Source organism: endosymbiont of Riftia pachyptila (vent Ph05), assembly GCF_000224455.1.
In the GTDB taxonomy this organism is placed as follows: Bacteria; Pseudomonadota; Gammaproteobacteria; order Chromatiales; family Chromatiaceae; genus Endoriftia; species Endoriftia persephonae.
Map to the genome: position 1 here is coordinate 1 of NZ_AFOC01000004.1, position 56,018 is coordinate 56,018.

Below are 56,018 nucleotides of genomic sequence, written 5' to 3' on the forward strand. Positions count from 1 at the left end.
TGGTTCTACCGGCTCGGGCTCATCAACTAGTTGCTCCATCTGCGCCGGTGCAGGGTTGGATATGGGTTCTGGCTCAGGTTCCGGTTCGGGCTTGGATTCTGCCGGCGGAGGCTTGATGCCCTCCACCTCCATCGGCCCATCGAAGTAGTCCACTGGATGCCCCGCAACTGTTTGCCCCTTCAGCTTGATCATCAATTTATGGGGGCCGCTGAAACTCATAATGTTGAAACTGCCTGAGCGAACCCCCTCACCGGCGTCTGTCAGCGCAAGCGGAAGTTGTTCCCCCTCCGAAGACTCCAGCCAGGCCTCGATCTCTACCCCGTCCGGCCTGAGCAGCCGTTTATCAGGAAGGATCTGTAGCTCCATCTCACCCTGCGCGGCGCCTTTGGTGACTTTGATATCAAGCGGTGACACCACCTCGTAGCTGATCCGTTTTTCACGCACGAAGGTGCGTCCTTTGGCGTTCAGAAGTAGTTCCCCCATCCCTGGCTGCAGATCCTCACCGCCATAGGCGAGGGAGAAGTAGCCATCTGCAGCGGTTTTATCTGCTCCTACGCCATCATCCAACAGTGGGCGTGGCTCATGTTCACGCTCTTCATCGCGCTGCATGGCGCTGATGTTGACTACCTTCAGGAAAGACTGTTTCTTGATTAGACGATCATGGTCGGTGAAGCTAACCTCCAGCGGCAGGGTCACCCCCTGCACCAGTCGATTCGGCAGCTCGTTCGTTTGCATTTTTAGGTCGGTCACCACCATCACCCGGTTGTCGGGATCGACCTCGGCACGCACACGCCATTCGCCACCCTCGGGATTAGTGATGGTGAACATGTCGTAGCCCTCATCTTGGTGCCAGCTGACCGAGTCGGGCAGATTGCTGGCACCAAAGGCCTTGCCGGAGGGGGGGATCACCTGGGTTGGTTTGGCGTCCGGTTTACGAAATACCAGCACGGTGGCTTCGGTAATGGAGTCGTCGATGGAGAATTTATTGTCTTTGAACGGTACCGTATCCGGTTTGCCAACCTTCTCAAACATACGCAGAAAGACCTTCTTCAGCTGCTCTGCATTGTCCACCTGCTCATACCATCCCCCGGTGGTCTGGGCCAGCGCCTGCATCAGCTCGTGGTCGGCGTTTTTCGACAGGGCAATGGTGTGAATGCTGACCTTCAGCTGCTGTAGTCTGGGTACGATTTTTTGCAGGATCCGCTCACGGGAGGCGTGGTTTTTCGCACTGTCACGGGAGATATCAACCATGCCGTCGGTGAGCAGGATCAGATTGCGTCGAAACAGAGTCGGCGGACCACTCCAGTCTTCCGTGGCCCGGTGCAAGGCCTCTTCGATATTGGTGCGCTGTCCGGGCGAGGCGATCTTTTTCGACTCCGCGCGGGCCCGCCGCTTCCAGGCTTTATCGGCCTGACCAAGAGGGATCTGCATATTGACGTACTGGCCAAAGGTCCAGACACCGGCACGGGTCTCTTTCGGCAACAGCCCGACCAGCATACGCAGTGCCGGACGACGCAGATTGTGCGGATCGTTCTGCTTCATGCTACCGGAGATATCGATGAGAATGCGCACATCTGCCTGCTCCCCCGGCTTCTGTTTGGCCGCCGCAGGGGCCATAGATGCCCCCAACAGCAAAGAGACCAGGATGAGAAAGACCCAGCCAACTCGTTGTTTCATACCTACCCACCCCGTGATTGGCGGTTTATGCAAAACAGGCCGCCAATCGGCCTGATACAGATGTAGAGAGCGGCTGGAGGCCTTGTCACTTTAATTCATGGAAAATAGAAGCCACTGAAAAACAGTGTGAAATTGGGAAGGACAGGGCCAATCCGCAGATAAATTGATAAAGGTTTTTGCCTGCAATGCTCAGGCAGAGCTTCGCTGCCAGTGAACTGGTGTTGTATTTATGTGATAACCATCTAGCATCTGCAGAAACAGCAGGAGGAACCCCTAGTGACCGGCGATACCCCACACGGCCTCACCCCTCAACAAGCCTGGCAGATGATTCAGGACGATCCCCGCACGGTGCTGGTCGACATCCGCTCCAGCATGGAGTTTCTATTTGTCGGCCACCCCGTCGGCGCGGTTCATGTACCCTGGATCGACGAGCCGGACTGGACTGAGAACCCCCACTTCGTCACCGACATCCGCAAGCTGCTGCTGGGTGGCAGCGTCTGCACCATCGACGACGGCTGCGCGCCGGTGATCCTCATCTGCCGCAGCGGCAAGCGCTCTCTGGAAGCGGGCAAGACGCTGCTGGAGGGCGGCTTCAGCCGCGTGTTTCATGTCGAGGAGGGGTTCGAGGGGGAACTCGACGAGCACCATCACCGCAGCTCAGTCGGCGGCTGGCGTTTTCACGGACTCGCCTGGGAGCAGTGCTGAAACCTTACGGCGGTCCAGGCAGGCACGCTACCCTACGTAGATCGCCATCTCCCGCCGGTGGCATTCCAGATCCGGATCAGGCACAGATGCCAGCACAGCAATCTCACGCCGATAATCCTCACTCAGCCTCGCCTCTTCAGCACCAATCACCACATGGTGTTTGTACCAGTCAAAGGGTGCTAGTCCTGCATCGATCTGCGTTGCGTAGTAGGTGAAGGCCTCCAACTCACCAGCTCCCGGAACGATGAGTCTTACTGATTTCCGCTCATACCCGTTGCCTCGCCCTTCATACAGATCGAGGGTCTGCCCCGCCTCGCGGCTGATTTGATAGAGATGGCCCAGGATATAATCGCACGCCACCCCAGTATGATAGGCGTCGCACTTGCCGGAGCCGTCCCGACCACTCTTGTGGAATTTGAGGCTGTGTTTTGGCAGACATGCAATCCCCAAAGAGTGCGCATCGGGGATCCGGGCAGTCATCCGCTGCAGCGACATATTTGAGCCGTAGGCGAAATAGAATCTCATAGCCGCAAACTATACTCGGAACTCACCCACCAGCGCCTGCAACTCGTCGGCAAGCTGGCTCAATACTTGGGTCGAGGTGGTCAACTCCACTGCACTGGATGAGGTGTTGGCAGCCAACTCGTTGATACCCGCCAGATTCTTCTCCACTCCGACCACCGTAAGATGCTGGGCCTCTGCTGCATTGGCGATACCGCGGTTGAGTTCAGTGATCGAGCGCACCATGCCGGCGATCTGGTCCAGCCGAGTATCGGCCTGATTCGCCGGTTCAACGCAGGCCTGGGTCTGACTGCGGGCCTGGGTCATAACCTTGATCGCCTGGCTGGTACCCTGCTGCAGCTGATCGATCATCACCTGGATCTCGCTGATCGAGTCATTGGTGCGGGCCGCCAGTCCACGCACCTCATCGGCGACCACAGCGAATCCCCGACCCTGCTCACCGGCGCGCGCTGCTTCGATCGCCGCATTCAGCGCCAGCAGGTTAGTTTGCTCCGAGATGCCGCGAATCACATCAAGCACCCCACCAATCGACTCGCTCTTTTCACCCAGTTCATTGACCACCCGGGTCGCCTGCTCCACCTCTGTCGCTACCACCTGAATCAACAACAGGGTCTGTTGCACCAGAGCCCGCCCCTGGCTGGTCTCCTTATCGGCCAGACCAGCACGCTCAGCGGCCTGGAAGGTATTGGCCGTCACCTCCTGCAGACTGCCCGTCAATTCGGCCACAGCATTGGTCACCGATGCCACCTCCTGTTGCTGGTAGCGGACCGCCTCGCCTGCCTTGTCGGCGATCCGGGAGATATCTCGGTGGTGCTAACCAGGCGGTTCACCGACTCCTGCACCCCGGCGATCATATCGCGCAGCTTGCTGGTAAAGGCGTTGAATCCCTGAGCCAGCTGGGCCGTCTCATCACTGCCTTTGACGCTCAGGGTGACATTCAGACCGCCCTCACCCTGAGAGAGACTGCCGAGCTGGTCCCGCACCTCCCGGATCGGCCTGACAATCGCCCGCAGGGTGAGCATAAAGGCCAGCACCGCCACCAGCAGACCCAGCAGGATGGCGATGATTATGCTGTTTGCGCCGGTGGAGACCAGCCTCTGCAACTCACCCGTTTCCACTTCCACCTGGGCACGGTTGTCGGCGGTCATCTGCTCCACCGTCTGCATCAAATGTTCTGCCACCTGGGTATAGTCGCGGTGGGCCTGGCGACGTACCGCATACCGCTCAATTGAGGCAGAGAGTAGCTCCCGGTGTTCCTGCAGCTGCTCCATCAGCAACTGGCTGTGACTCTTCCCAACGTTCTCACCGCTCCTGATCGGTTGGCTGAAAAGCTGGTCCTCGCTGATCTGCTCCAGCGCATAGAGCAGATCCTCACCGATCACACCGAGTTGCCGGTCCAGATCCTGCGGTGGGCTGTTCTGTTTGAATCGACGATAGAGGTCGAGCTGCGAGAGCACTGCCAGGCGCGCCTCTCCCGCTGCACTCACCACCGCTCTGGGATCTCCCTCCCCCTCATCTGGCGCTCTGTCATCTCCCTCCTCAAACTCGCCCAGCTCCTCTTCGCTGCGGCTGTTCAGATCCCGCTCCAGCATCTGCTGGCTGGCAAGCCGCTCCACATCCACCAGCAGACGCTGAAATGCAGCTGCATTGGCAGACAACGCCGCCTCTGCGGACTGAAAGGCGTTGTGGATCCTGATCAGCTCTTCACGGGCCTGGACAAACACCTCGATTTCACCATCCAAAGCCTGAAGCTGCTGTGGTGCAATCCGCCCGCTGGTCTTGAGCCGGACGATCGCCTCCAGGGTCAACCGTTCTGCCTCTGCCATCTCAGTACGTTGTGCCGAGTCCCTGCCCGCCAGAATCTGATCTACTGCGATCAGCTGCTTCTGCACACCGCGGATCGCCCCATTGGCACTCTCCATCGAACTCCATACCGGGCCGGTGATCTCAGCCAGCGCTGATGAAAGATTGCTGATCACCCAGTAGCCAACCAGACCACTTGCCGCCAGGATCAGACCAGCGACCAGGAAACCGCCGCCGATCTTCGCGCCTATGCCCACCTGTCGCATGATCGCCCCTCTGTATAATTTTGTAATATGACTATAGCCATGCTAATCGGCGTGACAGACAGAGACTTTAAACGACTCCCCCCCTCAACAACCGCCATAACTTTCCTGACCACACGCTTGAATAGCGAAACCGCCGATGTAATCATCGGCCCCGCCCGACCCACTAAGAAAGAGAGACCATGACAGCACCATTCGATACCCCACAGGATGCGGAAGACGCCTACTATGACGCCATCGACGAGGGCGATCTGGAGGCGATGATGGCGGTTTGGGAAGCATCGGAGGAGATCCTCTGCCTGCTACCAATGATGCCAGCCCAGCGCGGCCCCAGCGCCATCCATCAGGCCTGGCAGGCGATCATCGGTGACGGGATGAAACTCGACATCGAGGTTAAGCACCTCAGCTGGATCGAGAAGCGGCGATCTGGCGATCCACCTCATCGAAGAACGGGTCGCGGTGCCCGGCCAGCCGCAAAAACAGTCGGTCTACGCCACCAATACCTACCGCAAGGGCGCGGACGGCTGGCGCATCCTGGTGCATCAGAACTCACCCGTCCCGCTACCGCCGGAGATGATGCAGCCGGACATAGCCTGAACAGGCCGGGTCCAGTGGAGAACCACAAGCTGGTGCTGCCGGAGCACCTCAACCACTACGGTTATCTATTCGGCGGCAACCTGCTGAAGTGGGTCGACGAATATGCCTGGATCGCCGCCACCCTCGACCACCCCGGCTGCAAGTTTGTCACCATTGGCATGGACCGGGTGGAGTTCCACAAACCGATCTGCAAGGGCACCATCCTGCGTTTCGACACCACCGAGGTGGAGCGCGGTACAAGTTCCTGCCGCTACCGGGTGGAGGTCTTTGCCGACGACCTCGACACCGGCTCGGAGCAGCCGGTCTTCACCACCCAGGTCAGCTTTGTCTGTCTCGACGATGGCGGCAGGAAGACCCCGATTCCCACAAAATAATTCCGCCGGGCCAGGCAACGACTAAATTATGCTATAGTTGCTCGTTTTTCCGCTGGCCCGGCTCCAAACCGTCGCCTGCCCACTTTTCCTAGGTGACCCCGCCGATGAGCACTGACAGCCCCATACCTTTCGACTCCTTAGGCCTCTCCGAGCCGATCATGCAGGCCCTGGCCGACGTGGGCTACGAGTCCCCCTCGCCGATCCAGCAGGCGAGCATCCCACCGCTGTTGGAGGGGAAAGACCTGCTCGGTCAGGCACAGACCGGCACCGGCAAGACCGCCGCCTTCGCCCTGCCGCTGCTGTCACGCATTGATCTGTCGCGCAAGACCCCGCAATTCCTGGTGCTGGCGCCGACCCGCGAACTGGCGATTCAGGTGGCCGAGGCGATGCAGAGCTACGCCCGCCACATTAAGGGCTTCCACGTACTGCCGATCTACGGCGGCCAGCCCTACGATCACCAGCTACGCCAGCTCAGGCGCGGCGTACAGGTGGTGGTCGGCACCCCCGGCCGGGTCATGGACCACATCCGCCGCGGCACCCTCAAGCTCGACAATCTCGACGCCCTGGTGCTCGACGAGGCGGACGAGATGCTGCGCATGGGTTTCATCGACGACGTCGAGTGGATACTCGAACAGACTCCACAGACACGCCAGATCGCGCTCTTCTCCGCCACCATGCCGTCGATCATCCGCAAGGTGGCGCAGCGCCATCTGAACGACCCGACGGAGATCAAGATCGCCGCCAAGACCTCCACCGCCACGACCATCCGCCAGCGCTACTGGCAGGTCAGCGGGCTACACAAGCTCGACGCTCTGACCCGCATCCTGGAGTGCGAGAGCTTCGACGCGATGCTGGTCTTCGTGCGCACCAAGATCGCCACCGTGGAGCTGGCAGAGAAGCTGGAGGCGCGCGGCTACGCCAGCGAGGCGCTCAACGGCGACATCCCGCAGAAACAGCGCGAACGCACGGTGGAGCGTTTCAAGGCAGGCCGCCTCGACATCCTGGTCGCCACCGACGTGGCCGCCCGCGGCCTCGACGTGGAGCGCATCAGCCACGTCATCAACTACGACATCCCCTACGACACCGAATCCTACGTGCACCGCATCGGCCGCACCGGCCGCGCCGGCCGCACTGGCGATGCAATCCTGTTTGTCTCACCCAAGGAGCGGCGCCTGCTGCGCACTATCGAGCGGGCCACCCGCCAGCCCATCGAACGGATGCAGATGCCCTCCGCCGGCGACATCAACGAGAAGCGCATGCAGCGCTTCAAGGATCGCATCAGCGACGCCCTGGCCGGCGACGACCTGGACCTCTACTACCAGATCGTCAGCGCGGTGCAGCAGGAGTCCGACGCCGACCCGCTGGATGTGGCCGCCGCCGTAGCGCGACTGCTGCAGGGCGACGAACCGCTGCTGCTGGTGGATAAACCCCACAAGCGCGAGCGCCCAGAGCGTTCGGAGCGACAGCGCGATACGAGGGAACGGGACTTCGACAAACCACGCCAGCGCGAGCCCCGCTTCGAAAAACCCATTTCCGCCGAGCCCAAGCCGCTGAAGGAGTTCCCCGAGATCGAGATGGTGCGCTACCGGATCGAGGTCGGCTATCAGCACGAGGTCAAACCCGGCAACATCGTCGGCGCCATCGCCAACGAAGCCGACATCGAGAGCAGCTACATCGGCCATATCGAGATCCACGACGACTTCTCCACCATCGACCTACCGGAGGGGATGCCGAAAGAGATCCTGCAGTTGCTGCGCAAGGTGCGGGTGTGTGGACGAAGCTGGAGATTGCGCCATTCAGAATCGGCGGCGGTGCTGAAAAACCGCCACGCAAGCCCAAGCCGAACTTCAAGCGTGGCAGTAAAATCAGGAAGGATCAGAGGGGCAACCGCGACAAAAAACCTCGTAAGTCAAAGAAGTCATGATCTCGAACGCTGGATGGGCCAGGGGGCCGGCCCATCCAGGCGCGATGGCAAGTGAAATAACCCTCGCAGACACTCTGTGAGAGTAACGGGAGATCCTGCTTATCCAGACGACTAAAACATCGAGTCGACAATCTTCTTGATCTTTTCAGTCCAGGGTGGCTTCCCAATAATCTCGATCTTGGTACCGATTTTCAGCAACGTCCCCTCACTGGGACTACGGTTGTTGTATACGTTGGCAAAGGCTAGCACCATCGCCTCACCGCCCGGTCCGTTCCCAACGGTCAGATCGACCACAAACTTTTTGCTGATGCCGCCTCTGATTGCAAGCATCTCATATTCAACCGTTTTGGAACCCCGATCGACCTTCCCCCAGATCCACCTGTTTCCAACCACATCAACCCTGATGAACCTTAGATAGCTAAGATCTGGATTATCTGGTTTACATTTGTTGGTCACCCTGAGTACTACTCTGAGAGCGCTCCCCGCTTTGACCTTATCTGGCACTGAGTCAAAGCTGAACTCTGTGCGGCACACCTCCCACGCAGCCCCAACCGGCTGGGTCGGCATCAAGGCCAAAAGAAGCAACAGAGCACTGAACATCGAAAACCCAAACAAGTTTCGCTGTTGATTTGTCATTCTGTGTTCCCTCCTCACGACCCTGTCTCAACATCCCTGTCTGTGGATGTCCCTAATCGATCTCTCTACGACTCCGCATGACCCTGACGGGGGGCATCCGCAGATGCATTCCAAGCAGCTTTTGCCTTGTCAAAGCCTCTTTATCGATGTCATTCATCAGATAGATCCACCCTCTCTACTTACAGGATAGGCGTTCCCACTAAATCATGATTGGGACGGCCCTCCCGTGCCTTACCCCCCCTGCACGAGAGGAGATGGGATCAATTTCCAATCCCAAATCAACCGGCCACGGTGAGAGTGGAGTAATCCCGCGCGCATTCAGCTTCATTTCAGCTTTGCCCGCTACCCTGGATCTCAAATAGCAAGAAGGGATCCGATCCATGAACAACGAACCCGAGATAAAGGTGTGGGACCCACTGGTGCGGCTGTTCCACTGGGGCCTGGCGGGCAGCTTCGCCATCGCCTACATCACCGAAGACCACTTCATGCGCCTCCACAGCTGGGCCGGCTATACGCTGTTGGGATTAATCCTGGTGCGGCTGGTATGGGGCTTCATCGGCCCGCGCCACGCGCGATTCAGCGACTTTGTACACCGCCCCGAGATAGTGATCCGCTATCTCAAAGATGAGCTGGCACTGCGTGCCAAGCGCTATCTGGGACACAATCCGGCTGGTGGTGCGATGGTGGTGGCGCTGCTGCTCTGCCTCACAGGAACCGCGTTCAGCGGCCTGCTGCTGTATGGAGCAGCGGAGTTTTCCGGACCGCTCGCCAGCCTGATGGCGGGCACCCCAGGGTTCCTGGCCAAGGCACTGGAGGAGTTGCACGAACTCCTCGCCCACCTCTCGTTATTGCTAGTCGGATTGCATCTGGCGGGCGTGCTGTTCGCCAGCCGGCTCCACAATGAGAATCTGGTGCGCGCCATGATCACCGGCTACAAGCGAAGGGCCAGTTGATGCTAAAGAGCACTCTCAGCCTGACCCTACTGCTCTCGAGCCAGATACTTCATGCAGATCAGCTGACGCAGTTGATCGATCTCTACCGGGCCGACGGCATTACCCAGTTCAACGACCGGCATGAGATCAGCACCACTAACAGAGCAGCTATTGTCAGAGAGGCAAACATTAGCCACTGCGGCAGCTGCCTGGCTTGCCATTCCAGAGCGGAGAGCGGATCCTTCGACGAACATCAAGTAAATATTCCCGGCTTCGGCCGATGGGACGATTGATGACGCGCACTCTCCTGCTTCTGGTCTTGCTTGGCGGACTCACCCCTGCCTTCACTTCCGACCACGATGAGGCGCTGCGGCTGAAACAGGCTGGCGAGATCCTGCCACTAAAAACCATCCTTGAACGTCTGCAGCAGCCGGGCCAGATCCTCGAAGTGGAACTCGAACATAAGCAGGGGCGTCTGGTCTATGAACTCGAACTGCTCGATGAGCAGGGGCGGGTCTGGGAGTTCTACTTCGACGCCGCCAGCGGCGAGATGATCAAGAAAAAGATCGAGAATTAGACGTGCGCCTACTGCTGGTAGAAGACGATTACGAACTGGTCGAGACACTGCAACCCGAACTCTCCCGTGCCGGCTTCGCCGTGGATCTGGCCCGCGACGGCATCGATGGCGAGTTCCTCGGCGATGAGGTGCCCTACGACATCGTGGTGCTCGACCTGGGCCTACCAGGGCGGCCGGGGCTGGAGGTGCTACACAACTGGCGCAGCCGCGACAACAGCGTGCCGGTGCTGATCCTGACCGCCCGCGACGCTTGGCATGAGCGGGTGGACGGCTTCAAGGCCGGCGCTGACGACTACCTCGGCAAACCCTTCCACGTCGAGGAGCTGCTGGAGCGCATCAAGGCGTTGATCAGACGCAGCGAAGGGCGGCCCGGCCCCCAACTGAAGGCCGCCGGTCTGCTGCTGGATGAAGCGCTGCAGCAGGTACAGCTAGCCGATGGCAGCCGCATCGACCTCACCGGCACCGAGTACCGCCTGCTGCACTACTTCATGCTCCACCCCGGCCAGATCGTCTCCAAAACCCGGCTCACCGAGCACGTCTACGACCAGGACTTCGACCGCGATAGCAACCTGATCGAGGTCTATATTCGCCGGCTGCGCAGCAAACTCGGCAAGGCGCGCATCGAGACCCGCCGCGGCCAGGGCTATATCTTCGTGGACGATCCGGCATGAACTCTCTGGAGTCGCGCCTGCAACTCGGGCTATTTCTCTCGCTGTTGCTGCTGGCCGGCATCCTGATCTGGGGGGGCGGCTACGCCTTGCAGCAAGTGGCAGAATCCTATGTTAGCACCCGCCTCGAACATGATGCCGAATCGGTGCTGCGCGCATTAAACCACCCCTCGCGCCACAAAAAGATACGCATGGGCCGCCTCACCCCGGTCTATCTGCAGCCCTTCTCCGGCCATTATTTTCAGGTGCAGATCGAGGGCGAAGAGATGATCCGATCCCGCTCTCTGTGGGACCAGACCCTAGAGATCCCGGACCTTGCCCAGGGTGAAGTACAGATACTCTATCTCAACGGGCCAGAGCAACAGCCGCTATTGGTTCGGGTGGCCGGTTATCAGAACGCAGTCAGCAGCTGACCCTGGCAGTGGCCGAAGACCTGAGCGAGATCAACCAACAGATCGGCCGCTACCAGCGCAACTTCCTGTTTGCCGCGCTTACCGCCATCGCCTTGCTGCTGCTGGTGCAGCGCCTGGTGGTTCGCCACACGCTGCAGCGCCTCGACCAGGTGCCGCAGGACATGAAGCGGCTGGAGCGCGGCGAGATCAGCCAGCTCAATGAGTCGGTGCCCGACGAGGTGCAGCCCCTGGTGCAGGAGTTCAATCGCATCCTGGCACTGCTCGGCCAGCGCCTGGAACGTTCCCGCAATGCCTTGGGCAATCTCGCCCACGCCATCAAGACCCCTCTCAGCCTGCTGCAGCGGGAGATCGAATCAAACCGATTCTCCAGCCTCGAAGCGCAGCGCCAGCAGCTGCAGACCCAGGCCGAGCGCATCCAGCGCATCACCGAACGGGAGCTGCGTCGCGCCCGCCTAGCCGGCGCAGGCACCCCGGGGCAGCGCTTCGATGCGGCGGCTGAGATGGACGCGCTGATCACCAGCCTGCGCCTGCTCCACTCCGCGAAGAGGCTGGATATCCACTGCAGCCATGCCTTCCAATCGCCGCTGCCGCTAGACCGCGAGGACATTTTAGAACTACTCGGCAACCTGCTCGACAACGCCTGCAAGTGGGCCAGACAACAAGTCCGCTGCGAGCTCAGCGCCAATACGGAGATCTTCCAGATCACCATTGAGGACGACGGCCCTGGTGTCTCCGCTGCCGACCTGGACAGGCTCACCCAGCGCGGTGTGCGCATCGACGAAAACATGGAGGGCCACGGACTCGGGCTCGCCATCGTGCGCGATATCGTCAAGCTCTACGGCGGCGAGATCCGCTTCCTCCGCTCCTCCCTGCTAGGCGGCCTGCAGATCCTGGTGCGCCTCGCCCTGCATCACTGATCCGACACACATTTTCAGCTTCAATTCATCCCGGTTGTGGAAACTAAAGCTAGAGGGAAAGGACCCCTCGCCACTCCGGCAAAGCCGGGTGGCTGATCCAAGCAGTACCACAGGAGAGCAGTCATGAAGCGTGTGACCAAATTAGCAGCAGCATCCGCCCTGGCAGTATTCGGTATTGGCAGCGCACTGGCATTCAATCCGGGCCCACCGCCCTATGTCTATTTCGATCTCAATGGTGACGGCTACGTTAGCCAACAGGAGTTCGAAGAGGTTCGTGCCCAACGCCGCGCAGAGCGGGCCCAGCTCGGCTATCCGATGCGCAACCTCAACCGTCCCTCACCCTTCCAGATGATGGATCAGGATGGCGACGGCTATATCAGTGCGACGGAAATGGATAGCTACCGCGCGCAGATGCGGGCCAACCGTTGGGGGAACGCGCCCAACGCCCCAGGGCCCTGCCCGAGAGGCTGGCGTAACCAGTAGCTGAAACAGCGACAGCAGCGGCGATGAGAGGGAGCTCATCGCCGCTGCTCCATTCATCCAATCCTACACAGCTACGCACTACAACTGCTTCTCCCAAAACATCGCCTTGCCCATCTGCGGATCGAGTTCGTAGGGGGAGAAGCCGAATTTGTTGTAGACAGCCCGTGCCGCCAGGTTGCGTTCCAGCACCTCCAGAGTCAGTTTGCAGCACCCCCGTTCAATGGCGATCTGTTCGAGTCTCTGCAGCATCTGACGGGCGGCCCCCTGCTGGCGAAATCGCGGGATGACAATGATGTCGTGGATGTTCAGCAGTGGTCGGCACTGGAAGGTGGAAAAACCTTCAAACGCGTTAATCAGGCCGATGGGTTCATCATCGATAAAGGCAAGCAGGCTCAACGCGTCGTTGCGGGCGCGCATCGCCGCCACCAGATTCTCCCAAGCGTAGTCGGTGAGTGGTGTGCCACCGCCCATCGGATCGAGAGCATAGCTGTTCATCAGCTGCAGAAAGGCCTCAGCCTGGTGGGCATCGGCCAGATCGGCCTCGATTATATCGAACATCTTCAGCACTACTCTTTGAAGATCGGCAACTCCGGTTTGGCCTCATCCTGCAGCTCCACCCGCTCGATCTTCTCAAAACGACCGGTGATCTTGCGCGCGGAGATGTTGACGTTGTTGACGTCAGTGTGGGCCTGGGAGATGTGGGTCGCCAGTTTGTCCATGCGGCTCTGGAAACGGCCGAAGTCTTTCGACAGCTCGCGCAGATGCTCCTGGATGATATGCACCTGCTCACGGGTGGCGGCGTCTTTCAGCACCGCCCGGGCGGTGGTGAGGATCGCCATCATGGTGGTGGGCGAGACCAGCCAGACACGGCGCCGGAACGCCTCCTCCACCAGGTCAGGGAAGTGGGCGTGGATCTCGGCGAACACCGCCTCGGCGGGGATAAACATCACCGCGCCGTCGGAGGTCTCGCCCTCGATGATGTATTTACTGGCGATGTCATCGATGTGTTTCTTGATGTCCTGGCGGAACTGACGCTGCGCCTGCAGCCGCTCCGACTCGGGTTGCGTGTCGTCCACCATGCGCTGGTAGCTCTCCAGCGGAAACTTGGCATCGATCACCACATTGCCGGTGGGGTCTGGCAGGAACAGCAGGCAATCGGCGCGGCGGCCGTTGCTCAGGGTATGTTGCAGCGAGAAGCCCGACTCGGGCATCACGTTACGCACCAGGGCGTTGAGCTGCACCTCACCGAAGGCGCCACGTGAGCGCTTGTCGGAGAGCACCTCCTGCAGGCTGACCACACTACTGGAGAGCTCTGTGATCTTCTTCTGCGCCTCGTCGATGCGGGTCAGATGGATCAGCACCTGGCTGAAGGTCTCGGTGGTCTTTTCGAAGCCCTCGCTGAGGCGCTTCTCCACCTGACCACTGATCTCCTTGAGACGTTGGTCGGTGGTTTCGGTGAGCCCCTGCACCCGTTTGCCCAGGTCGTCGGCGTGCTGCAGCAACGCCTCGGTGACCTGTTTGCGCAGCTCGGTCATGCCCCGCTGCAGCGCTTCCTGCTGCGCCTTCATCGCCTCCAGCTGACGTTCGTCGAACGCTTCCCGGTGGCGAATCAACGCCTGCTGTAGCGCCTCGCGCAGCTCACCCAGTTTCTCCTGCTGCGCCAGCCGGCCATCTGCCAACTCCCGGTTGACCTGGGTCTGCAGCCCCTCGAAACGCTCCAGCAGCTCCACCCGCAGACGCCCCGCATCCTCGGTGAGCCGCTGTTGCATCTCGGCGAAACGCCGCTCTACGCCCTGGGAGAAACGGTCGGTACGCTCCAGCATCTGCTGCTGCAGGGCATGCAGGGTGCGCTGCTGGGCTAGGGCACCCTTGGTGATACGCTCCGCCAGATGCTGGCCCAGCTGGCTCTGCTCCCGCAACAAGGATCGCTCCAGCTCGCGCAGCCGCTCATCAAGCTGGCGGTCGCGGGCTTCGCGATCGTGCAGCAGATCGAGCTGGTGTTGCAGCAGACGCCACAGCCAGCGCAGCGCCACCGCCAGCAATAACAGAAACAGCAGCGCCAGAGCCAGACCGGCCTGCTGCCAGATGGGAAGTTGTGTCAGTGTCTCCATGGCGGGGAATATACCTTATTAAATGCGTTTAGACTTGAAACCTGCCGGTCAGCCCGATAAGTTGCCCGCTCTTTGACTGCGACACGACCAATCCATGCGCGTACATCTAAAAACCCTGGGCTGCCGTCTCAACGAGGCGGAGCTGGAGAGCTGGAGCCGGGAGTTCCGTGGTCTCGGCCACAGCCTGACACAGGATCCAGAGCAGGCCGACCTGCTGGTGGTCAACACCTGCGCGGTGACCGAAGAGGCGGTGCGCAAGTCACGCAAACTGCTGGGGCGTGCGCACCGGCAGAATCCCGAGGCGCGGCTGGTGGTGACCGGCTGCTACGCCTCCCTCGATCCCACCGCCAGTGCCAGTGCCGACGGGGTCGATCTGGTGGTGCCGAACCAGGACAAGGAGCAGCTGGTGCAGATCGTGCAACGCGAGCTGGATCTCAACATCATGCCGCAGAGCGTCACCGAGGAAGAGTCCGGCGGGCTGCTCGCACGCGGTCGTCAGCGTGCCTTCATCAAGGTGCAGGACGGCTGCCGCTACCGCTGCACCTTCTGCATCGTCACCCTGGCCCGCGGCGAGGAGCGCTCCCGCCCCGCCGAAGAGGTGATCGCCGAGATCAACCGGCTGCACAGCGAGGGGATCCAGGAGGTGGTGCTGACCGGCGTCCACTTGGGCGGCTACGGCAGCGACATCGACTCCGACCTGGGGCAGCTGATCGACCGGGTGCTAGCGGATAGTGAGATCCCGCGGCTGCGGGTTGGCTCTCTGGAGCCCTGGGATCTGCCCGACAACTTCTGGTCGCGCTTCGACAACCCCCGTTTCATGCCCCACCTGCACCTGCCGCTGCAGAGCGGCAGCGACTCTGTATTGCGACGCATGGCGCGCCGCTGCAAGAGCAACGAGTTCCGCCAGCTTGTTGAGGAGGGACGCCAGCAGGTGCCCGATCTCAACATCACCAGTGACATCATCGTCGGCTTCCCCGGTGAAACAGAGGCGGAGTGGCAGCAGAGCCTCAGCTTCGTCGAGCAGATGGGGTTCGGCCATCTGCACATCTTCGCCTACTCCCCACGCAGCGGCACCAAGGCGGCGGGGCGGCCCAATCCGGTGCCGCGGGAGATCAAGCGCCAGCGCAGCGAGCAACTGCACCAACTGGGCGAACAGATGAAGCGCGAGATGCTGGAACGGCAGCTTGGCAAGCAGGTGCCGCTGTTGGTGGAGGGGGATGGCAGCCGCGGCTGGTTCGGCTATACCCCCAACTACCTACGGGTGGAGATCGAGGCCCCGGCCGATGCGGCGCTGCAGAATCGCATCATCGAGGTAAAGTTGGAGGCAGTGTCAGCTGAAGGGGAGCGTCTGTTGGGCAAGACAAAACGACCTTTGTAAATCGAGCCTCGTCAGCAAAACGACAGCCTCATCTGCGGACCACTACCCACAATGCATCGACGCCTACCCATTAAGAATTAGAAGAGCCCTATTCCTCCCGCTTATACATCAAAGACCACAAGCCTGAACCCGCTCCCGTCACCGATATTTGGGTTCCATGTCACATTGATGAGGTTAGGCACTGCGTATGCTAGCAACCTCTTACCAAGAGGACGCGCATCGTAGTAGTCGTAGATGTTCTTGCTGATCAAGGCCTGCATCTTCCTATGAGCTGGGTTATATCACTGGAAGCAGGTTGATAATTTCACCATCCCCAGAACCGCAACACCCCTGTCCCTGAGCATCGATCTCCCTAACGTTCGATAGTTCACCCGCTGAGTGATGACCAGCCGAGTTGCAAAGGACAATGGGAACGTCCATGAGTGGCTCCCCTTCAATGCTAGGTAGCGTATTTCCAATGACATCCAACATGTTTTCTCGCCCCTTCTTACTCATGGCCTGGCTCACCGCCGGCATACTCCTCTTCACCCAGTCGACCCAGGCCGCGATTAAGGATTCGACTGATGCGATCAACAAGGCCGGTATGCAGCGAATGCTCACTCAACGCATGCTGATGGATTACGCATTGATCGGTCAGGGCATCAAATACCAGCAACCTGGGGCAGATCTGAAAGAGACCATCGCCCTTTTTGAACGACACCTGCAAGAACTCACGGCCTTTCCGGTTAACGATGAAGTCAACAAGGCGTTGAAGGCGGTCACCACACAGTGGCATGCACTCAAGCCGGTACTCACTGCAACCCCCGATCGCAATCAGGCGGCCAGCCTGCGCGATGAGATGGATCGCCTGCTCGACGCATCGCACAGGCTTGTCTCTCTGATTGCTGCCGCATCGACAGACAAGAGCGCAGAGATCGTCAACAGATCCGGCCGCCAACGCATGCTCTCCCAGCGCATGGCGAGCCTCTACATGCTGCGCAGCTGGCGAATAGAGGGATTTGATTTCGCCCCCGCATTTAAACAGGCTGTCGATGAATTCAAGGCAAACCATGCAAAACTGGAGCACTCCAGCCTGACCACTCCCGACATCAAGAAACAGCTCAATATCGCAAACAAGGCATTCCAATGGTTTGATTTATCCGCAAAAACAAACAGCGATAAATTCATTCCATCCCTCATCCTGCGCTCTTCGAACAGAATTCTCGACGCGATGAACAACGCCACAAAAATGTATGCCGAAAAATAACCCCCGCTCTATGTCTCGTCATTAGGAAGTAACAATGAAGACTAACCTCAAGTCCACCTCTCTCTTTTGTCTTGTACTGCTGCTTGCGCTGCCATTTGCCTCGCACGCGGAGGAGACACCCTCAGTAACCAGCCTGATCGATCGAGCGGGGATGCAACGTATGCTCTCGCAGAAGATCGCCAAGGCCTACTTTTTTCTGGGCAAGGGAAGTCGCCCAGATAAGGCGCGGCAACAGATGCGGGACAGCCTGAAGTTATTCAAGAGTAACCACGCCAGCCTGAGGAAGGAGATCAAAGATCCAGCCATACAGGATCTGCTCACCTATATCGATCTGGCATATGATGAGTATGCTGAACTCTGCAGCCAACCCTACAATCAAGACAACGGCGCACTGGTGTTGGATCTCAGCGAGACGCTGTTGGAGGTCTCCAACGAGATCGTAAAGAAACTCGAGCAGACATCCAAGATCAAGACATCCAAGATCGTCAACCTCGCCGGTCGGCAACGCATGCTTTCGCAACGCATTGCCAAATACTACATCGCCTATCAACTGGGTTTTCGTGACGTGAATTCGGTCACCCAGCTGACCAAGGCGGTCGATCTGTTCGAGGCCAGCCTGCACGCCTTGAAGGTGGAAAAGTCGAACACCAAGGCGATCAATACCGAACTGGTGCGCATCACCAACCTGTGGAAAGTTGTCAGAGGCTTCTTCCTCGACATCAAGAAGGGGGGACTTCCTGTCACCGTCTTTGCAACCACCGACAAGATCCTGCAACGTTCAAATAGGGTGACGAAGATGTACGTGCAGATCTTTTCTACCCGCAGCCCCAGCCAGTGACTCGCCGCACCAGAGGGCGAACGCAAGGCGCCGCATCCACTTCGCAAGGGATGACCTGGGGTGCGATCCCCTGGAGGCTCAGAGATCGATCTCGTGGTTAGCCTTCTGCTGACGGTCCAGTTCGTTGACCAGATAGGCCAGCGCCACCCCCAACTTGCGCGACCAGCTCAGCTCCACCCGCCAGGCCTTTCCCGCCGGCGACCAGACTTCATGGAACTCCCCCTCGCCGCGGCGGGCCGCGCCGATGCGGGCCGCCCGGCCACGAATCCTGGCGGGAAACTGACTCTTCTCTTCCGACTTGCCATATTTCCTTGCGAGGCTCCGCTGCAGATCCCGATAGGTGGAGTAGGTAGCCGGGTCGAAGGTACGCAGCACTTTATAGATCTGCCCCTTGTAGGCCATCACGTAGATCCGCTCCCGCTCCTGGGTATAGATCGCTCCGGCCCGCTCACCCTTGCGGCGCAATGGACTCTTCGTCGGCTGACGCTCCAACTGTTGCGCCAGGCTGCCGCCGAGGCAAAAGTCACGAAACACCTTTCGCACGCACTCCTGGTCAGCCCGGGCCGGGCTCACCAGGCTCAGGGTTACGCTAAACACGATCAGAAACTGTCGCAGATCCATAAGATCTCCTCTGTTGGTCGTCTGGTTGGCCCATGAAAGAGCCACATTCTACTCTCGCGGCTGGTCAACCAGGTCGTCGATGAAACGCCGCATCTCGCGGTAGTGGCTACCTTTCCAGAAGACCTTGCCACACCCACTGCACTGTAAAAACGCATCATAGCGTTCCGCCACGCCGGGCGGCAGCTGCTTCAGCACCATCGTTTTGTCTGTTGTCCGCAGGAGTTCATTGCACTCCATACAGCGACTGAAGGGCTTCAGGCAGTGGCCCAGATCGAAGCGTTGCACCACTTGACGCAGCTGCTCCCTGGGGTCAGTACTGCGGATCAGCGAGCCGTGGCTAATCGTGCCGCGCATCAGCAGGGCGCGATCCCGGCTCAGCAGGATGCGCCGCTGCCGGCCTGCTAGCTCGGCCAGCTCCCGGTCGCCGAGGTCGTTGAAAAACAGTGTATCGAAACCAAGCATACGCAGATGGCGAGCCAGCTTGCCGAGATGGGCATCGGCCAAGAACAGCAGCTCGCGCAGGGGGTGCGGGCGCAGCCGCAGCAGCGGCGTCACGTCAAGGGCCTCGAACACCGGATAGACACTGACCCGGTCGCCATCCTCGATCTGCCGCTCCAGCCCCACCGACTCACCATTCACCAGGATGATCTCGATCTCGGTGTGGGGCACCCCCAGCCCCTCGATCAGGTGGCGCACCGGAGCGGGAGGCTCGAATCGGAGTTCGATCTCCCGTTTGCGCTGGGCCACCGGCAGAAAGTCGTTGAGCTCCTCGTAGAAACGGAAGCGCGCAACCGCCACGGATCAGATATCAAATTCGGCCCAGATCGGGCAGTGGTCGGAAGGCTTCTGCATGCCACGGATCTCATAGTCGATGCCGGCATCGCTGCAAGCGGCATTAAGGCTGGCACTGGCCAGGATTAGATCGATGCGCAGACCGCGCTTGGGTTCGCGGTCGAAGCCGCGACTGCGGTAGTCGAACCAACTGAAGCGGTCATCCACCTCGGGATAGTGGCCGCGGAAGGTATCGTGCAGGCCCCAATCCGTGAGCCGCTGCAGCCACTCCCGCTCCTCTGGCAGAAAACAGCACTTGCCGCTCTTCAGCCAGCGTTTAGCGTTGTCCGGACCGATGCCGATGTCGAGGTCGAGCGGTGCGATGTTCATATCGCCGATCACCAGCAGATTGTCGTCTGGGCTGTGATGCTGTTGCAGATAGACGAGCAGATCGGCGTAGAACTTGCGCTTAGCCGGATATTTGACCTCGTGAGACTGGTTCTCACCCTGCGGGAAGTAACCATTGATGACCGTCACCTGATTGCCCTTGTCAGTGGCAAAACGGCCGATGATCATGCGCCGTTGGGCGTCCACCGGGTCGCCGGGGAAGCCCTTCTGCAGCGACAACGGCGCCTGCTTCGAGAGCAGCGCCACGCCATAATGGGTCTTCTGGCCAAAGTAGGCGGCGTTGAAACCCAGCGCGCTGGTCATCTCCAGCGGGAAGTCCTGGTCTTGGACCTTGCTCTCCTGGATACCGATCACATCCGGATCATGACGCTGTTTCAGCTGCTGCAGCTGGTGCTCGCGAGTACGGATGCCGTTGGTGTTGAATGAGACAATCTTCATCGCTTCGATTCCTGCACTACAAAACTTCCCGGGTCTCTCTGTCACCCATCTCGAAGCCATGCAAATAGGCCTTGCCCCAAGGCAGAAACTCCTGACCGGCCAGCCGGTCGGCGGTATCGGCCTCGACCCGCGCTGCAATCTGATCCGCCGCCCCCAGCTCTCGCAGCACCTGGATCATGCCATTGGCGTACCCCCGGTTGTACCAGAGCTGCAGATCACCATCGGACTCGCTCAGTTCGCCGGTCTCGGCATAGAGCCGCCCCACCAGATCCAGCAGCTGTTGTATGCGTTTGTCCCGGTCCACCCTGTCACCTTGTTCTGCAAGACAGCGGCAAGCCTAGCATGGGGTCTGGTCAGGCTCTAGCTCACTATACCCATGCTNCGAATTACGGTTGTTTTTCTGTACAGCTATAGCGATCATGGGGGCATAAAATCACCAAATCAAAATAAAACATGCTGATTGTCATCTCCCCCGCCAAGACCCTCGACTACACCACCCCCCCAGTAACCGAACACCATAGCCTCCCACATTTTCTCGACGAGTCGCAGCGGCTGATCAACATCCTGCGCAACTACTCGGCGCTGGATCTGGCGGAGCTGATGAAGCTCAGCATGAAGCTGGCCAATCTCAACTTCGAGCGCTACCACGAGTGGCACAGGGATTTCACCCCGAAAAATGCCAAACAGGCGGCGCTGGCGATGAAGGGTGACGTCTATACCGGGTTGGATGCGGAGTCGATGTCACAGGCTGGTCTCGACTTCGCCCAGCAACACCTGCGCATCCTCTCCGGCCTCTACGGGGTGCTACGCCCGCTCGACCTAATGCAACCCTACCGGCTGGAGATGGGTACCAAACTACCCAACAAAAACGGCAAGGATCTCTACGCCTTCTGGGGCAGCAAGATCACCGAGGCGATCAACCAGGATCTGGCCGAACAGGGCGATGATATCCTGATCAATCTCGCCTCCAACGAATATTTCAAGTCGATCAAGCCGCAGCTGCTAGCGGGACGCATCATCACCCCGCAGTTCAAGGAGTACAAAAACGGCAGCTACCGCATGATCGGCGTCTACGCCAAGCGGGCGCGGGGTGTAATGAGCCGCTACATCATCGATAATCGTCTTCACGATCCGCAGGCGATCAAGCAGTTTGACCAGGACGGCTACCGCTTTAATCAGACCCTTTCCCAGGGAGATATATGGGTCTTCAGCCGCGGCTAATCGATTCCCACAGCCACTTCGACGACCAGCGTTTCGATGGCGATCGGGAGGCAGCACTGCAGCGCGCCCACGCTGCCGGCGTCACCAGTCAGATCATCGCCGGTATCAAGGCCGAGTGGTGGCCACGCCAGCTGCAGGTCTGCCGCGACTATCCAGGGCTACACCCCGCCTACGGCCTGCATCCAATGTTTGTTGCAGAACATCAGCGGTCACACCTCGAGCAGCTGGCGGAGTGGGTCAGACAGGAACGGCCGGTGGCGATCGGCGAGTGCGGCCTCGATCTCTTCATCGACAATCCGCAGCCCCGGCTGCAGCAGTTCTACTTCGAGGCCCAACTGGAGCTGGCTCACCACTACCAACTGCCCGTGATCATCCACGCCCGGCGGGCAGTGGAGGCCTGCATCAACACCCTTAAGCAATTTCCCGGCCTGCACGGTGTCTTCCACAGCTACTCCGGCAGTAAGCAGCAGGCACACCGGCTGATCGAGATGGGCTTCAGCTTCAGCTTCGGCGGGCCTATTACCTATGAGCGGGCGAACAAGCTGCGCCGGTTGGTGCAGAGCCTGCCACTGGAGTCGATCCTGCTGGAGACCGACTCCCCCGATCAGCCGCTCAGCCAACATCGCGGCGAGCGCAACGAACCCGCCTACCTGCCGCTGGTGCTGCAGACTCTGGCACAACTCAGGAACAACGAAGATCCGCAACAGATCGCACAGCAGACCCGGTGCAACACCGAGCAGCTGTTTGGTCTGGAAGCCCCGCCTTAGTGGTGGATTTTCATGGGGCGTTCTGGTCAAATTGGGCGTCCAAGACGACAGCAAGAGTGGCTTGCCCACCCGATCTACCGGCGGCTTTGAGCATCCGTCGGCAGCACTACCGCCGGCACAGAATGACGACATCCGAATCGAGAATTCCGCAGGATTTTGCGGGCAGCCCGGGTTTGAAGGGTAATGGGCGCATCCGCCTCGCCATCGGTATCGCGGTGATCCTGCTAACGCTGATCTGGCTCACCTCCACCCCCGACAGTGAGCAGACCGACAGCGGCATCGTACCCCCGTCGCCGATCGCTCCGATCCATCGTGAGGCGGGCGCAACCAGCCCATCAGGCACTGCAGAGTCCCCATCGCCGGTTACGCCAGCGGTCTCCTCCGCGCGTCTCGAAATACCTGCACAACAAGCGGATGGCGAGATCGCCCGGGCGTTGATTGCCGCCCTGCGCAATGGCCAACAGCAGCTGGATGCCGACAGCTTACTGAACCGCGCCCTAGAGCTGCAGCAGCAGGGCCGGGTCACCGACGCTTATCTGTTGCTCTTCTTCAACGCCCGCAACGGCCATGGCCCCTCCGCCATGCTGCTCGGCGAACTTCACGATCCGGCCCACTTCACTACCGGCAGTACGCCAATCCAGGAACCCGACCCGCTACAGGCATTCAAATGGTACTCGCTTGCACGGCAGAGCGGCGTGGAGCAAGCGGAAGAACGGCTGGCCGTGTTGCGCTCACACATTGAGCAGGCCGCCGCCGAGGGTGATGGCAATGCCCGCCGGCTGCTGTTGAACTGGCGTTAGGATCTGTCCATAGCTATGCGATTCAGTGCGTTTGTCCTCATCCTCTGCCTGTTTGTCACCAACGTCGCTGCGGAGAACAGCCGCCCGCTGCTGATGCCGGGCAAACAGTCGCTCTACCAGCGCATGCTCAACAAACCCGGCGCGTTGATCTTCCAGAGCCCGGGAGCAGACATCGGCGAGCCCACCAAACCTTTCACTGCCTACTACATCTATCAGCGCCGCGAACAGGCCGGCCAGCAGTGGCTGCAGGTCGGTATCAACCGCCACGGCGATCTGCGGGGCTGGATCCGGGAGCACGAACTGATCCCCTGGAATCAGGGTCTCACCGTTGCCTTCCGTGAGCCGCTGGGCCACGACCGGGTACTGCTATTTCGCGACAATAATGAGCTGAAGCAGCTGATCGAAGCGGACGATCCAGCCGTCTATCGCGAACTCTATTCAGCAGCCGAGAGCGGCCAGCTGCCCGCCGACTCACCGGTGATCGCGATCCAGCCGAGCAACCATGTGGACATCCTGCAGGATTTCTACCTGGTGCCGATCCGCAGCCACGAGGATATCTACCTGGGTAGCGAACCGGCGCGCCTGCTGCAGGTCTCCAGCGTGCCCCTGGAGTCACGCAAACAGGCCCAGCCCAAACCACAGCAGCCGGCTACACCAGCTGCGCCGCTACGCCGGTTCCGCTCCGGCGTGGTGTTTGTCATCGACTCCACCCTCTCCATGGACCCCTACATCGATCGCACCCGCAAGGCGGTGCGCAAGATCTACGATGTGATCACCCGCGAGGAACTCACCGGCGATGTCAGCTTCGGCCTGGTGGCGTTTCGTGACAGCACCGATGCGGTGCCAGAGCTGGAGTACCGTTCGCGAGTCTATGTCGATCTGGAGCAGGGCAAAGACGCCGCTGGCTTCTTTGGCGCGGTTGAGTCGCTGAAGGCGGCCACCGCCTCCAGCAAGGGCTTCATCGAAGATAGCTACGCCGGGGTCTACGACGCCATCGACAGCATCGACTGGCGGGGTCAGGATGCCCGCTACGTGGTACTGATCACCGATGCCGGCCCACGTGAAGCCAGCGACCCGCTCTCCGGCACCGGCCTCAGCGCCGAGTCCCTCAACCGGCTGGCGCGCAACAAGGGCATCGCCCTGTCGGTGCTGCACCTACTCACCCCTACCCCCTACGCCAACCATGCCAAGGCGGAGCAGAAATACCGCGACCTCTCCCACTACCCCGGCATCGGCAGCTTCTACTTTGGCGTCAAGACCGGCGATGTGCAGCGCTTCGGTCGGGTGCTGGACTCCCTCGCCCACCAAATCACCGATCAGGTAAAGATCGCCGCCATGGCCGCCGCCGGGCGCCAGCTGCAGCCGATCCAGCCCCCTGTGGAAATGGCGCAGAGAGCAGAGCCGGACGAGGATCAGAGCCAGCTGGCCGAATTCCAGGCAAAGGTGGCGAAGCTCGGCTATGCGCTGCGCATGCGCTATCTGCAGCGCGATCAGGAACAGCAGATACCAAATCTGTTCAACGCCTGGCTGGTAGACCGGGATCTCAGCGACCCGACGCGCCAGACCCTCGATATCCGGGTGCTGCTGAGCCGCGATCAGCTCAGCGATCTGCACAGCATCATGCGTCAGGTACTGGAGACTGCCGAAGAGGGGCTGCTGTCGCCACGCAACTTCCTCAACGACCTGAAGAGCCTGGCCGCCACCATCGCCCGCGACCCGCAGCAGCTTGGCAGCACCACCCGGGTCAGTGGCGCCCGCGCCGGCAACCTTGCCGACATGGGCTTCATGCGCGAATATATCGAGGATCTGCCCTACACCGGCGAGGTGATGGACCTGTCGCTGGAGAACTGGCAGGATTGGCCGGCCCAGCAACAGCTGGAGTTCATCCACCGGCTGGAAGAGAAGATCAACTACTACCAGGTGCTGCACGACCACACCGACCTTTGGGTCTCCCTAGACGGCGGTCCCATCGACGGCGACTCGGTGTTCCCCCTGGCCATCGAAATGCTCCCTTAGTGAATCAACAACAAGACCCCAACCCGACCAGCCGCCAGAACGGCGAGCGAACCCTGATCTATCACCTGCGCGACGTGGTCAAGACCCGCGAAGTCGAGGGCAGCCGGTTCCGGCTCAAGGTGCCCAGCCTGCAGATCGCGCTGGGTGAAAAGGTCGCCGTGATCGGCGAGAGCGGCAGCGGCAAAAGCACCCTGCTCGACATGCTGGCGATGATCCTGCAACCAACCGAGAGCGGCTCCTTCCGCTTCCGTGCGGAGCGTGGCAGCACACCATTGGATGTGGCCGAACACTGGCGCAAACACCAGCTCAACCAACTCGGCGACCTGCGCCGCCAGCGCATCGGCTATGTGATGCAGACCGGCGGCCTGCTGCCCTACCTGACGGTGCGCGACAACATCGGCCTGTCGCGGCGCCTGCTGCAGCTCCCCGATGACGACCTGGTGGAGGAGCTAGCCCATGACCTAGGCATCAAGCGCCATCTGAACAAACTGCCGCACCAACTCTCGGTGGGCGAGCGTCAGCGGGTGGCGATCGGCCGCGCCCTGGCACATCGCCCCTCCATTGTCATCGCCGACGAACCCACCGCCTCTCTCGACCCAATCGCGGCGGAGAAGATCATGTCGCTGTTCATCGAACTGGTAGAGGAGCTGCACATCACGGTGATCGTCGCCAGCCACGCCTGGCGCCATATCAACCGGCTCGGCCTGCGCCACCTCTCCCACCACACCCGCCGCAGCAAGAGCGGCAGGACCACCGAGACCGTGGTCACTGGTTAATGCCATGTTGAAACGTTTCAAAAACATCCTCTGGCTGGCGAGCCGCGACTACCGCAACGAATGGCAGATGTCGAGCTTCTTTGTCCTCGCCCTGGCCGCCGTACTGGGACCGATGCTGGTGCTGTTCGGGCTAAAGTTTGGCATCGTCGGCAGCATGGTCGATCAGCTGATCGATGACCCACGCAACCGCGAGATCCGCCCGATCGGCAGCGGCCACTACGATCGCAGTTGGATCGAGACCCTGCGCCAACGCCCGCAGGTCGCCTTCATCGTGCCGCGCACCCGCTCCATTGCCGCCACCCTGCAGCTGAAGAGCAAGAATGCGCCGCAGATCGTCACCGTGGAGATGATCCCCACCGAGCGCGGCGACCCACTGCTACAGAGTCTGGACACCCCCGACACGCTGCGCCAACTGGTGCTCTCGGAGTCGGCGGCGCGCAAGCTCAAGGTCAAAAAGGGCGACACTATCAGCGGCAGCCTGGCACGGCGCTTCCGTGGCAAGAGCGAGCGAGTGCACGTAGACCTGACGGTGGTGGATATCGCCCGTGCCGGGGCATTTGGCCGCGACGGCGCATTTGCCCCAGTCTATCTGCTGGAGTCAATGGAGGATTTCCGCGACGGCCATGCGGTCCCGGCGCTCGGCTGGTCCGGTAACCAAAGCAACCCCGATCAGCGCACCTATCCCGGCTTCCGCCTCTATGCCCGCTCGATCTACGATGTGGAGCCACTCAGCAACAGTTTCCAGAGCCAGGGCATCGAGGTTCGCACCCGCGCCGCAGATATCGAGATCGTGCGCGATATGGACAAGAATCTGAGCCTGGTGTTCTGGCTAATTGCGGTGATCGGCCTGGTGGGCTTCGCCTTCTCCCTCAGCGCCAGCCTGTGGGCCAATGTGGATCGCAAGCGCAAGGAGTTGAGCGTGCTGCGGCTGGTCGGGTTTCGTACCGGCGACATCGTCTGGTTTCCGATGCTCCAGTCGATCTTCACCGCGCTGCTCGGCTGGCTCAGCGCGGTGCTGATCTACTTCGGCGTCGCCTGGTTGATCAACGACCGCTTCGCGCCACAGATGCAGAACGGCGAGAGCGTCTGCCGACTGCTGCCGGAGCACCTGCTGGTCGCCCTGGGCATCACCGCCGGCACGGCGATCCTCGCCTCCGCCATCGCCGGCTACCGGGCGGCACGCATCGAACCCTCCGAGGGGCTGCGCGAGATCTGAACTTGGCAAGACATAGGGCGGCCCATGGCCGCCGCCTGTCGTCGATTGAAAACAAGAATGGTGTCGGGCGCGGCCCGACCTATAGCAGGAACCGATGCAACCGCTCGACTCCCTGCTCGAGCCGCTCCAGGCCAGTAGTGTAGGCGAAGCGCAGATGACTCTCGGGGCGATTGAAGCCAAAGTCGAGCCCCGGCGTCACCGCCACCCCTGCCTCCCCCAGCAGTCGCTCCGCCAGCGCGGCACTGTCATCACTGATCGCCTCACAGCCGGCGTAGAGATAGAAGGCGCCTTGGGGGGTCACTGGCAGGTCGAACCCCAGTCCGCGCAGCGCCGGTAGTAGAAAGTCGCGGCGCCGCTGAAACTCCAGCCGGCGCACTTCGAGAATCTCCATCACCTCTGGCGAGAAAGCCACCAAAGCCGCATGTTGCGAGAGGGTCGGGGCGGCGAGAAAGATATTCTGCGCCAACCGGTCGAGGGGATCGACCACCGCTTCAGGGGCCACCAGCCAGCCGAGCCGCCAGCCGGTCATGCCGAAGAACTTGGAGAAGCTGTTGAGCACGAACAGGTCGTCCGCCAGCGCCAGCGCAGTGCCGCCCTCCCCATCGTAGACCAGCCCCTGATAGATCTCATCGACGATCAACACCCCGCCAAGCCGCTGCACCGTACGGTGCAGTGCCTTCAGCTGCGACTGCGACAACAGGGTGCCGGTGGGGTTGGCGGGTGAGGCGACCAGCACCGCGCAGCTATCCTCGCGCCAGTGTTGTTCCACCAGCTCGGCGGTGAGCTGATAGCCGGTATCAGCTCCCACCGGGATGCCCAACGGCGTGCCCTCAACCAGCTCCACAAAGTGACGGTTACATGGGTAGCCCGGATCGGCCATCAGCACGCTCTGCCCAGGATTGACCAGCACACTCATCACCAGCTGCAGGGCACCTGAGGAGCCAGGGGTGACGATCACTCGCTGTGGATCCAGCTCCACCCCATAGCGGTGACGGTAGAAGCCGGCAATCGCCTCGCGCAGCGCCGGCAATCCCTTGGCCGGGGTGTAGTGGGTCTCGCCAGAGGCCAACGCCGCCTGCCCCGCCGCCACGATCGGTGCCGGAGTGGGGAAGTCAGGCTCGCCGATCTCCATATGGATGATCGAGCGCCCCTGAGCTTCCAGGCCACGGGCACGGGCCAGCAGATCCATTACATAGAAGGGCTGGATGCGTGCCATCCGGTCAGCGATCTGTACCACTGCTCAGGCTCCGGCGTGGAAGCGGCGCAGCAGCGCCAGATCGACATGATCGGCACCACCCGCATCGCCGCTGATGACCCGGAAACCATCACCCGGCTCACCGAGCTGATCCAGCACCAGTTCGGCGCCGTTGAAGTCGTGATCCTCAGTGTAGTCATTGGTGGTCACCAGCACCGTGTTGATGCCTGCGCCGACAGCAGATTTGACGCCGTTTTCAGAGTCCTCAAAGGCAACACAGACGTCCGGGCTGATATCCATCTGCTGCATTGCCCAGCTGTAGATATCAGGGGCGGGCTTCTTCGCCGGCACGATATCACCAGCGGCGATCACCTCGAACCAACCCTCAGCATCCGCATCCAGGCTGTGCTGCAGCAGCGCACCAACATTGGCCGGAGTGGTAGTGGTGGCGATCGCCAGTCGCAGCCCGGCCTCACGCGCCTCCTGCAGCAGCCGCTTCACGCCGCTGCGCATGGGAATGGCACCTTCGGCCAGCATGTTGGTGTAGTGAGCGGTCTTTTTCTTGTGCAGATCGGCAATGAAACTATCCAGGTCATCGGGACGCTCGAATCCCGTGTTGAAGTGATCCAGATAGAAGCGGATGCGCTCCTTGCCGCCGGTAACCTCCAGCAGCTGACCATACAACTCCACTGACCAATCCCAGTCGAGCCCAGCATCGGCAAACGCCTTGTTGAAGGCCACTCGGTGGCCATCCCGCTCGGTATCGGCCAGGGTTCCGTCCACGTCAAAGATCAGGGCTTGCAACTCTGCCATCGATTCTCTCCACAAATGCAAAAACCGGCCTAGCTTACCCAATGCCTCGCCCCCTTTCACCTTCCATCCCAGCGGGAATCAGGCAGCGGCTTAGCGAATCTGCCCTGCCACACAAAAAAGATGGGAGGATGCACCTGAATATAAAAGACAATGGTCTATTCAAACCTCACCCCCTCCAGCAGAGCACATGGGCGAAACAGATGGGGTATCCAGATATTTTGTCAGCAAGAGATCCAGTATGCCTCACGAGATTATCGATAAAGAGAGTGTCAGCAACTATCTGAAACGCCTGCAGCAGAAGATCTGCCGCGCGCTGGAGGAGACCGGAGAGACTGCCCGATTTGTCCCCGATGCCTGGCAACGGGAGGGCGATGGCGGGCTGGGGGGCGGTGGCATCAGCTGTGTACTGCAGGATGGGACAGTGTTTGAACAGGCCGGCGTCAACTTCTCCCATGTCAGCGGCAAGCAGCTGCCGGGCTCCGCCAGCACCCACCGCCCGGAGCTAACCGGACGCGCCTTTGAGGCGATGGGCCTCTCCATCGTCATTCATCCGCAGAACCCCTATCTCCCCACCTCCCATGCCAATGTGCGTTTCTTCATCGCGGAGCACGAAGACGCCGATCCAGTCTGGTGGTTCGGCGGTGGTTTTGACCTGACCCCCTACTACGGCAATGAGGAGGACTGCCACCACTGGCACCAGAGCGCCAGAGCTATCTGCGAACCTTTTGGAAGCGACCTCTACCCGCACCTGAAGCAGCAGTGCGACGACTATTTCTACCTCAAACACCGCCAGGAGCCGCGTGGCATCGGTGGGCTCTTCTTCGATGACCTGAACGCGTGGGGCTTTGAACGATGCTTCCAGTTCATGCAAAGTGTGGGCGACGGTTATATCGAGGCCTATCTGCCCATCGTCGAACGGCGCAAAGCCACTGAATATGGACCGCGGCAGCGGGATTTTCAGCTCTACCGGCGCGGCCGCTATGTGGAGTTCAACCTGCTCTACGACAGAGGCACCCTGTTCGGACTGCAGTCGGGCGGACGAACCGAATCGATCCTGATGTCGATGCCGCCCGCAGTGAAGTGGCGGTACAATTGGCAGCCGGAGCCCGGCACTGAAGAGGCCGAACTCTATACCAAATACCTCAAACCCAGGGCTTGGGCCGACCCCGAGGAAGAGATATAGGGCGCCCCCTGGCCGCCGCGTATAATCGATTGCAATCAAGGATAATGTCGGGCACGGCACGACCTATACATGTGCCATGTTTAATTGCCGCGTTATAAACAAAGAGAGAGGCCACAGGAGGACCACAATCCATGGCAGACAAGACTCCAGACCACAATAAGCTCGACCAGATCGTCGCCGAGGCCCGCAACAACCGCGAACAGCGCGAGCAGGGCTACCGGGAAAAAGCGCTGAAGATGTACCCCTGGATCTGCGGCCGCTGCCGGCGCGAATTCACCCGCGCCAACGTGCATGAGCTGACCGTGCACCATAGAAACCACGACCACGACTATAACCCACCGAACGGCAGCAACTGGGAGCTGCTCTGCCTCTACTGCCACGACAACGAACACTCCCGCTATCTCGACAGTGACGGCAGCGGTGAGTCCTCATCAGGTAGTGCAAAAGAGTCGAGCCACAATCCGTTTGCCGCCCTCAAATCCCTGATGGAAAAAGAGGATTAGGGAGCCATCTGAACGAATCGTAAACTCGCACCTTGGGTCCAGCATCCGACACTTTTCTGAATCCCAATCTGCTTCGCCCAGGTTCATTCAGAGCGCCTTAGCCAGCGGGCCCCTTCCACGATGAAGGAATACATATAGGTCACGACGAAGGCCCCCGCGATAAACAACGTGGCTGACGGAATGAGCCATGCGGCTATCAGCGTCACATTGACCGTGCCAATCGCAATGACCGACTTGGACCACCCCCGGATGAGCGCGGGCATCTTGTAGGGCACGAGCATTGATATGGTATGCAGCAGAAACAGCGGGATTAGCAAACTCCCAGGCTCGAACCCTAAGGGTTGTTCAAGCAGCAGAATGAACAGCAGGTGACGCATGAGTTCATTAGTCGGCGACCCTCCCCCGGAGACAGCTTCGGGATTGAGCCGGGAAGTGGCGCGGATGATGACCGAACCCGCCGCGATTGCACTTGCAATCAGGATCATGCCGCCGAAATGCGCGCCAACCGCCAGCGCCAAGGCAACGTGAGCGACAGCGTCGCAAACGTTATCAAGATCGGCGCCGAAGCGGCTCCGGATATTCAGTTTGCCGGCCAGAACGCCATCGAGGTCGTCCATGACATTATTGAAGATGATTAACGGGATGACGTAACGGTAGCCGTCATCAAGGAACAGTAATACCAGAGGCAGTACACCGAGAATCGATGTCACATTGGCTAGGTTCCGGTAAAGGAAGTTTTTCTGCATTTTTTCCATCTTTACCTCCACATCAGGGTGAATTTAGTTAGCCCGCCAAGCCGCGAAAATAACCGCGCCTTATGAATGTTCAGGCTGCCTCCGTTTCAAGTACGAAAAAATGGTTTTCCAGCTTCGGGAACGGGATTTCCAGTGCCTTGGGTAAACGATTCAACCAGGGATTTCCCAGTCGCATCACCCAATAGGTCAAAGGGCCAACAATCTGTAGCATCTGAGCCGACTCCGGCACGAGTCCCTTCCATTTTTTGATCAGTTCACACCCCATCTGCATGAGGACGTAAGGTTCATTCCGTTCGGCATGCCGAACCGTCAATCCGCATTGCCTGAAGATCCGCCTGTAATTCTGCATGGATCGGTAGACAACCGGATAGTCACCCGCATACGTCTCGGTTCCCCCCCGGACAGTGGACTCGCGACACAGAATGATCCCACCCGGCTCGAGGCTTGCAACCAGCCTCCCCAACAGGGCGATCACGTCTTCTTCATCAAGGTACATGAGCAGGCCACCGAGAAAAATCAGGCAGTAGTGAGCATCGGGTTCGAACGACAGGACATTGCCGAGTACCGGACGAATGTTCGGGTAGGCGGCGGATCGCGCCTCCAATGCCTGGTAGAGTGCGCCGCTACCCTCGACGGCGACTACGCGGGAGAAGCATCGAGCGAATGCTGCGGCCCAATATCCAACACCACATCCAAGGTCGAGAACCGTGCCATTCGGATTCACACCCTGGAGTAGCCGCCAAACGATCCGAGATTCCGCTCGGAAACGAAAATGGCCCGCACCCACCGGAAAACCGAAGTCATCCATCCTATATGGCCCGAGGATCGATGATCTAACCCCGGCCCAATAGCGACTGACCGCAGCGTGGTCGATCTCAGGCATGAATGGCCATCGACTCGAGACTGACAAGGGAACGGTCCGTAGCGGGACTGGGAGCGCCAAACAGCTTTTCCGCTTCGTCCAGATCCACCAGAGTATCGATTTCGTACCACCGGTCTGCGTTGAAGAAGACCGCTTCGAACGCGAGCGAATCGTCGGCGACCATGTCCGCGAATACGGTCTCGTAATACACGCCAAGCCTGCCATCCGAAACGTAGCCACTCAACCTTTCTTCCATCGTCTGCCAAGTCTTCATCGACAGACTGTAGATGTTCACCGTCTTATACCGGGGCATATCGCATTCGCCGCAGTCGGGGCGAAAAGCCGTAACCCGACTCTCGGAGCCAAGTACCACCGTAGTGCCATTCATCCAGGGACGAAGGTGGGAAATTGCGATTCTGTCCGGATAGAGCATGCCGTCCAGCATCTCAGCCTCAAAAACCAGATCACTTTCTAACAGCAGGAACGGTTCCTGAACCTGCTGCCGGGCCAGCCACAGGGAATAGAGGTTGTTGGTGGTTCGGTACTCGGCATTGAAAACGTAATCGACCCGTATGCCGCCCGCATTGTGACGCAGAAATTCACGGATTTGGTCGCCCTGGTGTCCAACTACCACCACCAGCCGCTCAATCCCCTTTGCCCGCAGGTTGTGAATCAAACGATCGAGGATCGGGCGGCCGCCGACCTCGGTGAGGCACTTTGGCGCATTTTGGGTCAATGGCCGCAGGCGGCTTCCCGTCCCTGCGGCAAGCAAAAGTGCGGTGGTTGAGCGGTTAAAATCAGTCATAATCGGCCCTCGCTGAGTGAGTGGTTCACTGCAATCTCTGGTTCAAAAACGGGCACAGTTTCCGGCGCCAAACACCTGTAATCTTGATCCTGGTCACATCATTTTTTGTCTCCTTCACGCTCTCTCGATAAAGGTATTCTTTATCGGGGAAAATACCCCCGTTACTTCTGATATCATTCGGAACGAGGCTGGCAACCCTCTCCCTGTTGGCTTTGGCATCCCGTGGGCTAACGCACCAGCGAAGGTCCGCCCCGGCGGCCTCCCTGATCCACTACTCGAATTCTTCTCAGGATCCTTGCAGCCATTTACACATGTTCGATATTCCGTTTAGCATCCGTTGAAGGGTCAATTCCGTTGCATATGGATACGCCACAATCCATACGATTAGCATTCCGGTTGCGGTAGCGTTGCGTATGCTTTTTCTCTCTGCATCCTTGTGCAGAAATATCGACATTCGCCACTTCGCCGCACATCGAACAACTAGCGCATTTGGCGGTGCGCGATGATTACAGTGGAAACTACGCCACCTGATCTTGAATGCGGCAACTATCGGCAGGAAGAAACATTAAGGAGGGCAAGAACGCCGCAGAACTAGGCGAGTTTAGCGCATTTAGGCCACGATATCAAACTCAGAAGCATTCCCAGGAGCGTTGGCAATAGATTACCCGCAGGTTAGATGCGTTTATCCAAACCTTTCATAGACTGCCGGGATTGGAATAAGACATCATGGAGCGGAATGCATAAACAGCGTTGACGCAGGGACACGATAATGCGCTGACTTAACCAAGCCAGCTGCGAGCGGCCAGACTAACCGAAGCCTCGTTCCACAACCGCTGTACCAATCTCAAGGCGACTGATAGCCACCAAGGATCAGCCCAGCTTGGTGGCGGCGAGCTGTCGCACCACCAGCTGGGTGCCGAGCAGTGACAACACCACATAGGCGGCAAAGTAGACTAGCCCAACCTGCACCTCGGCCTCGGTCAGGTCCTGGCCGCTGTTGGCAAAGTAGGCCACCAGGATCGCCACCACGAAGACATCCGCCATCGACCATTTACCGATCTGGTGGCTGAAGTGCAGGCCGCGACGGATCAGGTGGTGCTCTGAATTCCACTAGGGTAATGGTCACCAGCAAGGTCTTGAGAAACGGCAATACCACGCTGAACAGAAACAGCAGCAACGCCAACCACAGATTGCCGTTCTGCCACAGCGCGCCGATGGTGGAAAGGATGCCCTTCGACTTGAACTGGAACACCGTCTCTCCCAGCAGTGGCAATTCCTTACTCGCCTCCACCGAGAGAATCGGTGTGGTCAGTCCGACCAGCAGCGAGAGCAACGCCACTATCAGCATCGTGTAACCCAGGTCGATCCAACGCCGATTCAGCAGCCAGCTGAGCAGAAACAGCCCTGCCGCGGTGAGAACAAAGGCTGCCAGTAGCCATTCTACCGACTCCTTGTAGGCCTGCTGCAGTTGCTTGTGCTGATACAACCCCTGCGTCTGCTGCGACTCCGCTTCGCTGCTGTCGTAGAGTCCCAAGGTCAGCGTCTCCAGCCACTCCCGTCCCACCGACTCCAGCCGGTTGCCGGCCTCCAGTTGCTGCACGATATAGAGCGTCTCCCGTTCGTAGGCATGGGCCTGCTGCCAGGTCAGCCAACTGCACAGCAGCAGAAACAGCGCCAGCGCAACGATCGCCGCCCAAAGATAGGCCCGGCTCACTATCGGCTCAACAACAACTGCCCCCGCCGGAGCCACCATCACCCGCCTCTCCTTCACCGAAGGGGGTGCTGCTACCGCAGTCGTCAAAGATGCCGAAGTGGGTTTGCCAACTCCCATAGAAGTCGAAATAATCGCGGAAGCGAGTCTCGTTGAGCATCCGGTAGGTGTTGCCGCAGACCAGGAACATCTTGCCCTTCTGGATCAGATGGTGGCCGTCGAGTAGAAACGACTCCTCGCTGCCCTCGATGCCACCCTTGTAGACCACCGCCTGGCCGTAGTCCTCGCAGGCCGGCTCCAGCCCCTCCAGCTTGAACAGCCGGTAGGTGGCCGACCAGAAGCCGATGTGGCCGATCTTCTGCTCGATATCGGCGTTGTCGATGGTGATCGGCCTGTCTTCCACCAGCCGCGGGTCGGCAAAGCCCACCTTTTTCGCCAGGTTCTGAAAGTCGTTCCAGTAGAGCGCGCCGCTCAGGCACTCACCGTAGAGCACTGGGTCTTCGAGCAGCGCCTGGGGCACGCGGCGGTCGGCGTAGACATCGGAGAAGTAGAGTTCGCCGCCAGGCTTGAGCAGCCGGTAGGCCTCGCGCAGCACCGCCTCCTTGTCGGGGGAGAGGTTGATCACACAGTTGGAGACGATGATATCGAAGCTTTCATCCTCCAGACCCAGCATATCAAGCTGTTCAATGTGACCGAGACGGAATTCCACATTGCTGCGGGCATAGCCAAAACGCTCCCGGTGCCAGTCGAGATGGCGATTCGCCACCGCCAACTGCTCCTCAGTCATGTCGACCCCCAGCACATAGCCGCTCTCACCGACCATCTGCGCCAGCGCGTAACAGTCGCGTCCGGAGCCGCTGCCCAGGTCGAGGATGCGCATCCCCTGCAGCAGGTCGGGCGCCACCAGGCCGCAACCGTAGTAGCGCGCCATCACCTCGTCGTGCACATTCGCCAGCGCCTTGCGCAGCCGCTGTGGCATCTGCGCATCGGTGCAGCAGGCATTGGTCTTGAGATCGTGACTGCCCTGCAGCTCCTGGCCGTAATAGGCCTTCACCGAATCTTTCATGAATCTTCATACTCCCGGGCCTGAACTCGCCGTGTCGCCCACTTGAAAAGGATTAGGGCGGCCCACATTATTACGAATCCAAGCCTCAGTCGAATGGAGCAAACACAGAATTATGAGTGGAATCCGCACAACCTTGCTGCTGGCGGCGCTGACCGGGCTGCTACTGGTGGCCGGACAGGCAATGGGCGGCCAGACCGGGCTGGTGATCGCCCTGATCCTGGCCGCAGTGATGAACTTCGCCTCCTACTGGTACTCCGACCAGCTGGTGCTGAAGATCTATCGCGCCCAGCCTGCCAGCCCCGCCGAAGCGCCGGTGCTCTATGATGTGGTGCGTGAGCTCTCCAGCCGCGCTGGGATGCCAATGCCCAAGGTCTACCTACTGCCAGAGCAGGCCCCCAACGCCTTCGCCACCGGACGCGATCCGCAGCACGCGGCGGTGGCCGCCACCCACGGTCTGCTGCGCATGATGAGCCGCGAGGAGCTGGCTGGGGTGATGGCCCACGAGCTGGCCCATGTCAAACACCGCGACACCCTGACCATGGCGATTGCCGCCACCATCGGCGGGGCGATCGCGATGCTGGCCAACATGGCACAGTTCGCAATGCTGTTTGGCATGCGCAGTAGCGACGGGGAGAACAGCAACCCGTTTGCGGCGATCCTGATGATGATCCTGGCGCCGATCGCCGCCTCGCTGATCCAGATGGCGATCTCCCGCTCCCGTGAGTATGTGGCGGATGCCGAGGGCGCGGCGATCTGCGGCAACCCATTGTGGCTGGCTAGCGCCCTGCGCAAGCTGGGGCAGGCGAGCCAACGGATCCCGATGCCGGAGGCGGAAAGCCACCCCGCCTCGGCCCATCTGTTCATCGTCAACCCCCTCAGCGGGCGCAACCTAGCGCAGCTGTTCGCCACCCATCCGCCCCTGGAGGAGCGTATCCGCCGCCTGGAGAATGCCGCCTACGGTCGGGGGTGAGGCCACCCCGTCCAGCCAGCATGAGATCAAGGCGGGGTGAGGTGTAAAATAGCCCTCTGGAATCAAGAATCACAAAGGGAAACCCCATATCTGAGCATATTCACTACGGCTGCGCCTGTAACTCGACTCTCATCGACATGCTGGATAACGCGGGGCTGGAGTTGACCCAGCGTGAATGTGTGAATTCCTGAAGGGCAGCGCAGCCGCTGGCGCATTTCTCGGCATGGGGCGGCGCGCATCGACCCCGCCCGCTCGGCTTTCGACCGCAACTTAAAAATCACCCTGCATCACGATGCGCCGATCACCGGCATCGAAATGCGCAATGTTGCCTGGAGCGCCGTCAACCGGGTCACTACCAGCGCTAAGGAGCTGGGGCCGGAAGAGCGCTTTACACCGTTTGAAGCGATGCGTGCGATTACCGCAGATGCCGCCTGGCAGAATTTCAGGAAGCTCGCAAGGGCACCCTGGAAGCAGGCAAGCTGGCAGACATAACGGCACTCTCCGCCGACCCGATGGCCGTTGAGCCAGTAAAAATCAGAGAGCTTCAGGTTCTGGAGTCGATCAAAGAGGGAAGCAACATCTACCGAAGGGCATAGCAGCTGCCGCCGGCTGCACGGCTTATTTTTTGCCATGCAGCCAACTGTGACACTAAAAGAGGCTACTCACAGGGTTTGAAGAAACGCCCCTCCTCCATCGCCTCACGGCACTCGGCACCACTCTGGGTCAACCCGCTCGGCACCTGTACCAGCTCTTCCCGCTCCATGCCGAGCAGCTGCCGCGCCGCATCGCAAGCCTGGGTGCGTGCGCACTGGCCGCGGCTGCCGCAGACCTGCTTCTGCAGCGCCTGACAGGGGCTCTTCCGGTTGGTACTGCGCCGCTTGGTGCAGACCTGGAAATAGTTCTCGTTGTTAAGCGCATCCAGACAGAGGCGACGGCTGTCGAGTTCCACACCCTGCCAAATCGGGTTGAGCCCGCGGTTGCGTAATTCTTCCTTCTCCAGGGACAGCAGCTGCCTTGCCGGATCACAGGCGGGATGCTTCTGGCACTCATTGTGGATCCCGCATACCTTACGCACCAGTTGCATGCAGGCCACCTGTTCCATCTCCCGCTGCTGTCGCTCATGGGACTCCAACAACTCCGCATCCATCACCACCACCCCGTCACGCACGATGATCACCGCACCGTTGTCGAGCTGGTGCACCCCGTCCCAGAGCGGCTGACTCTCGCCTTGCGCGCTGCGACTCGCCTTGTTGGTTTGCGGGTCGATGGAGATTCGGCTGCCATCCTGCATCAGGCCCTCCCAGGGTAGGGGCTCAGCCAGCAACGACAGCGGAAGGATCAATAGAGAAACAATCAGCGATATCCGGTAGAAAACAGCTTTCATCTTGCAGGCCCCGCCTCAACTGCACGCATATGACTGAGTCAGACTAACATAATCCACCTGTAGGTCATTGTTCAGGATCAGTTTTATCTACAGTCAGCAGACAGGGGGACGGGCCTGTCCCGATAGACTTGTCAGGCCGTCCGGTTAGACTGTCCCATAAGGAGCCTGCCTATGTGGATCACAACCGACCAACTCCTGCTGCTACTGCTGTTGCTAACGACCAACGGTGCCCCGCTGCTGGCGCGGGAGCTGTTGCACTCGGGCTTCAACCACCCGATCGATAGAGGCCACAGGCTCGCCAGCGGCCAACCCCTGCTCGGTCCCTCCAAGACCTGGCGTGGCGTCATCGCAGCACTGCTGCTGACACCACTGGTATCACTGCTGCTCGGTCTGGGCTGGCTGCTCGGGTTGGTCATTGCCCTGTTTGCGATGCTCGGTGACATCAGCTCCAGTTTCATCAAGCGGCGTCTGGGGATGCCCTCGAGCAGCATGGCGCTGGGCCTGGATCAGATCCCCGAATCGCTGCTTCCGCTACTCGCCTGTCGGCTGCTGATCGAGCTACCGCTGACACAGCTGGCGCTACTGGTTGTGCTCTTCTTCATCACCGAGTTGCTGCTCTCCAGGGTGCTGTTCTGGTTGCACATCCGGCGCCACCCCTATTAGGGCGTCCCGTGGCCACCGCGCATAATGGAAGGATGATGTCGGACGCGGTCCGACCTGTCTATAGGGCGGCCCGCAGCCGATGCAGGGTTACCTCCGGCGGGCAGTTGAGGCGCACGTTGACTATGCTGCTACCGGTGCCGACGGAGGTGTAGCCACGCATGCCATTGTAGTCCCAGGGACCTGAGCCCATGTAGCGCGGGCACTTGGCATCGAGGGTGATGGGAATACCGCCCGGCAGACAGATCTGGCCACCATGAGTATGGCCGCAGAGCATCAGATTGAACCCAGCATGGGCTGCCTGACGATAGATCTCCGGGGTGTGGCTGAGCAGGATCGAGACCGCCTCCAGCGGGATCGCGTGGGCCGCCTTCTCAATATTGTCGACTCGGAAGTAATGAGCGTCATCGATTCCCACCAGATAGATTCGCGCCTCCCCCCGCTCGATGAACTGATGTTCATTGAGCAGCATGCGAATGCCCATCGCCTCCAGCGCCGGTAGCATGGTGACACTGTCATGGTTTCCCAGCACCCCGTAAACCGGCTGGCGCAACCCGCTCATCAGCACACCCATCCACTCGATTGCCGCCTCCACCGGCCCATGGGTCTGGGCCCGGTAGTCGCCGGTGAGCACGCAGGCGTCGTACTCCAGCTCCCGCACCGTCTCAACCATCGCGTGGACCGCCGGGGGATAGATATCGGCATGGATGTCGCTCAGCTGCAGCAGGGTGTAGCCGTCGAACTCTGGCGACAGTCCCTTGATCGTCACCTCGTGACGGCGCACTTGGATATCGAGGGTGTTGCGCAGTCCCCGGCGATAGAGCCCCACCAGGCGCAGGCTGTTACGGATCAGCGAGTGGACCGAATACCAGTTCTCCGGGTGGAAAAAGTTGATGCCGTTGCCGAAGACCCTGGGCTTGGTCTCCTCCTCAATACCCAGCCGCAGGCGAGCATGCAGCCTGCCAAGGCGCTGTTCCAACTGTTGCCTGATCTCCTGCTCCATGCTTCAAATCTAACCCGGAAGCAGACTCTTCACCAGCTTCGAATCACGATTACGGAACAAAGGTTGCGGGATTTGATGCGGCGGTGCTGCGCGTCTTCCATAGGCAGAAAAAACGAGCGGCCTGAGCCGCCCGCTGACTCCCAACATGAAATCGATTATTCGACCTGGATGATCATCCGCCGCGCTGCATGGCTCATCTCCCCAACATAGCTGCCAGGGGCCAGCAGCCGCCGCACTGCGACACCGTTGTCGAGGCGCGACTGCAGATCAGCGAGGAACGCGGCAAAGCTGGTGTGCAGTGCCACCGGTCCATCGGGCTGGACGATCGAGTAGAGGCCCACCTCATTGGAGCCCTGGACCACCATGAAGTCACCTTCCAGCCCCAGCAGATCGATGCGCGCACCGGCCTGGCTGATGTGGTGGAAACGCCCCACCCCTTCCAGGTTGAGCAGTAGGCTCTGGTCGACAATGCTCACCCCGGCGGCGCTGGCTGGATCCCAGCTCACCACCAGTACCGCCGGCAGGGCCGAGAGATCCTCCAGGGTCTGGGCGGTGAAGTCGGCCGGGGCACTGCCAAAGGGGGTGACGAAGCCACGTGCCCGCATCGCTGCGGCGATGGCAAAGCTGGAGGTGTTGAGGCTCGAGGTATCAATCTCGTAGTGGTTGGGATCGGCATCCTGCTCCGCTGTGATGCCAGTGCCGCTGAAGTCGAACGCTTCGGCCTTGCGATGGCTGAAGCGGTCCACCACCATGGCGAAGCCGTCCACACTGTTCTCGGCAACAGTGCCGCGCAGGGTGGTCAGGTGCATCCGTACCAGACCCTCGCTGGCATCCATCGTCAGGGCGCCGGGGGTGGTCTCGGTAAGAGTGCCAAAGACCCGCAGCCGCTGGCCGACCGAGATCTCATCCTTGCTGAAGTCGCCGCTGGAGAGCTGCTTCTTCACCTGGGTGTTGTCACCCAGGGTCACGCTCACCTGGTCGCGGAAGATCACGCTGCCGTCGCTACGCACCAGGGTTGCACCTTTGACAGTGAGGATGTCGCCGCTACGTGCGACCACATCACCAGTGACCACGTCGCTGTCGCCGCCGGGCACGCTGGAGCCAGCATAGACCTCGGTTGCCTCGAAGCGGCGCGGGCCAAACTTCAGATCACCCACCGCGATGGTGGCAGAGAAGGTCGGCATCGCCGCCAGTGCGCTCAGCCCTGCCGTGCCGGTATAGCTCTGGCCATCAATCTCGAACTGGGTGGTGTCGGTGGTCTCTATCTGCAGGGTGCCGAAACGTTCGTCATTGGTCAGACGATGATGGAACGGACGCATCACGACCGTGTAACTACCGGCGGCCTCATTGACCTGCTTTAGCGGACCACGCACCCGATGGGGCTTGGGCCGCTCGGCATCCACCTCGGCGATCAGCACTGGCTCGATGGTGGTCACCACCTCACTGCCGAACTCGGTGCGGTGGGAGGCGTTGAGGTCGAAGTCGAGGGTCAGATTGGCGGGGATGCCAGGGGCGATCAGCAGCCGGTTGTGCTCCTCCAGCTTGACCTCTACATCCAGACTGGTAACCAGGTTGCCGTCACTGTCGATCAGCCGATCCACATCAACGATCTCACCCGCCGCGTTCTCCACCTGGATCACTGCGTTGCTATAGTCGAGCGACAGGGTGCCCGCCACATAGAAGCCCGAGGGCACGGTGGCGGCGGTGAGAAACTCGGTCATATCGACATACTGGGCAAAGTCAACAGTGGTCTGTAGCGGCAGGGTCTCCACCACCTCGCCATTCGCCTTGGTCAGGGTGATGGCGGTGACATCAACCGTGTAGGTGGCAAAGTCGCCCGCCGCATCGGTCAGACCAACCCAGACATCACCGCTCTCCCCTTCGACCGAGCCACCACCACAGCCACCCAGCAGTGCGGCAAAGCCGATCGCTGCCAGCAGTGAACCCAACTGCAGGAAGCGCCGCAACGCCGCGCCACCTGCCCTAAAAACACTGAAATCTTTGCTATCCACAACAGTTCTCCTCTGTTTGAACTGACTCAAAGGCGACCGGATCGACGCCTGTAGTCAGAACAACGCAGCTGAAGGAGATCGGTTGACAGGGATTGAGTACGGCGGCGTGACATCCATCACAAGCCGCTGGCTGGGAGATTATCGACCCGGCCACCAAATGATTGGTGGTGATCTGTCTGATTGCCGAGGTATCGGCAGCAGGGATGCAGCCATCAAGCCTTCAAGGATGAATTCACGGCGCCCTCAACCATCAGACATGGACCGCATCGTCCGTCAGCACCACTTCCGGGCGACTCGAGGTTCGAGGCCATTGTTCGGTGCGCCGGTACGTTTCGGCTCGAGAGCGAAGGCCTTCGCTGACATCAAGCACGACCTCATGAACCGCTTGGCGTGTGCGAAGATGGTTGTCTAGCTCGACGAGCAGATCACCATGCCGGCGCGTCACCTGGAAATCCAGATCGATCTCCCCTTCCAGGCGAGTCAACACCTCCGCCAGACCGATGGTTGCCGTACCACCTTGTGGCGAGACGTAAAGAAGATCCAGCATCGCATTTTTCTCACGACACAAGGCAATCGCACGCTCCACCGCCACGGGGCCAAATACCTCATCGCCGGCCAAGACCACACTGGGCTGCACTGTATCGGCTATGCCCGGAATGAATCGCGTGGAACGGGCCAGCACCTCGGCCTTCTGTTCCGCAAGGAGCATCTCCCCAGCATCCGCATAGGTCAACGCCTCGCCCATCGTCTTCAATATCTCTTTGATGCCTTTCAACATGCTTCTCTCCGCGGATTCCGGCGATAAAAAAACAGGCCCGATGAATCAACCAGTAGCAGCACACCAACGGCACTGCCAGGAACGGTTGCCGAGTTCCACGCACACTGCGCACGCATCATCCGGTACCGGCCGTCTCAAAACTCGATGTTCATAGCTGTGATCATCAGCAGCAGAAAAATCATTGTCATAACACCCGCTCCTGCACCATTGGCCAGAAAGACATAGCCAATCCAGATCACCACTGCCGCCAGGATCAACGGCTTGCGTAGTCGTTTGAATCTCTTGTCCATCACCCATGCACTCCGCTTGAAGTGGACAATACTTGATACCTCACTGAGCGCCCGGCCGACTTCAAGATGAGAGACTTCAAGACCAAACCCACCACTCCATCAGAAGACCACATTCATCATCAGCATCATCACCACCAAGAACAGCAGGGTCATGATGCCGCCTGCGCGCATGAAGTCTGGCACACGGTAACCACCTGGCCCCATGATCAGGGCATTGACCTGATGGGTCGGGATCAGAAAGGAGTTGGAGGTGGCGATGGCCACGGTCAGGGCGAACACGGCGGGGTCGGCATCCGCGCCGATGGCAATATTCACCGCCAACGGCACCAACAACACCGTGGCACCCACATTCGACATCACCAGGGTAAAGAAGGTCGACAGCAGCGCCACTGCCGCCTGGATCACCCAGGTCGGCATCTGCCCCACCACCTCAAGCACCTGTTCGGCGATCCACTTTGCCGTACCGGTGGTCTCGACCGCCAACCCTAGGGGGATCAGTGAGGCCAGCAGGAACACCGTCTTCCAGCTCACGGCCTCGTAGGCCTCTTCGATGCTGAGCACCCCGCAGAGCACCATGCCTATAGCGCCGGTGAGCAGCGCCACCGAGAGGCGCAGATCGGTGAACAACACCAGTCCCAGAGCAACAGAAAAGAACAACAGTGCATAGCCGATCTTCTGCGGACGCAGTTCCTCATGGGGATACTCGGTGGTCACCAGCACAAAGTTGCGGTCCTTCTCGATGCGGGTCAGGGCATCCCAGGCGGTATGCACCACTAGAGTGTCGCCGGCCTGAAAGGGGGTGTTGCGGATCTCATCGCCCTCATGCAGCGTCTTGCCGTTGCGGTGCAGACCAACCATCGCCAGGCCATAACTCTTGCGCATCCAGACATCACGGGCACTCTTGCCGATCAGACTGGAACCGGGCGGTATCACCACCTCAGCGATACCGGCCTTGGTGGGAGCCAGGGCCTCGGCGAAACTGCGCAGCCCCTGGCGCTGTTTCAGAGCATACTTTTCGATGAAGTGGTCGAGATCACAGGGGTCGGCCACCAGCCCCAACACCATCCCCCTCTGGATCTCGGTGGTGCGGGCCAGGGTGCCCGGACCGACTCGGGTCTCCTCGCCAAGACGTTTACTGGCGATCACCCGCACCCGGTATTTGGTCTCCACATCATCCAGTCGCTTACCCACCAGAGGGCTGGTGTCCGGCACCACCAGTTCCGATAGGGAATAGTTGATGCCGTAGACATCCTGGAAATACTTCATCGGATCGGAGCCACTGGTGCTGCTCTCGTTCCCGCTAGCCGGCAGCACAAACCGACCGGCCAATACGAAATAGATGATGCCGGTCGCCACCAGGGCCAGCCCCACCGGGGTGACGGAGAAGAGCGACCAGGTCGTCATCTGCTGTTCCGCTGGCAGCGCCTGGTTGGAGGTGAGAATCAGATCGTTGAGCAGGATCAGGGGACTCGATCCCACCATCGTGATGGTGCCGCCGAGAATGGCGCAGAACCCCATCGGCATCAGCAGGCGTGACATCGGCAGCCCGGAACGGGCAGAGATACGTGAGACCACCGGCAGAAACAGCGCGGCGGCGCCGACATTCTGCATAAACGAGGAGATGACACCGACGGTGCTGGAGATGATGGGGATGATGCGCGCCTCACCGCTGCCACCGACCTTCAGGATGAAGCTGGCCACCCGGCTCATGATACCGGTCTTGTCGAGACCGGCGCCGATGATCATAACCGCGATGATCGAAATCACCGCATTGGAGGAGAAGCCATCGAACAGATGCTGGGTGTCGACCAGACCCTGTGCCAGCCCCATGACGGGCGCCAGCAGAGAGGTCAGCCCCAATAACACCATCACCGTGGTGGCGGCCACATCCACTCCCACCACCTCAAAGGCGAATAGATAGATGGTAAAGAGCAGCAGGCCGCTAACCCAGGCGATCTCGATACTAGGCACCACCTTTGCCATGTAGAGGGCAATAACCGCGAATATCGCGGCCGCAATCCATTGCTTGCGATCCAGGCCCTTGGCCTGCGCGACCATGCGCTCCTCATCGGCAAGTGAGATCAAGACCTTTCCTCCTTTGTCAGCCCAGCAAAAATCCGCTCAATCCCGCCGCACCAGCGGCAAGAAGACGACTTTATGCTAGCTATATGAACGTTAAGAAAAGGCTAAGGGGATGCTAAGGATTCGTGATAGGCGGGTAGATAAGGCTGGCAGGCAAGCGGAGAGCATCACCGGATTCCCGGACCGATCGGCGATCCCGGCAAACTACCCTCCACCCTCTCGATGCGGCTCAGAACGAGAGCCGGAAGATGGTGCCCAGCCCCTCGTGGCTCTCTATATCGATACTCCAGCCGTAGCGCCGACAGATGCGTTTCACCAGGGAGAGCCCGATACCTTCACCGCCGGTCGGACCGGTATAGTAGCGGTCGAATATCCGCTGCATCTGTTGCTCAGAGATGCCAATGCCGGTGTCCTTCACCGATATACCCGCTCCATCCAGAGAGACATGCACCTGCCCCCGATCGGTATAGGCGATGGCATTGCGGATAAGATTGGCGAGTACCACACGCAACATGGGACAGGCGACTGACAGACTCATCTGCGCCTGGATATCCAGTTTTATCTCCAGCGATTTACGATGCAACAGGTGCCGATGCTCCTCCACCACCTGCTGCAGCATCTCGCCTACCGCACAGTCATACTCCGCCACCCTATCGCCCCGTTCTTCCCTGGCCAACAGTAGCAGCACCGTGACCAGTTCAGACATATCGTGAGCAGAGCGGGCGATGCGTTCGACCCGGGAACGCCGGGCTGCATCCATACCGGGATCTTCAAGCAGCACGTCGACCGCGCCTTCAATGACCGCCAGCGGCGTGCGCAGTTCATGGCTGACATCGGCCGTAAACGACTGTTCACGCTCTATGAAGGCGGCCAACCGCTGCAGATAGGCGTCGAACTCACTGGCCAGGGTGCCCACCTCGTCATGCGGAAAATCCCCGGCCAGTGGCGCGCCATGCGCCTCAGGACAGAGCGTGGAGACGCGCGTCGCCAACTCCCTCACAGGAGAGATGACCCGCCTCGCCAGCCAGAAACCGAGCAGCGCCGACGCCAGCGTCATGACCAGCATACCGATACCGAGGAACAGCTCGAACTGGTTCTCCCGATGCCGGATCTGTTCGGCATCGTACAAGACGATGAAATGGCGCTCGTCGTTGAGCCGCACCTCTGCGTAGTACTCCTTGCCCTCCATATGCACCTGATGCAGGCCGGCTGGCAGCTCTCGCAACGCCTCCGGCACGCCCATCGTGCCGGGCAGGAACACATAGGTATGAATCATCGTACTCGCGGGAGGCAGCGCCCTGGGGTCGGCCTCGAAGCGCACCATGTAATCTTCGAGTTCCGCAGAGAGCGTTTCAGCGATCAGCCGCGCCTCCATATCGATGGCGAGTAGATAGAGGGAACCGGCCAGCCCCACACTCACCAGCATACCCAGCAGGGTAAAGGCCAGGGCGACACGATAGCGCAGGCTAGCCCTGAATCTCATCGGGTGCGATCAGTTGGTAGCCGATACTGTGTACCGTACGTAACAAATGTTTGTCGAAAGGCCTATCGATCGCCGCACGCAGCACTGACATATGGGCGCGCAAGGCATCGCTGTCGGGGCGCGTATCCCCCCAGATGCGCCGCTCGATCTCACGCCGTGGGACCACCCGGGGCGACTGCCGCAGCAGCAGGGCCAGGATCTTCAGCGGAATCGGCGGCAGGGAGATCGAGCGGCCGTCCCGCTCCAGCTGCAGAGTGGCAGGATCGAACGCCAAATCGGCCAGCCGCAGCAACTCGCGGGACTGATCACCGCTCACCCGCCGCACCAAGGCCTTCAGGCGGGCATCCAGCTCCTGCATGGCGAAGGGCTTCACCAGGTAATCGTCTGCCCCGCTGCCGAACCCCTCCAGCTTGTCATCCAGGGTATCGCGGGCGGTCAACATCAACACCGGGGTGTCACATCCGGAATCGCGCAAACGCTTACAGACCTCCAGGCCATCCATGTCCGGCAGCGTCAGGTCCAGTATGATGGCGTCGTAGACCTTCTCCTGAACAAAATGCAAACCACCCCTGGCGCTGCCTGCCGCGTCTACCACATAACCCCGTGGCTCAAGAAAATCGTAGAGATTGGCCACCAGGTCCGGATTGTCTTCGATCACCAGAATATACATTTCCCTCCTCGGGCCAGTTAGCCCCCCCCTTGTTCATCCCGCCAACCAGCACAGCACCATTTTGTCTACTTTGAGACATCATTACACTCCCGGAAGATCCGCTTGTCGCAGCCCCTGCAGATCTCCCGATTCAGTTTCTGGTAGATGGCGCGAATGCTGTCCGTCTTGGACTGGAAGATATGGTTCGGATTGATCACATCGAGAGCACCAAAGCGCTCCAGAGCATCCCACAACCCCTGCTTGACGTGAATCATATAAAACTCTCCGCCCATCCCCTTCCGTTTTCGCGCCTCATCGGCCAGCGCCTGGGCGCCGCTGATATCAACGAAGTTGATGCCGTTGGCCACGATCGCCAGATGAGTCTGGGCCGGTGACTGTTCACGAATGCGTTCAAACTCATCCTGCACATGGTTGATCGAACCGAAAAAGAGCGAGCCGTCGATGCGCAGGATCTTCAGCTGAGGGCATTGGGGTAGCCCCGGATCACTAGAGAAGGCATTCTTGTAGAGCATGGGATTGGGGGCCCGGCTGACGATACGGGGGCGGGAGACCCGCTCCAGATAGAGCACCAGCGACAGCAGGATGCCAGCGAAGATTGCCAGCTCCAGCTCTAGGAACAGGGCGCCTAAGAAGGTAACCACCATCACCGCCGTCTCCCGGCGGCTGCCCTTCAGGATATGCCGGATCTCCTTGAAGTCGATTAGACCCCAGGCAACCATGAACAAGATGCCGGCCATAGCCGCATTGGGCAGCCAGTCCGCATAAGGGGCCACCAGCAGTACGATCACTACCAGCAGCAGGCCAGCAAATACCGCAGCCAGGGGTGTCTTCGCGCCCGATTGATAGTTGAGGCCACTACGGTTGAAAGAGCCGGTGGCCACATAGCCCGAGAAGAAGCTGCCCACGATATTAGACAACCCCTGGCCGATAAACTCCTGGTTGCCATCAATACGGTCGCCGCTGCGGGCGGCGATGGAACGGCCGATGGAGACCGCTTCAGTGAGGGCGAAGAGAGTCACCGCCAGCGCAGAGGGGGCCAGATCACGGATCGTCTGAAACGAGAGATCGGGGCTAGAGAGAGGCGGCAGGCTCTGCGGCAGGGCGCCCACCGTCTTGATCGCGGTAACATCGGCGCCGAACAGCTGATTCAACCATGCTGCCGTCAGGCCGCCGGCCAGCATCGCCGCAATCATGTAGGGGAAGCGGGGAAACCAGCGCTTCACCGCCAGCCCTGAGAGCAGGGTGATCACCGCCACCGATAGCACATAGGGATTGATTGAGGGGATCTGCTGCCAGAAGTGATAGAGGATCTCATGCAGATGGCCGCCTCTCGGCATCTCCACCCCAAAGAAATTCTTCAGCTGCTTGGCCGCAATCAGAATCGCCGCGCCGGCAGTGAAGCCGACTATCACCGAATGGGAGATGAAATTGACCAGCGCCCCCATACGAACCAGTCCAAGCACCAACTCGAGCACCCCCACCATAAGGGTCATGGTCAGGGCCAGGGTGACATAATCGGCGCTGCCCGGCTCCGCATAGACACTCAAGGCAGAGAAGAGAACGATAGATGCCGCCGTGGTCGGCCCCGACACCAGGTGGCGCGAGGAACCGAACAGGGCGGCGATAATCGCCGGCACCATCCCTGCATAGAGGCCATACTCCAGCGGCATCCCAGCAATGGATGCAAAAGCCACCCCCTGGGGCAGCACCACCACAGCCCCAGTCAGCGCAGCCAGCAGATCGCTGCGCAACGTCGTGGAATCAACCTGCGGCCACCAGCGCAGGAACGGAAACAGCCTCAGGGCAAGGCCGTGTGCAAAATCTTGTGTCATATAACCTTCTCAACAACTTCACTATTCGTGATACACCACACCTAAAGATGCGGAGCATTCGGACAGTAGTCTACCGTTACATATGTGAATAATTCGTTAAGGAGTCTCTGACACGGAGAGCGTCCAGATGTGACGCCAGCCTTTGTCAAACTCTACCGCGGGATCTTACTGGAGCGCGACATCAGCCTGCCACAAGGGGTAAAGGTTATTTTACAACGCCTCCCGGCATTGCTGGCACGTCATCTGCTAGCAGAACTCAAGGTCACAGGCCAAGCCTACTATAGGGAACAGAGTGAACGTATTTCATTTACGGATTCGTGATCGAGCGCGAGTTCCTTGATCGCCGTCTCTCGGTATACCACCCAATTGTCCGGCATATCATCAACAGTATTGATAGTAACGGTGCTTGCCAGGAGATAGTTAGCAAGCTTTAAGACAGCAATGTGCCCACGCAGGTGCGGATCTTCTATGTGATCACAGCATCTCAAGTGATGTTGGCTAATTGCATAACAGACCGACTCGGGCAGTTCCCAGTGCTTAGCCAACATAAATCCCACAACACAGTGATTGGTTCCGAATTGTTCTTCCTCTGCGGCGATCACTCCGATGGGATCATCCTCCCATTTCTCCATAAACCCCAGATAATTCCCGAATTTCTGCGCCAGCAGCATCATGCCTGCGTCATGAAACAAACCACTAAGGTAGGCGTCCTCCGGTGCGACATCGTCGACCATAGCCGCAATTCCTGAAGCACAGTGTGCAATGATCTGTGAGTCTTCCTCTATCTGTCGATAGTCAGCATTGTTGTTCGCCAAAGCGCGTTTGAAGGCCGAAGCGATAACCAAGTTCTTCAGATTCGTCAGTCCAAGCATCATAGTGGCATGCTCAACTGATTGTATCTCCGCCCTGCGGCGATAAAGAGGGGAGTTGGCTAATTTTAGAACGTTTCCTGCTAGCGCAATATCGCTCGTGATCAGTTCCGCCACCTTATGGGGACTGGTATTTTGCCGTCCAATTTCCTGGTTGACCTTAACCACAACGTCCGGCATGTTCGGGACGCTCATCCCTTTAATCGTTTTATAAGCTTGGCGAAGTTGATTTTTGGACAGCAAAAACTCGTACGACACCAAATGTAGCTCCCTCTAAGTTGATCTAGTCACGTTAGCGGCTATTGATCGGGATAATTTATCTGAAACCGCATGTTAGGGAGCCTCTACCCTGGCAGACCACTCAGAGCGATCAACTGCTCCAGCGCCTCCACATAGCGGCGAAACGCCGCCCGGCCAGTTTCAGTCAGGGCATAGATGGTCTGGCTGCGGGGAGAATCGTCCAGCTTGTGGGGTTGGATGTACTCCGCCGCCACCAGCTTCTTCATGTGCGCCTCCAGATTGCCGTCGGTAAGGCCAAGCGCCTTCTTAATCTCGGTAAAGCTGGCCTCATCACGCCCGGCCAGATAGGCGGCGATGCGGGTGCGCACCGGCTGATGCAGCAGCCGGTCGAGCTGGGCGGGTTGAGACTGTTCGTGGATGCTCATGCAGAGCGCTACTCGCCGATCTCGACCCGCAAAGAGGTGTCGATTCTCGGCCCTGTCTCCTTGTCGATGAGTGCCTGGATAGTCAGTCTGGGGACGCGGAAATTATACGATATCTCCCTCCACTCACCACCGCCAATCCGGTAGTGCCCCTCGGGCACCCCGTCTCTCATCAGGATCTCCAGCGGCTGGCTCAAGCGCAGCGGAATCGGCTCCAACTCACTGCTCTGCAACAGGTTGCCCTCCCAGATCAGATAGAGCGGCACCGGAGAGCCAACCGGCAGGCTAACAATCTGCTCGCCTCTGACCTGATCAACCGCAAAATCGGCCAGCCGGATAGGCTCAGCCTGGGGATCGAAGGAGCCCCGGGTCATCTGATAACCCGCTTCCGCCATCAGACACACCAGCAGCCCCCACCCCACCAGGGCCGATAGAGCCATCAGACGCCGCATCTGCGGCTGATAGCGCAGGATTAGCCCCAGTAGTGGCAGCCCGACCCCGAACAGCGCCGCTGCGAGCCACTGGGTGAGCTGATAGTCGACCCGCAGCGCCAGCAGCAACACACTCGCCAACATCATCGAGGCCCCATACCACTCCAGCGGCTGTTCAGAGAAGAGCCCGTGGATCACCAGCGCCAGGCCAACCAGGAAGATCCAGGCGGCGAAGATCATGTAGCCACCGCCGTAGAACAGGGTGGCCACGGACATCAGCACCCCCAGCCCCATCAGAATCCACCACACCTTGGTGAGCTGGCGCTGCACGAAGGATAAGGTCCGATCCTGCCGCCAGCGCAGCCTGCGGGTGAAACGATAGTCGAACAGCCCCGCCGTGGTCAGCACACCTCCCACCAGCAGAAATACCGCCAGCGCCTGGGACCACTGCTCCGGGAAACGCGCATCGGTGATCAGCAGATCGGTAAAGATGGCAAGAAAGCCACCGGCGCCCCCCCAGATCAACAGCGTATGGGGGTCCATACGCACACTCTGCTGGCCCCTCGAGATCATGCTGTAGATCGCATCCAACTGCTCGGGATGGCTCTGTTTCTCCATCACTGATACCTCCAATCTGATTCTTGCTCTGTGTTTCAGAGTGTATTACTCTGAAACACAGAGCACAACTTCGAATGGACTCTGCCAGCGTTGATCAGACCGATCGACACCACTCAAATCAGGAGATGACAGATGAAACAGATGGTACTGAGCACAATGCTATTGGCACTGGGAATCAGCGGCTGTGCTTCAATGGCACCGCCCAGCAGCGCCGAGATGGCGAAACTGCCCGTTGTAGAGATCGGCAGCGGCACGCCCGACAGCCCTGAACTATGTGCTGCACATCCCTGCCGGCCAAACCTTTCCGGTAGAGCTGGTGATCGACGGCTCAATGCTGCAACAGAAGGCTGGCGCTAACACCCAAGTCAGCCTGCAGCGAGAACTCTATCTCTAAAACAGTGGCTCAGCTACGACGGCAAGAGCTGGCAACCGACCCATGAGCAGGTCGATTTCACCCTTTCTGCCGGTCTGAATGGCGAGGGCGGTAAGGTGGTAGTGAAGGCAAACGACAGATAGCTAGCCAGCCAAGTAGGTTGGGATGAGCAGTCGCGAATCCCAACATACGCGCCCCCTACCGGGTCCGCGGTGCCGGATCGCTGAGAATCAACTCCGGCTGGGAAAACGGTGCCAAACGCTCGATGAAGTCGATCACCTCCATCACCGGCGAACCGCGGAAGAAGCCGGTGGTGGGGCGGTCCATCCAGATCCGGTCGGAATAGAGGCGGATATCGTGGGGCGTGTCGCCAAAGCCGTCATCATCCTGGTCGAAGCCTTCATAACCTTCCCAGTGATTGCCCCGCCAGTCGTTAAAACGAGCGCTGATCGGGGCGCTCACCGCCACCGAGGTGAGGTTGTTTTCAAAGTAGTTGTCGTGGATCAGATGCCCCCCCTTCTCGCCATAGAAGTACATCGCCACCGTGTTGTAGGTGAAGTGGTTGTTGCGCAGGTAGAGGATGTTCTCTGGATCGGTGGGGGAGTTGGCGGTGAGGCCGACCGCGTTGTGCAGGATCTGGTTGCGGGCGATCACCACCTGGGAACTCTCCTTGATGGCGAGGGCCGAGCTGCCGGTGTTGCGGATCTGCTCGATGCGGTTCTCTTCGATCTTCAGGCGATCCGAGTAGATCGCGACGATGCCGGTATCGTTACCAATGATCTGGTTGGCCCGCACCTCGTTGTCCGGAGAGAAGATAAACTCCATGCTGATTCGGCTGTCGCGCAGGGTGTTGCCGATGATCCGGTTGGCCGGCGAGTTGGTCAGCACCAGATCGCGCACCTGGCTGAACTGATTGCTCTCGATCAGGTTATCACGGCTGTACCAGAGCCGCAGCCCCTCACCACGCAGGCTTGGCTCACGGGGGAGCGAGGCGATGCGATTCTCGCGGATGGTGTTGTGGTTGCCCTGCTGCACAANATGCCAAACAGCACCTCATCGATCCGGTTCTGCTCGATCCGCACATGGTTCGCCTTCAGCAACAGGCCGGCGTCCATAGCATCGTGGGAATCACCTGAGTTGATCAGGTGCAGACCACGAATGGTGGTATTGTCCGCCTGCACACTCAGCACCGTGCCCTGCCCGTCACCATCGATAGTGACCTGGCCCTGGCCATCCAGGGTGATCGGCTTGTTGATCACGATCGGACCAGGATAGGTGCCAGCTGGCGGGCGCAGGGTGCCGCCGGGGGCGGTTAGATCGATGAACAGCTGCAGTGGCGGCAGGCAGTGGCCGGGGCCAGCGATCAGCAGGCCGGCCAACAAACAGAAGGTGGAGAGGGTCGGGCGTGTCATGGATAAGCTGCATCCAGTATTACTGCTGTCTCTCAACCGCGGAGACCATCCGATACTACCGCGAAACGCCTGGCTTGGCAGCTGGCTTGGCCAGCAACACAGTGATGGATTTCGCGCGCTCAACCCATCTACATTTGAAACCAAAGTCTCTGTTTTATGTTGCCGGATTAATATTAATACCGGCTCGGCTGCGGCCAGTCGATATGCCGATAGTCACGGCAGCGCCAACCATGCAGGGTGCGCACCACGCCACCTCCAGCGGTGACGGCCGGTACACTCCCAACCGACTTGCACTCGGCAAACGCCTGCAGCAGTGCAGGCGCCAGGCCCGCATAATCTGTGACATAGAGGGCGCTTCGCCCCTGCTCCCGCTCCAACCCAGGCCAGAGATGGTACTGGGTAAACCGCCCACCGCCAGATGGCAGCGGATAGACCGGCAGCCGTTGCGGCCAGTAGAAGGCCAGTTCACTGGCCAGGTGGTAGTGGGAGGCGATCAGGAAATCGACTGGCCCCGCCTGCGCTGCCAGGGTCGCTATCGACTCCCGCCAGGCCTGGGTCTTCTTCAGATAGCTCTTGTGCAGCGGCAGACCAAACAGCTGCGGAAAGGGGACCAGGATCGAGACTAGCATGCCGGCCAGCAGCCCCGCGACCATAAAGCGTCGGTGGCGCTCAAACCACTCCCCCGCATAGCCCGCAAACAGCACGATCACACCGATGTGGATCGGCGCAGGCCAGTTGAGCTGCACCTTGCCGCCGAATGACTTCCAGAGGAAAAACACCATCAGCATCAACGTCAGGCTGCGCACCAGCCAGGCCTCGGGCTGTTGCGGCCGACGCACCAGAGTGGCAATCATCACCAGCCCCAGCAGGGGTGAGAGTGCCAGCGGCTGGCCCAGCAGCACCTCAAAAAAGTTGCCAATGCCCCCGCCCGCCATATGGCCCTGCTCGTGGCGGAACATCACCCAGTCGTGCTGGCTGTTCCAGATCAGCACCGGCGAGACGATGGCCAGCGCCAGCAGCGCACCAAGCCAAGGGTGGGGCTTGAGAAACTGCTGTCGCCACTCGGCTCGCGTCAGCATCAACAACGCGATGAGGGTCGGCAGCAGCGCGATACTGAACTTGGCCAGGGCGCCGATGCCGACCGCAATCCCCATTTCGTACCAGGCGTGGCTCTGCCCCCGCTGCAAGGCGCGCACCGCCGCCCATAGGGCCCAGGTCCAGAAGGGGAAGAGCAGGCTGTCGGTAGTCATCACGCTGCCGAGCATGAAGAAGAGCGGCGAGCTGAGTCCGAGCAGCACCGCCCACCAGCCCGCCGCACGACTCTGCCAGAGATCCCGTGCAAAATGGAACAACAGCACCAGCAACAGGCCGTGGCTGAGCCAGGCCATCAACCGCACCTGCCAGTCGCCCTGCCCGAACAGTTCGCTTGGCAGTGCGATCGCCAGGGCGATCAGCGGACCCTTCGAGTAGTAGCTCCAATCGAGATGTTGCGACCACTCCCAGTAGTGAGCCTCATCGAAGTTCAGTTCGATGTTGGCAGCCCAGATCAGCAGCGCGTGCAGCGGCACCAGCGCCACCACCAAGAGTAGCAGCCACCAGCGATCGTGTCGCTCAATCGTCATCTTTTGGCTTATCCGCCAGCCCGCCCCCGCTGTCACGGCGCACCGTATAGGAGCGGGTATCGCCAGTGGCGAAGTAGGTGCGGGAGTTGAGTTCACTGAGCACGCCGGTGGTCATCAGTTGCACCGCCACCAGGATGAATAGGATGCCAATCAGCAGCAACGGCCGGGTGCCGATATCTTCCCCAAAACCGATCTTGAGCACGCCGAGATAGCCCAGGATCAACCCGCCCAGACCACCGAAAAACATGCTGATACGGCCAAAGAAGTGGCCAGGTCGGCTGAGGAAGCGCAGAAAGAAGTAGACCGAGATCAGGTCAATGATCACCCGGAAAGTGCGCCCCAACCCATACTTAGATTCGCCATGAATGCGCGCCCGGTGGTTGACTACCTCCTCGGTGATGCGCGACGAGGAGGTGTACATCGACATCCAAGCCGGAATGAAGCGGTGCATGTCGCCAAACAGCCGCACTCCCTTGATCACCGAGGCACGATAGACCTTGAGGCTGCAGCCGTAGTCGTGCAGGGTCACATCGGTAATACGACCGATCAGCCGGTTGGCGATGCGCGACGGGATCTTACGAATCAGATCATCCTTGCGCTTCTGCCGCCAGCCCTGGATCAGATCGAGATCCTCCGCCACCAACCGCTCCACCAGCCGCGGGATATCCGCCGGATCGTTCTGCAAATCGCCATCGAGAGTGGCTATCACCTCTCCCCTGGCGGCATCGAAACCCGCCTGCATCGCCGCGGTCTGGCCAAAGTTACGTTGCAGGCTGATGACTCGCACATGGCCCCCGGAGCTAATCGCCTCCTGACGCAACGCCTCGCCGGTGCCATCGCTACTGCCGTCGTCCACCAGCACCAGCTCCCACTCCC

58 protein-coding genes (1 of these 58 running past the window's edge) are annotated in these 56,018 nt (G+C 59.9%); 23 read left to right on the plus strand and 35 right to left on the minus strand.

Features of this window, described 5'->3' with window-relative positions:
* Window positions 1-1,677 (minus strand): vWA domain-containing protein (locus RIFP1SYM_RS01085; RefSeq protein ID WP_050798681.1); only part of this gene is annotated, 1,677 nt, incomplete at its 3' end.
* 276 nt (window positions 1,678-1,953) lie between these two features.
* Here RIFP1SYM_RS01085 and RIFP1SYM_RS01090 point away from each other — a divergent pair.
* Complete coding sequence (locus RIFP1SYM_RS01090; protein ID WP_005958674.1) at window positions 1,954-2,382, plus strand: rhodanese-like domain-containing protein; 429 nt, start codon at window positions 1,954-1,956, stop codon at window positions 2,380-2,382.
* 27 nt (window positions 2,383-2,409) lie between these two features.
* Here RIFP1SYM_RS01090 and RIFP1SYM_RS01095 read toward each other — a convergent pair whose 3' ends face one another.
* Genes RIFP1SYM_RS01095 through RIFP1SYM_RS16185 form a run of 3 tightly spaced genes read right to left on the minus strand, consistent with a single transcriptional unit; the run spans window position 2,410 to window position 4,973 of the window.
* Window positions 2,410-2,907, minus strand: coding sequence for a gamma-glutamylcyclotransferase family protein (locus tag RIFP1SYM_RS01095; protein WP_005958676.1), 498 nt, complete (start codon window positions 2,905-2,907; stop codon window positions 2,410-2,412).
* Between the two features lie 9 nt (window positions 2,908-2,916).
* Window positions 2,917-3,642: a methyl-accepting chemotaxis protein gene (locus RIFP1SYM_RS01100; RefSeq protein WP_050798683.1), complete on the minus strand. Its 726-nt coding sequence runs from the start codon at window positions 3,640-3,642 to the stop codon at window positions 2,917-2,919.
* Window positions 3,639-4,973: a HAMP domain-containing protein gene (locus tag RIFP1SYM_RS16185; protein WP_005958680.1), complete on the minus strand. Its 1,335-nt coding sequence runs from the start codon at window positions 4,971-4,973 to the stop codon at window positions 3,639-3,641. The genes RIFP1SYM_RS01100 and RIFP1SYM_RS16185 overlap by 4 nt, the downstream gene beginning before the upstream one ends.
* 179 nt (window positions 4,974-5,152) lie before the next feature.
* Between RIFP1SYM_RS16185 and RIFP1SYM_RS18685 the strand changes: the two genes are divergently transcribed.
* Both RIFP1SYM_RS18685 and RIFP1SYM_RS01110 read left to right on the plus strand, forming a co-directional pair.
* A complete protein-coding gene (locus RIFP1SYM_RS18685) occupies window positions 5,153-5,941 on the plus strand; it encodes a hotdog domain-containing protein (protein ID WP_005958682.1) in 789 nt (262 codons plus the stop codon).
* 104 nt (window positions 5,942-6,045) lie between these two features.
* The gene (locus tag RIFP1SYM_RS01110) at window positions 6,046-7,920 is read left to right on the plus strand and encodes a DEAD/DEAH box helicase (RefSeq protein WP_039959506.1); all 1,875 of its coding nucleotides are present in this window, start codon (window positions 6,046-6,048) and stop codon (window positions 7,918-7,920) included.
* A 56-nt stretch (window positions 7,921-7,976) separates the two neighbouring features.
* On the opposite strand, the gene RIFP1SYM_RS01115 is transcribed toward RIFP1SYM_RS01110, so the two are convergent.
* Complete coding sequence (locus tag RIFP1SYM_RS01115) at window positions 7,977-8,501, minus strand: hypothetical protein (RefSeq protein WP_039959507.1); 525 nt, start codon at window positions 8,499-8,501, stop codon at window positions 7,977-7,979.
* A gap of 380 nt (window positions 8,502-8,881) precedes the next feature.
* Between RIFP1SYM_RS01115 and RIFP1SYM_RS01120 the strand changes: the two genes are divergently transcribed.
* The 7 genes from RIFP1SYM_RS01120 (at window position 8,882) to RIFP1SYM_RS01145 (ending at window position 12,491) form a co-directional block, all read left to right on the plus strand.
* Window positions 8,882-9,454, plus strand: a complete 573-nt coding sequence (locus tag RIFP1SYM_RS01120) for a cytochrome b/b6 domain-containing protein (RefSeq protein ID WP_005958688.1) — start codon at window positions 8,882-8,884, stop codon at window positions 9,452-9,454.
* The gene (locus RIFP1SYM_RS01125) at window positions 9,454-9,726 is read left to right on the plus strand and encodes a hypothetical protein (RefSeq protein ID WP_006473745.1); all 273 of its coding nucleotides are present in this window, start codon (window positions 9,454-9,456) and stop codon (window positions 9,724-9,726) included. Before RIFP1SYM_RS01120 ends, RIFP1SYM_RS01125 begins: the two co-directional genes overlap by 1 nt.
* The gene (locus RIFP1SYM_RS01130) at window positions 9,726-10,010 is read left to right on the plus strand and encodes a PepSY domain-containing protein (protein ID WP_138921710.1); all 285 of its coding nucleotides are present in this window, start codon (window positions 9,726-9,728) and stop codon (window positions 10,008-10,010) included. The genes RIFP1SYM_RS01125 and RIFP1SYM_RS01130 overlap by 1 nt, the downstream gene beginning before the upstream one ends.
* Before the next feature lie 2 nt (window positions 10,011-10,012).
* The gene (locus RIFP1SYM_RS01135; RefSeq protein ID WP_005958694.1) at window positions 10,013-10,681 is read left to right on the plus strand and encodes a response regulator transcription factor; all 669 of its coding nucleotides are present in this window, start codon (window positions 10,013-10,015) and stop codon (window positions 10,679-10,681) included.
* Window positions 10,678-11,091 (plus strand): hypothetical protein, encoded by a 414-nt coding sequence (locus RIFP1SYM_RS16190; protein WP_005958696.1) that lies wholly within the window; start codon window positions 10,678-10,680, stop codon window positions 11,089-11,091. The genes RIFP1SYM_RS01135 and RIFP1SYM_RS16190 overlap by 4 nt, the downstream gene beginning before the upstream one ends.
* Window positions 11,092-11,099: 8 nt before the next feature.
* Window positions 11,100-12,008, plus strand: coding sequence for a sensor histidine kinase (locus RIFP1SYM_RS01140; RefSeq protein ID WP_005958698.1), 909 nt, complete (start codon window positions 11,100-11,102; stop codon window positions 12,006-12,008).
* 123 nt (window positions 12,009-12,131) lie between these two features.
* Entirely contained in the window at window positions 12,132-12,491 is a 360-nt protein-coding gene (locus tag RIFP1SYM_RS01145; protein WP_005958702.1) for an EF-hand domain-containing protein, read from the plus strand.
* A 78-nt stretch (window positions 12,492-12,569) separates the two neighbouring features.
* Here RIFP1SYM_RS01145 and RIFP1SYM_RS01150 read toward each other — a convergent pair whose 3' ends face one another.
* Together RIFP1SYM_RS01150 and RIFP1SYM_RS01155 are read right to left on the minus strand one after the other, a co-directional pair.
* The gene (locus RIFP1SYM_RS01150) at window positions 12,570-13,049 is read right to left on the minus strand and encodes a GNAT family N-acetyltransferase (RefSeq protein ID WP_006473742.1); all 480 of its coding nucleotides are present in this window, start codon (window positions 13,047-13,049) and stop codon (window positions 12,570-12,572) included.
* Between the two features lie 8 nt (window positions 13,050-13,057).
* Window positions 13,058-14,602: a DNA recombination protein RmuC gene (locus RIFP1SYM_RS01155; protein ID WP_005958707.1), complete on the minus strand. Its 1,545-nt coding sequence runs from the start codon at window positions 14,600-14,602 to the stop codon at window positions 13,058-13,060.
* Between the two features lie 94 nt (window positions 14,603-14,696).
* Between RIFP1SYM_RS01155 and mtaB the strand changes: the two genes are divergently transcribed.
* From mtaB to RIFP1SYM_RS01170, 3 genes are all read left to right on the plus strand, one after another.
* A complete protein-coding gene (mtaB, locus tag RIFP1SYM_RS01160; protein ID WP_005958709.1) occupies window positions 14,697-15,980 on the plus strand; it encodes a tRNA (N(6)-L-threonylcarbamoyladenosine(37)-C(2))-methylthiotransferase MtaB in 1,284 nt (427 codons plus the stop codon).
* Between the two features lie 418 nt (window positions 15,981-16,398).
* A complete protein-coding gene (locus tag RIFP1SYM_RS01165; protein ID WP_240991563.1) occupies window positions 16,399-17,226 on the plus strand; it encodes a type IV pili methyl-accepting chemotaxis transducer N-terminal domain-containing protein in 828 nt (275 codons plus the stop codon).
* A 34-nt stretch (window positions 17,227-17,260) separates the two neighbouring features.
* Window positions 17,261-18,064, plus strand: a complete 804-nt coding sequence (locus RIFP1SYM_RS01170) for a type IV pili methyl-accepting chemotaxis transducer N-terminal domain-containing protein (RefSeq protein ID WP_005958712.1) — start codon at window positions 17,261-17,263, stop codon at window positions 18,062-18,064.
* A gap of 78 nt (window positions 18,065-18,142) precedes the next feature.
* Here the strand turns inward: RIFP1SYM_RS01170 and RIFP1SYM_RS01175 are convergent, their stop codons facing one another.
* The 4 genes from RIFP1SYM_RS01175 to RIFP1SYM_RS01190 are packed head-to-tail and all read right to left on the minus strand — an operon-like array spanning window position 18,143 to window position 20,606.
* Window positions 18,143-18,685, minus strand: a complete 543-nt coding sequence (locus RIFP1SYM_RS01175) for a hypothetical protein (protein ID WP_006473740.1) — start codon at window positions 18,683-18,685, stop codon at window positions 18,143-18,145.
* A 48-nt stretch (window positions 18,686-18,733) separates the two neighbouring features.
* Window positions 18,734-19,483 (minus strand): Mut7-C RNAse domain-containing protein, encoded by a 750-nt coding sequence (locus RIFP1SYM_RS01180; protein WP_005958717.1) that lies wholly within the window; start codon window positions 19,481-19,483, stop codon window positions 18,734-18,736.
* Between the two features lie 3 nt (window positions 19,484-19,486).
* The gene (xthA, locus tag RIFP1SYM_RS01185) at window positions 19,487-20,302 is read right to left on the minus strand and encodes an exodeoxyribonuclease III (RefSeq protein WP_005958719.1); all 816 of its coding nucleotides are present in this window, start codon (window positions 20,300-20,302) and stop codon (window positions 19,487-19,489) included.
* A 16-nt stretch (window positions 20,303-20,318) separates the two neighbouring features.
* Window positions 20,319-20,606, minus strand: coding sequence for a hypothetical protein (locus RIFP1SYM_RS01190; protein ID WP_006473739.1), 288 nt, complete (start codon window positions 20,604-20,606; stop codon window positions 20,319-20,321).
* A gap of 149 nt (window positions 20,607-20,755) precedes the next feature.
* Here RIFP1SYM_RS01190 and yaaA point away from each other — a divergent pair, with 149 nt between their 5' ends.
* The 6 genes from yaaA to RIFP1SYM_RS01220 all read left to right on the plus strand — a co-directional run bounded on the left by yaaA (window position 20,756) and on the right by RIFP1SYM_RS01220 (window position 27,098).
* A complete protein-coding gene (gene yaaA / locus RIFP1SYM_RS01195) occupies window positions 20,756-21,523 on the plus strand; it encodes a peroxide stress protein YaaA (RefSeq protein ID WP_005958723.1) in 768 nt (255 codons plus the stop codon).
* The gene (locus RIFP1SYM_RS01200; RefSeq protein ID WP_005958725.1) at window positions 21,502-22,290 is read left to right on the plus strand and encodes a TatD family hydrolase; all 789 of its coding nucleotides are present in this window, start codon (window positions 21,502-21,504) and stop codon (window positions 22,288-22,290) included. Before yaaA ends, RIFP1SYM_RS01200 begins: the two co-directional genes overlap by 22 nt.
* Window positions 22,291-22,463: 173 nt before the next feature.
* Complete coding sequence (locus RIFP1SYM_RS01205; RefSeq protein ID WP_006473738.1) at window positions 22,464-23,090, plus strand: hypothetical protein; 627 nt, start codon at window positions 22,464-22,466, stop codon at window positions 23,088-23,090.
* A gap of 15 nt (window positions 23,091-23,105) precedes the next feature.
* Entirely contained in the window at window positions 23,106-25,106 is a 2,001-nt protein-coding gene (locus RIFP1SYM_RS01210) for a vWA domain-containing protein (protein ID WP_005958727.1), read from the plus strand.
* Window positions 25,106-25,882, plus strand: coding sequence for an ABC transporter ATP-binding protein (locus RIFP1SYM_RS01215; RefSeq protein WP_006473737.1), 777 nt, complete (start codon window positions 25,106-25,108; stop codon window positions 25,880-25,882). The genes RIFP1SYM_RS01210 and RIFP1SYM_RS01215 overlap by 1 nt, the downstream gene beginning before the upstream one ends.
* 4 nt (window positions 25,883-25,886) lie before the next feature.
* Complete coding sequence (locus tag RIFP1SYM_RS01220; RefSeq protein ID WP_005958729.1) at window positions 25,887-27,098, plus strand: ABC transporter permease; 1,212 nt, start codon at window positions 25,887-25,889, stop codon at window positions 27,096-27,098.
* Window positions 27,099-27,177: 79 nt separating this feature from the next.
* Here the strand turns inward: RIFP1SYM_RS01220 and RIFP1SYM_RS01225 are convergent, their stop codons facing one another.
* Window positions 27,178-28,335 (minus strand): pyridoxal phosphate-dependent aminotransferase, encoded by a 1,158-nt coding sequence (locus RIFP1SYM_RS01225; RefSeq protein ID WP_005958730.1) that lies wholly within the window; start codon window positions 28,333-28,335, stop codon window positions 27,178-27,180.
* A gap of 3 nt (window positions 28,336-28,338) precedes the next feature.
* Window positions 28,339-29,106 carry an HAD family hydrolase gene (locus tag RIFP1SYM_RS01230; RefSeq protein WP_006473736.1) on the minus strand — a complete coding sequence of 256 codons (768 nt, stop codon included), beginning with the start codon at window positions 29,104-29,106 and terminating at the stop codon, window positions 28,339-28,341.
* Between the two features lie 238 nt (window positions 29,107-29,344).
* Here RIFP1SYM_RS01230 and hemF point away from each other — a divergent pair, with 238 nt between their 5' ends.
* The gene (hemF, locus tag RIFP1SYM_RS01235; RefSeq protein WP_006473735.1) at window positions 29,345-30,289 is read left to right on the plus strand and encodes an oxygen-dependent coproporphyrinogen oxidase; all 945 of its coding nucleotides are present in this window, start codon (window positions 29,345-29,347) and stop codon (window positions 30,287-30,289) included.
* A 131-nt stretch (window positions 30,290-30,420) separates the two neighbouring features.
* On the plus strand, window positions 30,421-30,792 hold the full coding sequence (locus tag RIFP1SYM_RS01240; protein WP_005958733.1) for a YajD family HNH nuclease: 372 nt from the start codon (window positions 30,421-30,423) through the stop codon (window positions 30,790-30,792).
* Between the two features lie 83 nt (window positions 30,793-30,875).
* On the opposite strand, the gene RIFP1SYM_RS01245 is transcribed toward RIFP1SYM_RS01240, so the two are convergent.
* The 6 genes from RIFP1SYM_RS01245 to RIFP1SYM_RS01275 form a co-directional block, all read right to left on the minus strand.
* Window positions 30,876-31,547: a CDP-alcohol phosphatidyltransferase family protein gene (locus tag RIFP1SYM_RS01245; RefSeq protein WP_039959515.1), complete on the minus strand. Its 672-nt coding sequence runs from the start codon at window positions 31,545-31,547 to the stop codon at window positions 30,876-30,878.
* A gap of 70 nt (window positions 31,548-31,617) precedes the next feature.
* Window positions 31,618-32,355 carry a class I SAM-dependent methyltransferase gene (locus RIFP1SYM_RS16195; RefSeq protein WP_240991562.1) on the minus strand — a complete coding sequence of 246 codons (738 nt, stop codon included), beginning with the start codon at window positions 32,353-32,355 and terminating at the stop codon, window positions 31,618-31,620.
* 67 nt (window positions 32,356-32,422) lie between these two features.
* The gene (locus tag RIFP1SYM_RS01260; RefSeq protein ID WP_005958735.1) at window positions 32,423-33,214 is read right to left on the minus strand and encodes a phosphocholine cytidylyltransferase family protein; all 792 of its coding nucleotides are present in this window, start codon (window positions 33,212-33,214) and stop codon (window positions 32,423-32,425) included.
* Window positions 33,215-34,084: 870 nt separating this feature from the next.
* Window positions 34,085-34,258 (minus strand): paraquat-inducible protein A, encoded by a 174-nt coding sequence (locus RIFP1SYM_RS18525; protein ID WP_005958736.1) that lies wholly within the window; start codon window positions 34,256-34,258, stop codon window positions 34,085-34,087.
* Between the two features lie 7 nt (window positions 34,259-34,265).
* Complete coding sequence (locus tag RIFP1SYM_RS18530; protein WP_006473731.1) at window positions 34,266-34,967, minus strand: paraquat-inducible protein A; 702 nt, start codon at window positions 34,965-34,967, stop codon at window positions 34,266-34,268.
* Window positions 34,936-35,991 carry a methyltransferase domain-containing protein gene (locus tag RIFP1SYM_RS01275; protein ID WP_005958738.1) on the minus strand — a complete coding sequence of 352 codons (1,056 nt, stop codon included), beginning with the start codon at window positions 35,989-35,991 and terminating at the stop codon, window positions 34,936-34,938. Before RIFP1SYM_RS01275 ends, RIFP1SYM_RS18530 begins: the two co-directional genes overlap by 32 nt.
* 112 nt (window positions 35,992-36,103) lie before the next feature.
* Between RIFP1SYM_RS01275 and htpX the strand changes: the two genes are divergently transcribed.
* On the plus strand, window positions 36,104-36,961 hold the full coding sequence (gene htpX / locus RIFP1SYM_RS01280; RefSeq protein ID WP_005958739.1) for a zinc metalloprotease HtpX: 858 nt from the start codon (window positions 36,104-36,106) through the stop codon (window positions 36,959-36,961).
* Window positions 36,962-37,248: 287 nt separating this feature from the next.
* On the opposite strand, the gene RIFP1SYM_RS19105 is transcribed toward htpX, so the two are convergent.
* Window positions 37,249-37,593 (minus strand): hypothetical protein, encoded by a 345-nt coding sequence (locus RIFP1SYM_RS19105; RefSeq protein ID WP_005958740.1) that lies wholly within the window; start codon window positions 37,591-37,593, stop codon window positions 37,249-37,251.
* Between the two features lie 26 nt (window positions 37,594-37,619).
* Window positions 37,620-38,345 (minus strand): hypothetical protein, encoded by a 726-nt coding sequence (locus RIFP1SYM_RS01285; protein WP_005958741.1) that lies wholly within the window; start codon window positions 38,343-38,345, stop codon window positions 37,620-37,622.
* Between the two features lie 171 nt (window positions 38,346-38,516).
* On the opposite strand from RIFP1SYM_RS01285, the gene RIFP1SYM_RS01290 reads away from it, so the two are divergent.
* Window positions 38,517-39,008, plus strand: coding sequence for a CDP-archaeol synthase (locus RIFP1SYM_RS01290; RefSeq protein ID WP_005958742.1), 492 nt, complete (start codon window positions 38,517-38,519; stop codon window positions 39,006-39,008).
* 58 nt (window positions 39,009-39,066) lie between these two features.
* Here the strand turns inward: RIFP1SYM_RS01290 and RIFP1SYM_RS01295 are convergent, their stop codons facing one another.
* The 14 genes from RIFP1SYM_RS01295 to RIFP1SYM_RS01355 all read right to left on the minus strand — a co-directional run.
* A complete protein-coding gene (locus tag RIFP1SYM_RS01295; RefSeq protein WP_005958743.1) occupies window positions 39,067-40,008 on the minus strand; it encodes a metallophosphoesterase in 942 nt (313 codons plus the stop codon).
* A gap of 155 nt (window positions 40,009-40,163) precedes the next feature.
* On the minus strand, window positions 40,164-42,020 hold the full coding sequence (locus RIFP1SYM_RS01300; RefSeq protein ID WP_006473728.1) for a DUF4382 domain-containing protein: 1,857 nt from the start codon (window positions 42,018-42,020) through the stop codon (window positions 40,164-40,166).
* 250 nt (window positions 42,021-42,270) lie between these two features.
* Window positions 42,271-42,798 (minus strand): hypothetical protein, encoded by a 528-nt coding sequence (locus RIFP1SYM_RS01305; RefSeq protein ID WP_005958745.1) that lies wholly within the window; start codon window positions 42,796-42,798, stop codon window positions 42,271-42,273.
* 134 nt (window positions 42,799-42,932) lie between these two features.
* Window positions 42,933-43,091: a hypothetical protein gene (locus RIFP1SYM_RS17740; RefSeq protein ID WP_005958746.1), complete on the minus strand. Its 159-nt coding sequence runs from the start codon at window positions 43,089-43,091 to the stop codon at window positions 42,933-42,935.
* Window positions 43,092-43,187: 96 nt separating this feature from the next.
* Complete coding sequence (locus RIFP1SYM_RS01310) at window positions 43,188-45,146, minus strand: SLC13 family permease (RefSeq protein ID WP_320415587.1); 1,959 nt, start codon at window positions 45,144-45,146, stop codon at window positions 43,188-43,190.
* A 253-nt stretch (window positions 45,147-45,399) separates the two neighbouring features.
* On the minus strand, window positions 45,400-46,653 hold the full coding sequence (locus RIFP1SYM_RS01315; RefSeq protein ID WP_005958748.1) for a sensor histidine kinase: 1,254 nt from the start codon (window positions 46,651-46,653) through the stop codon (window positions 45,400-45,402).
* Window positions 46,637-47,323: a response regulator transcription factor gene (locus tag RIFP1SYM_RS01320; protein ID WP_005958750.1), complete on the minus strand. Its 687-nt coding sequence runs from the start codon at window positions 47,321-47,323 to the stop codon at window positions 46,637-46,639. Before RIFP1SYM_RS01320 ends, RIFP1SYM_RS01315 begins: the two co-directional genes overlap by 17 nt.
* A gap of 65 nt (window positions 47,324-47,388) precedes the next feature.
* Complete coding sequence (locus RIFP1SYM_RS01325; RefSeq protein WP_005958751.1) at window positions 47,389-49,155, minus strand: SulP family inorganic anion transporter; 1,767 nt, start codon at window positions 49,153-49,155, stop codon at window positions 47,389-47,391.
* Window positions 49,156-49,433: 278 nt separating this feature from the next.
* Window positions 49,434-50,282, minus strand: coding sequence for an HDOD domain-containing protein (locus RIFP1SYM_RS01330; RefSeq protein ID WP_138921704.1), 849 nt, complete (start codon window positions 50,280-50,282; stop codon window positions 49,434-49,436).
* Window positions 50,283-50,368: 86 nt separating this feature from the next.
* Entirely contained in the window at window positions 50,369-50,689 is a 321-nt protein-coding gene (locus tag RIFP1SYM_RS01335; RefSeq protein WP_005958754.1) for a winged helix-turn-helix domain-containing protein, read from the minus strand.
* Between the two features lie 8 nt (window positions 50,690-50,697).
* A complete protein-coding gene (locus tag RIFP1SYM_RS01340) occupies window positions 50,698-51,735 on the minus strand; it encodes a hypothetical protein (RefSeq protein WP_139042025.1) in 1,038 nt (345 codons plus the stop codon).
* Between the two features lie 571 nt (window positions 51,736-52,306).
* Window positions 52,307-53,143 (minus strand): NosD domain-containing protein, encoded by an 837-nt coding sequence (locus RIFP1SYM_RS01345; protein ID WP_050798684.1) that lies wholly within the window; start codon window positions 53,141-53,143, stop codon window positions 52,307-52,309.
* 550 nt (window positions 53,144-53,693) lie between these two features.
* Window positions 53,694-55,142 (minus strand): ArnT family glycosyltransferase, encoded by a 1,449-nt coding sequence (locus RIFP1SYM_RS01350; protein ID WP_139042027.1) that lies wholly within the window; start codon window positions 55,140-55,142, stop codon window positions 53,694-53,696.
* A protein-coding gene (locus RIFP1SYM_RS01355; RefSeq protein WP_006473719.1) for a glycosyltransferase family 2 protein crosses the window boundary here: on the minus strand, window positions 55,132-56,018 show its 3' portion. The gene runs 133 nt beyond the window's last position; 887 of the gene's 1,020 nt are visible here — the last part of the coding sequence; its start codon lies beyond the right edge, outside the window; the stop codon is at window positions 55,132-55,134. Before RIFP1SYM_RS01355 ends, RIFP1SYM_RS01350 begins: the two co-directional genes overlap by 11 nt.

Bases quoted from the DNA above. Each gene is read 5' to 3' on its own strand.
- RIFP1SYM_RS19105 (WP_005958740.1), bottom strand. From the start codon at position 37,593: ATGGCAAAAAATAAGCCGTGCAGCCGGCGGCAGCTGCTATGCCCTTCG.
- RIFP1SYM_RS01230 (WP_006473736.1), bottom strand. From the start codon at position 29,106: ATGGCAGAGTTGCAAGCCCTGATCTTTGACGTGGACGGAACCCTGGCC.
- RIFP1SYM_RS01145 (WP_005958702.1), top strand. From the start codon at position 12,132: ATGAAGCGTGTGACCAAATTAGCAGCAGCATCCGCCCTGGCAGTATTC.
- RIFP1SYM_RS01315 (WP_005958748.1), bottom strand. From the start codon at position 46,653: ATGAGATTCAGGGCTAGCCTGCGCTATCGTGTCGCCCTGGCCTTTACC.
- RIFP1SYM_RS01275 (WP_005958738.1), bottom strand. From the start codon at position 35,991: ATGAAAGATTCGGTGAAGGCCTATTACGGCCAGGAGCTGCAGGGCAGT.
- RIFP1SYM_RS01305 (WP_005958745.1), bottom strand. From the start codon at position 42,798: ATGTTGAAAGGCATCAAAGAGATATTGAAGACGATGGGCGAGGCGTTG.
- RIFP1SYM_RS01170 (WP_005958712.1), top strand. From the start codon at position 17,261: ATGAAGACTAACCTCAAGTCCACCTCTCTCTTTTGTCTTGTACTGCTG.
- mtaB (WP_005958709.1), top strand. From the start codon at position 14,697: ATGCGCGTACATCTAAAAACCCTGGGCTGCCGTCTCAACGAGGCGGAG.
- RIFP1SYM_RS01340 (WP_139042025.1), bottom strand. From the start codon at position 51,735: ATGGAGAAACAGAGCCATCCCGAGCAGTTGGATGCGATCTACAGCATG.
- RIFP1SYM_RS01285 (WP_005958741.1), bottom strand. From the start codon at position 38,345: ATGAAAGCTGTTTTCTACCGGATATCGCTGATTGTTTCTCTATTGATC.
- RIFP1SYM_RS18525 (WP_005958736.1), bottom strand. From the start codon at position 34,258: ATGGCGGATGTCTTCGTGGTGGCGATCCTGGTGGCCTACTTTGCCAAC.
- RIFP1SYM_RS01290 (WP_005958742.1), top strand. From the start codon at position 38,517: ATGTGGATCACAACCGACCAACTCCTGCTGCTACTGCTGTTGCTAACG.
- RIFP1SYM_RS01260 (WP_005958735.1), bottom strand. From the start codon at position 33,214: ATGACTGATTTTAACCGCTCAACCACCGCACTTTTGCTTGCCGCAGGG.
- RIFP1SYM_RS01155 (WP_005958707.1), bottom strand. From the start codon at position 14,602: ATGGAGACACTGACACAACTTCCCATCTGGCAGCAGGCCGGTCTGGCT.
- RIFP1SYM_RS01245 (WP_039959515.1), bottom strand. From the start codon at position 31,547: ATGGAAAAAATGCAGAAAAACTTCCTTTACCGGAACCTAGCCAATGTG.
- RIFP1SYM_RS01125 (WP_006473745.1), top strand. From the start codon at position 9,454: ATGCTAAAGAGCACTCTCAGCCTGACCCTACTGCTCTCGAGCCAGATA.
- RIFP1SYM_RS16190 (WP_005958696.1), top strand. From the start codon at position 10,678: ATGAACTCTCTGGAGTCGCGCCTGCAACTCGGGCTATTTCTCTCGCTG.
- yaaA (WP_005958723.1), top strand. From the start codon at position 20,756: ATGCTGATTGTCATCTCCCCCGCCAAGACCCTCGACTACACCACCCCC.
- RIFP1SYM_RS01115 (WP_039959507.1), bottom strand. From the start codon at position 8,501: ATGACAAATCAACAGCGAAACTTGTTTGGGTTTTCGATGTTCAGTGCT.
- RIFP1SYM_RS01150 (WP_006473742.1), bottom strand. From the start codon at position 13,049: ATGTTCGATATAATCGAGGCCGATCTGGCCGATGCCCACCAGGCTGAG.
- RIFP1SYM_RS01220 (WP_005958729.1), top strand. From the start codon at position 25,887: ATGTTGAAACGTTTCAAAAACATCCTCTGGCTGGCGAGCCGCGACTAC.
- hemF (WP_006473735.1), top strand. From the start codon at position 29,345: ATGCCTCACGAGATTATCGATAAAGAGAGTGTCAGCAACTATCTGAAA.
- RIFP1SYM_RS01325 (WP_005958751.1), bottom strand. From the start codon at position 49,155: ATGACACAAGATTTTGCACACGGCCTTGCCCTGAGGCTGTTTCCGTTC.
- RIFP1SYM_RS01310 (WP_320415587.1), bottom strand. From the start codon at position 45,146: ATGGTCGCGCAGGCCAAGGGCCTGGATCGCAAGCAATGGATTGCGGCC.
- RIFP1SYM_RS01295 (WP_005958743.1), bottom strand. From the start codon at position 40,008: ATGGAGCAGGAGATCAGGCAACAGTTGGAACAGCGCCTTGGCAGGCTG.
- RIFP1SYM_RS01210 (WP_005958727.1), top strand. From the start codon at position 23,106: ATGCGATTCAGTGCGTTTGTCCTCATCCTCTGCCTGTTTGTCACCAAC.
- RIFP1SYM_RS01120 (WP_005958688.1), top strand. From the start codon at position 8,882: ATGAACAACGAACCCGAGATAAAGGTGTGGGACCCACTGGTGCGGCTG.
- RIFP1SYM_RS01165 (WP_240991563.1), top strand. From the start codon at position 16,399: ATGAGTGGCTCCCCTTCAATGCTAGGTAGCGTATTTCCAATGACATCC.
- RIFP1SYM_RS01095 (WP_005958676.1), bottom strand. From the start codon at position 2,907: ATGAGATTCTATTTCGCCTACGGCTCAAATATGTCGCTGCAGCGGATG.
- htpX (WP_005958739.1), top strand. From the start codon at position 36,104: ATGAGTGGAATCCGCACAACCTTGCTGCTGGCGGCGCTGACCGGGCTG.
- RIFP1SYM_RS01130 (WP_138921710.1), top strand. From the start codon at position 9,726: ATGACGCGCACTCTCCTGCTTCTGGTCTTGCTTGGCGGACTCACCCCT.
- RIFP1SYM_RS01175 (WP_006473740.1), bottom strand. From the start codon at position 18,685: ATGGATCTGCGACAGTTTCTGATCGTGTTTAGCGTAACCCTGAGCCTG.
- RIFP1SYM_RS01350 (WP_139042027.1), bottom strand. From the start codon at position 55,142: ATGACGATTGAGCGACACGATCGCTGGTGGCTGCTACTCTTGGTGGTG.
- RIFP1SYM_RS16195 (WP_240991562.1), bottom strand. From the start codon at position 32,355: ATGGATGACTTCGGTTTTCCGGTGGGTGCGGGCCATTTTCGTTTCCGA.
- RIFP1SYM_RS18685 (WP_005958682.1), top strand. From the start codon at position 5,153: ATGACAGCACCATTCGATACCCCACAGGATGCGGAAGACGCCTACTAT.
- RIFP1SYM_RS01335 (WP_005958754.1), bottom strand. From the start codon at position 50,689: ATGAGCATCCACGAACAGTCTCAACCCGCCCAGCTCGACCGGCTGCTG.
- RIFP1SYM_RS01110 (WP_039959506.1), top strand. From the start codon at position 6,046: ATGAGCACTGACAGCCCCATACCTTTCGACTCCTTAGGCCTCTCCGAG.
- RIFP1SYM_RS01200 (WP_005958725.1), top strand. From the start codon at position 21,502: ATGGGTCTTCAGCCGCGGCTAATCGATTCCCACAGCCACTTCGACGAC.
- xthA (WP_005958719.1), bottom strand. From the start codon at position 20,302: ATGAAGATTGTCTCATTCAACACCAACGGCATCCGTACTCGCGAGCAC.
- RIFP1SYM_RS01320 (WP_005958750.1), bottom strand. From the start codon at position 47,323: ATGTATATTCTGGTGATCGAAGACAATCCGGACCTGGTGGCCAATCTC.
- RIFP1SYM_RS01240 (WP_005958733.1), top strand. From the start codon at position 30,421: ATGGCAGACAAGACTCCAGACCACAATAAGCTCGACCAGATCGTCGCC.
- RIFP1SYM_RS18530 (WP_006473731.1), bottom strand. From the start codon at position 34,967: ATGGTGGCTCCGGCGGGGGCAGTTGTTGTTGAGCCGATAGTGAGCCGG.
- RIFP1SYM_RS16185 (WP_005958680.1), bottom strand. From the start codon at position 4,973: ATGCGACAGGTGGGCATAGGCGCGAAGATCGGCGGCGGTTTCCTGGTC.